This window comes from Vibrio thalassae, assembly GCF_900089835.1.
Lineage (GTDB): Bacteria > Pseudomonadota > Gammaproteobacteria > Enterobacterales > Vibrionaceae > Vibrio > Vibrio thalassae.
Genome location: NZ_OANU01000031.1, coordinates 1 through 57,068, shown reverse-complemented (window position 1 = coordinate 57,068; position 57,068 = coordinate 1). Strand labels below are relative to the sequence as shown.

The following is a 57,068-nucleotide window of genomic DNA, read 5'->3' as shown; positions in this document are numbered from 1 at the left end:
AACAGACCCATGTTGTGCTCCTAAAGGTTTGATTTTGTTCTGCTCAATTATATTAGCAGTTTGTCTTTTCTGCGATAAATTTTTCGACGTGTGCCTCAATTTCTGCAGCAGTCGCCATTTCTAGCGCTTCATCAGCCATTGCTTTTACTTCTGCGAAGTTAGCGTTGCGGATTACTTTCTTAACCTTAGGAATTGAAATACCGCTCATACTAAACTCATCTAGGCCCATGCCCAGTAGAAGTAGAGTCGCACGCTCGTCGCCAGCAAGCTCACCACACATACCAGTCCACTTACCTTCTTTATGCGAAGCGTCGATCACTTGCTTAATTACTGTAAGTACAGCAGGTGAAAGTGGGTTGTATAGGTGAGAAATAAGCTCATTACCACGGTCTACTGCTAGAGTATACTGAGTTAAGTCGTTAGTACCAATACTAAAGAACGAAACTTCTTTCGCTAGGTGGTGAGCAATCGCTGCCGCAGCAGGAGTTTCAACCATTACACCGATTTCGATGTTTTCGTCAAATGCTAGACCTTCAGCACGAAGTTCTGCTTTGTACTCTTCGATAGCAGCTTTCAGTTCACGAATCTCTTCTACAGAGATGATCATTGGGAACATGATGCGCAGCTTACCGTGTGCTGATGCACGTAGGATACCACGTAGCTGGTCACGAAGGATTTCACGACGATCCAAGCTGATACGAACTGCACGCCAACCAAGGAATGGGTTCATCTCTTCTGGAAGGTCTAGGTAAGGTAGATCTTTATCACCACCGATATCCATAGTACGGATAATTACCGCGTGACCGTGCATTGCTTCCGCAACTTCTTTGTAAGCTTGATACTGTTCTTCTTCAGTAGGAAGAGCAGTACGGTCCATGAATAGGAATTCTGTACGATACAGACCAACACCTTCACCGCCGTTACGGTTGATGCCATCGCAGTCTTTCACTGTACCGATGTTACCGCAAACTTCTACACGGTGGCCGTCTAGAGTTTCTGCTGGTAGGTCTTTAAGTTTTGCTAGTTCCTCTTTTTCTGCAAGGAACGCTTCACGTACCGCTTTCGCTTCGTCAATCTGAGCTTGAGTTGGGTTTACGATGATCTTGTTGTTCATCGCGTCAAGAACCAACATGTCGCCGTTGTTCACTTTCTTAGTGATGTCGTTAGTACCAACAATCGCAGGAAGTTCTAGTGAACGTGCCATGATAGAAGTGTGCGAAGTACGACCGCCGATGTCACATGCGAAACCTAGCACGTAATCAAGGTTGATCTGTGCCGTTTCAGATGGAGTCAGGTCGTAAGCAACTAGGATAACTTCTTCATCGATATCACCTAGTGAAACGATGTTGATGCCTAGTGCGTTCTTAACGAAACGAGTACCGATATCACGGATATCAGTTGCACGTTCTTTAAGGTATTCGTCATCTAGAGATTCTAGTGCAGTCGCTTGCTCTTCGATTACTGTGTGAATCGCGTTGTCTGCAGATAGTTTGTCTTTTTTGATGAGTGCTAGGATTTCCTCTTCTAGCTCTTCATCTTCAAGAAGCATGATATGGCCTTCGAAGATAGCCTCTTTCTCTTCACCAAAAGTTTCAAGCGCTTTCTGCTTAACAACTTCCAGTTGTTGAGCTGATTTGTTGCGAGCGTCAAAGAAACGCGCAACTTCTGCTTCAACTTGGTCATCTGAAATGGTCGACGTGTTTAGAACAATCTCGTCTTCTTGAAGTAGTAGTGCTTTACCAATAGCAATACCAGGAGATGCTAGGATGCCTGAAATCATAGCTTTACCTTTATGTGGTCTAGTGTATTAAAGATTGGATAGTTATTAGCTACTAATTATGTGTAGCTGATAGCTTGAGCTATTTCCAATAAAGCCATTCTGTTTTCACAAAATGGCTTTAAGAGGAACTGGTCTATTAGTGAAGCTCAGGGATTAGAGCTACTAGGTGGTCAACTGCTTGTTGAGCTTGTGGGCCTTCAGCAGAGATTGTGATAGTAGTGCCTTTAACTAGACCTAGAGTTTGTAGTTTGAATAGGCTTTTCGCGCTAGCGCTTTTGCCGTTAGTAGCCACAGTGATGTCAGCGTCAAATGCTTTTGCTTCTTTAACAAACTGAGCAGCCGGACGAGTGTGAAGGCCGTTTTCTGCTGTGATTTCTACTTGCTTCTCGTACATTTTTTATACCCCAATTGATTTATTTTATGTTTAGTTTCTAAACCAAACCAAGCTTATCGTTAAATGTTACGCCTCGCTATAGTGCGAAAGTCATAACTGTTAAGAATTGTGTCGGTCTAGAATTGTAGGACAAGTTTGCAGTCTTCGCTGTATACCTGTCTTACGAAATTCTGTAATTAGCCTATTTATTTTTCGGCTTAAAATAAAACTGACCTGATATTACCAAAGGCTGACAGAGTTTCAACAAAAAAGCCCCTTAAAGGGGCTTTTTTCGTGCAAAAATTGATTTGGCAACATATTACTGTTGAATCTCTTTGTCAGTAAATATACCGGCAAACAATGCAGAACTTAGGTAACGTTCACCTGAACTCGGAAGTACGGTGACAATGGTTTTTCCTTTGAATTCAGGAAGTTCAGCAAGCTTGTTAGCCGCTACAACGGCTGCGCCTGATGAGATGCCAGCTAGGATCCCTTCTTCTTCCATTAGACGGCGCGCCATTTCGATGGCTTCTTCAGAAGTAACCAGTTCAACACGGTCAACGAGCTCAAGATCCAAGTTCTCTGGGATAAATCCTGCACCGATGCCTTGGATTTTGTGAGGAGCTGGTTGGATCTCTTGACCTGCTAGCACTTGAGAAATGACCGGCGATTCTGCTGGCTCAACGGCAACTGAAACAATTGCTTTACCTTTTTCACCCTTAATATAGCGGCTAGTACCTGTGATAGTACCACCTGTACCTACACCAGCGACGAATACGTCGATTTCACCATCCGTTGCTTCCCAGATCTCCGGCCCCGTTGTCTTTTCATGAATAGCTGGGTTTGCTGGGTTGTTGAATTGTTGAAGTAATAGATACTTTTCTGGGTTTGAAGCGACAATTTCTTCTGCCTTAGCGATAGCCCCTTTCATACCTTTCGCTGCTTCTGTGAGTTCAAGGTTAGCACCTAGTGCCTTAAGAAGCTTACGACGCTCAAGACTCATAGACTCAGGCATAGTAAGTGTGAGTTTGTAGCCGCGTGCAGCTGCAACGAAAGCAAGAGCAATACCTGTGTTACCACTGGTTGGCTCAACTAGCTCTACGCCTGCTTTTAGACGACCGTCTTTTTCCGCTTCCCAGATCATGTTTGCACCGATACGGCACTTAACACTGAAGCTTGGGTTGCGTGCTTCAACTTTAGCAAGCACGTTACCATTACTTACTTTGTTTAGGCGAACTAGAGGGGTGTTACCAATTGTCAGTGAATTATCTTCGTAAATCTTGCTCATTATAATGTTCCTTCATTCAACCGTGGTGGTTATTGATTACCAGTTAAGAATATGATTTTGTTTGGCAAGGGAAAAGAACCAAATAGTTATATATTATGGAAGAAAGTTTATGAGACCGTTTTTTCAACTTGTATTTTAGATAGAAAACGAGTGATGGCCATTGGCAAGTAAGCCCCAATGGCCGGTGTGATAATGTAGTTATTGACGACGTCTTAGTAGGCCAAAGCCTAGACAAGCTAAAACCCACACATATAAAGGCCAAGTACCGACTTCACGATACCAGGTGGTTCCATCGGTCGGAGTGACATCCGCTCTCAATACGGCGGTTTCAAATTGTGGAATCTGAGCGATAATCTGACCTTTGTGATCGGTCACGGCAGTGACACCATTATTGGTTGAACGAATCAGCGGTAAACCCAACTCTAAAGCACGCATTCGAGCAATTTCCATATGTTGCAATGGACCAATCGAGCGGCCAAACCACGCGTCGTTGGATAAGGTTAACAGAAAGTCGGTATCGTCTGTTACATTCTGTCTCACTTGCTCACCAAAAATGATTTCGTAGCATAAAGCGGGAGCTAAATGCATACCGTTGGCGATAATGTTTGGTTGCACGTACGCGCCTCGGCTGAACGAAGACATTGGCAGATTAAAGAATGGCGCAAGCGGTCTCAACAACTCTCCAAACGGCACAAATTCACCGAAAGGGAGCAAATGGTGCTTGTGGTAACGTTCGTCAAGATCCATTTCGTAGTCACCATAAGGAGTCTGACCAACCACCAAGATACTGTTGTAGTATTCACCCGCTTCGGTTTTGTTGATGATCCCGGTAATTATAGCGGAATGATTCATTTTAGCCGCAGAGTCTAAATTGCGCAGGAATGAGGGAAGTTCAAATTCCATGGCTGGAACGGCGGCTTCTGGCCATATAATAATGTCCGCGTCCCAGTTCTCGCGACTGAGGTCAGTGTATTTCATAATGGTTGGCCAACGATGATTAGGCATCCACTTCATCGCTTGGTCAATATTACCTTGGATCAAGGCGACCGATTTTGTGCGGTTCGCTGCAGGGGTGACCCAATCATAATTGCGTAAGCCAAAGCCTGTGGCGAATATCACTAAGGGAATAATGGCGAGTTGCCACTGCTTCATTATGGTTAAGTAGGCTAAACTCGCGGCCATAACCATAAGCAGTAACGTAATCAACTCAACACCACCTATCGGAGCGAAGCTAGCTAATGGCGAGTCAATTTGACTGTAGCCTAGCCATAGCCATGGGAAGCCAGTCATGACCCAGCCGCGAGCCCAGTCGAACACCAGCCAAAGTGCTGGAGCTGCAAGAAAATAACGGGTCTTATTATCAGATGGGAAGAATCGATTTAAAGACCAAGCGAACAGCGCCGAGTAAATCGAAAGGTATCCCACCAACAGTGCCATTAAGAAGACACTGGCAATTTTTGGCATACCACCAAAAGTATCGATACTTACGTGAACCCAACTGATACCAGTAGCAAACTGGCCGATTCCCCACGCATAGCCAGTCCAAAGCGCACTCTTTGTACTTCGGCCCTTAATGAGGAGAAGAAGGAGAAACGGGCTCAGGATAGCCAAGGGCCAAATCTGATAGGGAGCAAACGAGAGAGTGGTGCTGGCACCAACAAAAGCGGCCCCAATGGGCCGCAGTATGCGAAGATTTTTCTTCATTTATATATCATCTCACTTTTGGGTGAGCAGAAAATGTGGAGGTTACTCCTCGACATTTGAAGCTGCGTCTAGGTCAGGTATTGTCACTTGGACCTGAACCACACGACGATTATCCGCCGCTGTCACCTTAAAGTTGTAATTTTCTATTTCAACCACTTCACCGCGTGATGGTAAGTGACCGAATGCAGTCATGACTAGGCCACCAACAGTGTCAACTTCTTCATCACTAAAGTTAGATCCAAATGTTTCATTGAACTCTTCAATAGTGGTCAGTGCTTTCACTGCAAAAGTGTGCTTACTCAGTTTTCTGATATCGAGCTCATCATCGTCATCGAATTCGTCCTCGATTTCGCCAACGATTTCTTCGAGAATATCTTCAATGGTCACAAGACCAGATACTCCACCAAATTCATCGACAACAATGGCCATATGATAACGCTCTTCGCGGAACTCTTTCAGTAGGCGATCTACTCGCTTACTTTCAGGGACAACGACCGCAGGGCGAATCACTTCTTCAATATCAAACGGGGCGCTCTCTGAGCCCAAATAACGGAGGAGGTCCTTAGCTAAGAGGATGCCTTCTACATGGTCTTTATCTTCACTGATAACAGGGTAGCGAGAGTGCTGCGCATCCGTCATTAGTTCGATCAATTTATCGAGGTTATCGGAACGCTCGATAGTGACCATTTGTGAGCGCGGCAACATGATGTCACGCACTCTCATTTCAGAAATTTCCATGACACCTTCGAGCATATCGCGGGTATCGTGGTCAATTAGGTCGTTTTCTTCAGAATCGCGGATGACATCCACAAGTTCTTGGCGATCTTTTGGTTCGCCTTGAAAAATTTGACCTAGGCGCTCAAAGAAGGACTTTCTACTCGGACCTTCCGATTTTTTACTGTTTCCCTCTGACTGAGAGGGAGAAGACTCTTCGTTCATGACTTCTCAATTTAGAATGCTATCAGATGTGTGATAGCTCACATGCGTAAACACCACCTCTAGCGTGAATGCTAGCGAAGTATGCTTACTCCTTTTCTACTAAATATGGGTCATCAAAGCCCATATCAAGCATGATTTCGGTTTCCAAAGCCTCCATTTCTTCTGCTTCGGCATCCTCAATATGATCATAACCTAGCAGATGAAGACTTCCATGTACAACCATATGTGCCCAGTGTGCAATCAAAGGCTTGGATTGCTCAATGGCTTCTTTTTCGACAACCTGACGACAAATGATCATGTCGCCAAGCAGATCCATTTCCATCCCAGTAGGTGCCTCGAAAGGAAAGGACAGGACATTAGTTGGTTTATCTTTACCACGGTAGTCGCGATTGAGCTGTTGGCTCTCTTCTTCATCAACGATACGAATCGTTAACTCAGCGTTTTGTTGAAACGGAATAATGGTTTTGTCTAGCCAATGTTGAAACTGGTCTGCACTAGGTAAACCTTGTTCTGATTCGACTGCAATTTGAAGATCGAGTTCAATCGCCATTATTTTCCGTCCACCGTTGCATTTTCAGAGGCTGCATCTAGTAGCTTTTGTGCCGCTTCACGCTCTTCACGTCGCTGTTTACGCTCTTTGGCATCTTTCGCTTCCCATTTCTCATAAGCGTTTACGATGCGAGCGACGACAGGGTGACGAACCACATCATCTGACTGGAAGAAGTTAAAACTGATTTCATCAACCTCACTCAGTACTTCAATTGCATGTCGAAGGCCAGATTTCGCGCCACGAGGTAAATCGATTTGTGTGACGTCACCTGTGATAACTGCGCGCGAATTAAAGCCGATACGCGTTAGGAACATCTTCATTTGTTCAACGGTAGTATTCTGGCTCTCATCGAGAATAATAAAGGCATCGTTAAGGGTGCGGCCACGCATGTAGGCGAGGGGCGCAACTTCGATAACGTTACGTTCGATAAGTTTTTCTACGCGCTCAAACCCAAGCATCTCAAATAGGGCATCGTATAGAGGACGAAGATACGGGTCGACTTTCTGGCTTAAATCTCCAGGTAGGAAGCCTAGTTTTTCACCTGCTTCTACTGCTGGACGAGTCAGTAAGATACGACGAATCTCTTGACGCTCTAGTGCATCGACCGCCGCAGCCACCGCGAGGTAAGTTTTACCTGTACCCGCAGGGCCAATACCGAAGCTAATATCATGAGTGACCATGTTCACCAAATATTGAGCTTGGTTGGGAGTTCGTGGTTTGATAATCCCTTTTTTGGTCTTTACAAACACTTCTTTACCATGAGCGATTTCGGATTCAGTATTTTGCTCAAGGACACCAGATTCTTTAACGGCTAAGTGGATCTGTTCTGGCTCAATATCAGGGTACTGGCCACGCACAGGGGCAGTATCGACATAAAGTGTTTTGATGATGTCTAGTGCAGCAGCACTAGTGTGCGGTTTGCCCACGATAGTAAAGAAGTTGCTTCTGTGGTTGATCTCGACACCTAAACGGCGCTCTAAATGTTTGATATTGTCATCGAAAGGACCGCACAAGCTGGACAGACGGCGATTGTCAGAAGGTTCTAGATGAATTTCTAGAGTTACGATTTGATTACTCAATGTTGCCTCACATTTTGCCCATTAGGGCGATGTATGAAGCCCGACTGTGACCGGGCTTCGCATATTTGTACCCAATTAACTCCAAAATAGCACATTGGAGTGGTTTGGGTATAGGCATTAAGGCGTAAACGTCGCCACACCTAGCTCATCTTCGCGTTTGGTTTTCGCCATCATTTGAGTTGGTGAAATAACGCTACGAAGATCCATGTCTTTTTCTGTTCTTACTAGTTCACCACGTAGGGAGTTTGCGAACACGTCAGTGATTTTCACATCCACAAACTGACCGATTAGCTCTGCACCACCTTCGAAGTTAACCACTCGGTTGTTTTCGGTACGCGCACGAAGCTCCATCAGGTTCTTCTTAGACGGACCTTCAACTAAAACACGTTGCTCAGTGTCTAGCATCTGGCGTGAATAACGCATTGCTTGCGAGTTTACAGTTTGTTGTAGCTCGTATAAGCGGTCTTTCTTAGTTTGCTCAGGAAGATCACATGGATAATCTGCGGCTGGTGTACCTGGACGAGGAGAGAAGATAAAGCTAAAGCTCATATCAAAATCTACATCCTTGATCAGTTTCATCGTGTCTTGGAAATCTTTATCCGTTTCACCAGGGAAACCAACAATGAAGTCTGAACTGATTTGAATATCAGGACGCGCTTTGCGAAGTTTACGAATGATAGACTTGTATTCAATCGCTGTGTGTGGACGCTTCATCATCGTCAATACACGGTCTGAACCACTCTGTACTGGCAAGTGCAGGAAGCTAACAAGCTCTGGTGTGTCTTCGTAAACAGCGATGATATCGTCTGTGAACTCTAGCGGGTGACTTGTCGTAAAGCGGATACGATCAATACCATCAATAGAAGCAACCAGGCGCAGTAGCTCTGCAAAAGAACAGATATCGCCATCGTGCATTGGACCACGGTAAGCATTTACGTTTTGGCCAAGTAGGTTTACTTCACGTACGCCTTGTTCAGCAAGCTGAGCAATTTCAAACAATACGTCATCCATTGGACGGCTTACTTCTTCACCACGAGTGTATGGAACAACACAGTAAGTACAGTACTTACTACAGCCTTCCATGATAGAAACAAACGCGGTTGCGCCTTCTGCACGTGGCTCTGGTAGACGGTCAAACTTCTCGATTTCTGGGAAAGAGATATCCATTACTGGCGCTTCATCGCTTTGTGACTGCTTGATCATTTCAGGCAGACGGTGAAGAGTTTGTGGGCCAAAGATAACGTCAACAAATGGCGCACGCTCGCGAATATGGTCACCTTCTTGAGTCGCAACACAACCGCCCACGCCGATAACAACACCATCTTTTTTATCTTTTAGCGTTTTCCAACGACCAAGTTGGTGGAACACTTTCTCTTGCGCTTTTTCACGGATAGAGCAAGTGTTTAAAAGTAGTACGTCTGCTTCCTCTGGATCTTCTGTTAGCTCATAGCCATTTGCCGCATTAAGCAGATCGGCCATTTTTGATGAATCGTATTCGTTCATCTGGCAGCCCCAGGTTTTAATTAGCAGTTTCTTACTCATCACTATCGCTCGTCAGTTATTTAAATCTTTTTATTGCACAGGCGCTGTATTGGGAAACCAACAAAGCGGCTGTTTAAATTATGACCACCATCTTGGCGGTAAGCGGCGTATTGTACTGCTTTAAAAACCGCCTGACTAGAGGTAGTGTAAAATCTCTTTGAGAGCTTATATTTCAATTGCTGTAAGCGGTTATTAGGCCTCACAAAAGCAGGGTTTTTCGAAGGAATTCACTCGCGCTTTGACAGCGGGCTACGTACAATGAATACACATTGAATTTAGGGTAGTAAGAAGACGATGGAACAGTTTGAAATTGCAGTAGTTGGTGGTGGCATGGTAGGAGCAGCGATGGCGCTGGGTCTTGCTAAACAAGGGCGATCCGTCGCGATGATAGAGAAAGTTACCCCTCAAGCGTTTGAAAGTTCACAGCCAATGGACTTGCGTGTTTCTGCAATTTCTCATCGCTCTGTTGATCTATTAACACACCTCGACGCTTGGAGTGCCATAGAAGCGATGCGTGTTTGCCCTTATGCACGACTTGAAACGTGGGAAGCGGAAAACTGTCGAATTCGTTTCAATGCCGAATCTCTGCATCTAGAGCAATTGGGCTACATTGTCGAAAACCGCGTGATCCAACTCGGATTATGGCAGCAGTTTCCTCGCTTCGACAACTTGAAAGTGATTGAGGGTGACGGTGTTGAAAGCTTAACGCTTGATGATGAAGGCTCAACCATCATTTTAGAGTCAGGTCGTGAAATTACTGCAACTCTGGTCGTTGGTGCGGATGGTGCGAATTCCAGAGTACGACAAGCCAGTGGCATTGGTGTGACCGCATGGGATTATCGTCAAGAATGCATGCTGATTAACGTTGAGACAGAACTCCCTCAACAAGACATTACGTGGCAGTGGTTTACCCCATCAGGGCCTCGCTCATTTTTACCACTATGTGGAAACCAAGGCTCATTAGTTTGGTACGACTCCCCTAAACGGATTAAGCAGTTAAAGAATATGAGTCACGCCCAGCTAGAGCAGGAGATTGTTGAGTACTTTCCAGCTGAATTGGGTAAGGTTAGCGTATTACAGCACGGTTCATTCCCACTTACACGTCGACATGCACAGCGATATTATAAACACGGTTGTGTATTAATAGGGGATTCAGCACACACGATAAATCCGTTGGCTGGTCAGGGCGTTAATCTTGGCTTTAAAGATGTAGAAGCCTTGTTGAAAGCGTTTGAAGATAAAGGCGTTTCTATTGAGGCATTGCGTCGTTTTGAGCTAGAGCGTCGTCCAGATAACCTATTAATGCAAACGGGCATGGATGTGTTCTATAAAGGATTTAGTAGTACTTTACCTCCGCTTGCCTTCGCTCGAAATGCTCTACTAAAAGTGGCAGAGTATTCCGGGCCGATTAAAGAGCAAGTCTTAAAATACGCGATTGGCCTTAAATAACTTAATAAATGACTAGACAGACTGGGGCGGTGATAGAATCTGAGACTGATTCTAGCGTCGGTGCCCCAGTTGCCTCATCGACGGTGAACAGAGCTAAATTGTCTGAATGCTGGTTTGCTGTCATAAGATACTTTCCGTCTGGAGAAAAACACAAATCTCGTGGGAACTCTCCCCCTGAACTGACAAAGCCTTGATAAGCAGGTGCAGCCGGGTCACTTAATTCAAACCAAGAGACGATAGACTCTCCGCGACTTGTTAAATAGACAAAGCGATTGTTCGGTGAAAGCTTAACGGCCGCCGCCGCTTCATGGTTAATATGTTCAGGAAACGCTGAAGTGGAGTAAATTAGTTGCCAACTCCCCTGAACGTTACGCTTGATAACGTGCAGTGATTCATCTAGCTCACACAACACATAACCAAACTTACCATCTTGGGAGAAGGCTACGTGTCGAGGACCACTTCCCAACGGCATGACCAAACACTGAGATAGCACCGCATTACTTTCGTGATATTCATAAAAGCTCAACGTGTCGATGCCTAAGTCTACCGTGACGAACTGTTGGCTATTGGGGATAAACTGTAACTGGTGCCCATGAGGGGCTTGCTGACGAGCAGGGTGAACGCTAGAGCCTTGGTTAGACAGCAAAGCTATACGTTCACCAATAATACCATGTGCCTTCAGTGCAAAGAGCTCGAAGTTACCTGTTCCATAATGAGCGACGCCTAATAATTCTCTATTCGGAGATATTGCAAGGTGGCACGGGTAATCACCATCAAGCAATTTTACTTGATGATCTTCACTATTTGTCGGCACAAAGATAAGAGCCGCTCCTTCCTGTTGAGAACATTCGGAAACGAGATAATGTCCTTGGGCTGTGCACAGAAGGTAGGAAGGATTAAAGGTATTGGTTATCGATGAAGATATCGTCAGGTTTTGAGAAGTACTAAATCGCGCCGTCCTAAATCCTAAAATATCGCCTTTGGAATACTGTCCAATAGCAACGGAGTAGTCTTGGAAAGTCATAAATATCCTTGAAGATCAGTGTATTGACCTAAGGTTGCCTGCCTAACCAAGAATGAACAGTAGCAAAATACTTTTCTGTGAGCCAATAGAAGAAATTAACGATATTGAAGAAACTTTCAAAGATCAAACTAACGTAATTGTCAGAGAGGAATAGATAGAAAAAAAGCCCGTCAAACGACGGGCTTTCTTAATAATGGTGCGGAAGGAGAGACTTGAACTCTCACACCTTGCGGCGCCAGAACCTAAATCTGGTGCGTCTACCAATTCCGCCACTTCCGCATCAATTTTGTAGTCTTAGCCGACGATTGGTGAATCAACTAGACGTTGTAATGGCTAGGTTACTTTGAACCGAACCAGGGACAATAGATGGAGCATCAAAATCGTTGCACTCAAATATTGAACCGTTAAATTGTGGCTGGGCTACCTGGATTCGAACCAGGGAATGGCGGCATCAAAAGCCGCTGCCTTACCGCTTGGCGATAGCCCAACAGGATTGTTTAATGTGTCAATCACACTAAAAGATGGTGCGGAAGGAGAGACTTGAACTCTCACACCTTGCGGCGCCAGAACCTAAATCTGGTGCGTCTACCAATTCCGCCACTTCCGCATCAATTCTGTAGTCTTAGCTGATGATTGGTGAATCAACTAGACGTTGTAATGGCTAGGTTACTTTGAACCGAACCAGGGACAATAGATGGAGCATCAAAATCGTTGCACTCAAATATTGAACCGTCAAATAGTGGCTGGGCTACCTGGATTCGAACCAGGGAATGGCGGCATCAAAAGCCGCTGCCTTACCGCTTGGCGATAGCCCAACAGGATTGTTTAAAGTGTCAATCACACTAAAAGATGGTGCGGAAGGAGAGACTTGAACTCTCACACCTTGCGGCGCCAGAACCTAAATCTGGTGCGTCTACCAATTCCGCCACTTCCGCAACGCTCTTATTTCTAAGAGAAAGTATAGTTAAGAGAGTAATTGGTAAAACTCGATCTTAACGTTGTAATCAATGGTGGCTACGACGGGATTCGAACCTGTGACCCCATCATTATGAGTGATGTGCTCTAACCAGCTGAGCTACGTAGCCATTTGAAGTTTTCACTTCGCTCTATATTTCAAGAGAAATAATGGTGCGGAAGGAGAGACTTGAACTCTCACACCTTGCGGCGCCAGAACCTAAATCTGGTGCGTCTACCAATTCCGCCACTTCCGCATCAATTCTGTAGTCTTAGCTGACGATTGGTGAGTCAACTAGACGTTGTAATGGTTGGGTTACTTTGAACCGAACCAGGGACAATGGTTGGGGCATCAAAAACGTTGCACTCAAATATTGAACCGTTAAATAATGGCTGGGCTACCTGGATTCGAACCAGGGAATGGCGGCATCAAAAGCCGCTGCCTTACCGCTTGGCGATAGCCCAACAGGATTGTTTAAAGTGTCAATCACACTAAAAAATGGTGCGGAAGGAGAGACTTGAACTCTCACACCTTGCGGCGCCAGAACCTAAATCTGGTGCGTCTACCAATTCCGCCACTTCCGCAACAAAACTTATAGTTAAGAGAGTAATTGGTAAAACTCTATCTTAACGTTGTACTTGAAGGCGAGCCTGCAAGTTCAAATAAATGGTGGCTACGACGGGATTCGAACCTGTGACCCCATCATTATGAGTGATGTGCTCTAACCAGCTGAGCTACGTAGCCACTCTTGAGAGCGAGAGAATATAATACAAACTGCGCTCTAGTGCCAACTGTTTTTCTAAAAAAAACGTTATCACTTAAATTGTGGCTGGGCTACCTGGATTTGAACCAGGGAATGGCGGCATCAAAAGCCGCTGCCTTACCGCTTGGCGATAGCCCAACAGGATTGTTTAAAGTGTCAATCACACTAAAAGATGGTGCGGAAGGAGAGACTTGAACTCTCACACCTTGCGGCGCCAGAACCTAAATCTGGTGCGTCTACCAATTCCGCCACTTCCGCATTATTTCCTAAAGACTCTAAAAAGAGCATTTAGGAAATGGTGGCTACGACGGGATTTGAACCTGTGACCCCATCATTATGAGTGATGTGCTCTAACCAGCTGAGCTACGTAGCCATTTCCATTTTGTTGATTCTCTTTGAAAGTTGCCTTATCGCTGAGAACGGGGCGCATTATGCGTAGTTGAATTTGATGCGTCAACTTTTTTTGCGAAGAAATTTGCGAAAAAGTGCCGTTCGAACTTTTTTTAATCAAACCGCTCTGTTTCTGATCTAAATCTGCTGTTCAATTGTCACTGTTCATTGGCAAAGTTGGCGTGCTTTTTAACAGTAACTGAGCAATGGTAGTCCTTATAAAACAACAAAAGCCAGCGGTTGCTGGCTTTTTAATCACTTTAGGTGTTTGATCACTTAGACGTTGAAGCGGAAGTGAATTACATCACCATCTTTAACAATGTATTCTTTGCCTTCTAGACGCCATTTACCCGCATCTTTTGCACCAGATTCACCGTTGTATTGAATGAAGTCATCATAACCAACAACTTCTGCACGGATAAAGCCTTTTTCGAAATCAGTGTGGATTTTACCCGCTGCTTGAGGTGCTGTTGCGCCAACAGGGATTGTCCATGCACGAACCTCTTTTACGCCTGCAGTGAAGTATGTTTGCAGAGTAAGTAGCTCATAACCAGAACGAATTACACGGTTTAGGCCAGGTTCTTCAATGCCCATGTCCGCCAGGAATTCTTCACGATCTTCGTCATCAAGCTCAGAAAGTTCTGATTCGATGGCCGCACAAACGGCAACAACCACGTTATTCTCTTTCTCTGCATACTCACGTACCGCATCTAAATAAGGGTTATCTTCGAAACCATCTTCGTTGACATTCGCGATATACATAGTTGGTTTTAGCGTTAGGAAGTTTAGGTAGCCAACCGCTGCCAATTCTTCTTTTGCTAGGTCAACAGTGCGCGCCATACCACCTTCAGTCAGTACTGGCAGCAGTTTTTCAAGTACCGCTAGCTCAAATTTAGCGTCTTTGTCGCCACCTTTGGCTTTTTTAGCGTTACGCTGAATAGCACGTTCGCAAGAGTCTAGATCGGCTAGAGCCAGTTCAAGGTTAATTACCTCGATGTCTTCGATAGGCGATACTTTACCTGCTACGTGAACAATGTTTTCGTTCTCAAAACAACGAACTACGTGACCGATCGCGTCAGTTTCACGGATGTTAGCTAGGAATTTGTTACCAAGGCCTTCACCTCTTGACGCACCAGCAACTAGACCAGCAATGTCCACGAATTCCATCGTTGTCGGTAAAATTTTCTGCGGATTAACAATTTTCGCTAGTGCATCTAGACGTAGATCTGGCACAGGTACTACGCCTGTGTTCGGCTCGATAGTACAAAACGGGAAGTTAGCCGCTTCGATGCCTGCTTTAGTCAGTGCGTTAAACAGAGTTGATTTACCAACGTTAGGTAGACCAACGATGCCACATTTAAAACCCATGATTGTAACCTTATTCAGCTTTGAAGGTGTGTAAGCGATTTTGTGCTTTTGTCAGGCCATCTTTTAATAAGATGTCTAAACTACGGACCGATTCATCAACAACAGCATCAAGACATTCTTGTTCTTTTGCTGGTGCTTTTCCGAGTACATAACCTGCCACTTTATCTTTATGTCCTGGATGGCCAATACCAATCCGAAGACGATAGAATTCTTTATTGTTGCCCAGCTTGCTAATAGTATCTTTGAGACCATTATGACCACCATGACCACCGCCTTTTTTAAACTTGGCAACACCTGGAGGTAAGTCTAGCTCATCATGAGCGACCATGATTTCTTCAGGCTTTATCTGATAGAACTTAGCTAAAGCAGCAATGGCTTTTCCAGATAAGTTCATGAATGTGGTTGGTATTAACAGTCTCAAATCACTGCCGTTTACTAAGATTCTTCCGGTTAGACCGAAGAACTTAGGTTCATTTTTCAGAGTGATATTATGGATACGAGCGAGCTCCTCAACCACCCATGCACCTGCATTGTGACGAGTTCTCACATATTCAGGGCCAGGATTAGCAAGGCCTACAAGCAATTTTATCTGCTGAGTCAACGTTAAGATCTCTCTTGAATCTCAAAAGCGCGGTATGATAGCACACTAAATCTGTACAAAAAACGCGAAGACAAAAAAACCACTTCGCAAGGAAGTGGTTTTTCAAATTAGAAGCGAATGTTACTTGCTAGCAAACATTGCTGAGATTGACTCTTCGTTGCTAATGCGACGAATCGCTTCTGCAAGCATGCTAGATAGAGTAAGTTGCGTTACTTTACCTGTTGCCGCCATTTCTTTAGAAAGCGTAATTGAGTCAGTCACGATAACTTGGTCTAGAACCGAGTTTTTGATGTTCTTCGCTGCGTTACCAGAGAATACTGCGTGAGTCGCGTAAGCGAATACACGCTTAGCACCACGCTCTTTAAGCGCTTCTGCTGCTTTACATAGCGTACCGCCAGTGTCGATCATGTCATCAACGATAACACAGTCACGACCTTCAACGTCGCCGATTAGGTTCATTACTTCAGAAACGTTAGCGCGTGGACGACGCTTATCTACGATAGCGATGTCAATATCACCAAGCGCTTTTGCTGTCGCACGAGCACGTACAACACCACCAAGGTCTGGAGAAACAACGACAGGATCTTCTAGACCACGGTCAGCCATATCTTCAAGAAGTACTGGAGTACCGAAGATGTTATCTACAGGTACATCGAAGAAGCCTTGAATCTGCTCTGCGTGTAGGTCGATAGTAAGAACGCGGTCAACACCAACGTTAGACAGAAAGTCTGCAACAACTTTTGCAGTAATTGGCACACGTGCAGAACGTACACGACGGTCTTGACGAGCATAACCAAAGTAAGGAATAACAGCAGTAATACGGCCTGCTGAAGCGCGGCGCATTGCATCAATCATTACCACTAACTCCATTAGATTGTCGTTAGTTGGTGCACATGTTGACTGAATGATGAATACATCGCTACCACGAACGTTTTCATTGATTTGAACAGCGACTTCGCCATCAGAGAAACGGTCAACAGTAGCATCTCCTAGAGAGATGTATAGACGATCAGCAATACGTTGGGCTAGTTCAGGTGTAGCGTTACCAGCAAATAGCTTCATATCAGGCACGGTGGAAACCTCAGGGTTGCGTCCAATTTAAACAGATTGTAATAGGGCTAATTCGTACTTAGCCAAAGTCTCAAGTAAAGGAGAGCGGTTGCATCCCTTTGCTACAAAAGCCGAGACATTGTCAGGAAGCATTTCAAGGACTTTGTGCGCTTCTTTCTCGTTGGTAAACTCAGAAAAAACGCAAGAACCAGTCCCCGTCAATCTTGACGGCGCGTATTGTAGCAGCCATGAAAGTTGCTTATCAACCTCTGGATACAGCATTCGAACAATTTTTTCGCAATCGTTTACGTAGGGGGCCTCCAAAAGAGTTGATAATGCTCGCTTTGGCGTGTTTCTGGTTAACTCTGGATGGGTGAATATATCGACAGTAGCAATGCTCACTTTTGGTTTGATAACGAGGTAGTATTGTTCTTTAGGGTGGGCTTGAGACAATTTCTCACCTACACCTTGTGCAAAAGCGGCAAAGCCGCGCACAAAAACAGGGACGTCGGCGCCCAATGTCAAACCAATCTCAGCCAGCTCGTCAAACGTCAGTTCGGTTTGCCAGAGAAAATTCAATGCCACTAATGCCGTCGCTGCATTAGAAGAACCACCACCTATACCGCCGCCCATAGGAAGAATTTTGTTGACCTTAATATGTGCCCCATAAGGACAGTTGGCTTGGTTTTGCAGTGCCGTCGCGGCTTTCCAGATCAAATTATCTTGCGTGGCAACACCTTCGATATCTGGGGATAAGGTGATTTGGCCGCTAGCATTGGCCGTAATCGTTAATTCATCACACAGATCGATGAATTGAAATAAAGTTTGTAGTTCGTGATAGCCATTTTCTTGGCGACCAGTGATGTAGAGAAATAGGTTAAGCTTGGCCGGACTAGGCCATGATGTTGTTTCGGCGATCATTGTTTGCTGTGTCACTGTTTTATTGTCCATTTCGATACGACAAGGTTGAGCTTGGTGTCACTTTGCACTAATTGCATACGAGTCGGCATTGGTAATGAACGTTCCGAGTCTTCAAGTGTAAAGCTACGGTATTCATTGTAATCAAGGTTCCAGGCTTTATTGGCAAGACGTTTTTGCAAGCTTCCAACGGTATTGAACTGGTTTAGCTGATACTTATCGGCGTTAGTCGGTAGACCGACGAGCCAATTACTTAATTGCTCAATAGGAATATTGAGTCCAGTCAGTTGTTCAATGAGCGTGTTAACGTCTTTACCCGCCAACGTTTGCCCATCATAGGTTTCAATAAAAGAACCGTTGGGTGTGGAAGTAAGATTAAACACGGTTTGTCCGAGAAAAGTGGTCAGACGGACTTGAGTGAAGTTCTCGGAATGCGTCCAATGAAAATTGAGAGTTTGGCGCTGATCGGGGGAAATATAGCCCAGTTTTCCGTTGGCAGTATATTGAGTAAGAGATTCAAGCTGCGCTTTATGCGCCTGCCATTCAACACTCTTCGGCTCTGGAGGTAGGCTACTGCAACCGAATAAAAATAATGCCGCAAGATAACAAAAAAGACGTCGCTGAAGTTTGTACATAGGAAACTACTTACATGATGGATTATTGTGCAAATTCAATACAATATTGAGAGACTATAGCATCAATCCCACAAACTCAGGAAAACATATTGGCAAGAGACTTTCAATAAATGGTGCCATCAAGTAAAATTCTGGCCTATTTGTCAAATCTGTATCAGAGAATTCGCGTTACATGTCATTGCTTGCTATTGGTATTAACCACAATACAGCGTCAGTGGATCTGAGAGAAAAGGTGGCGTTTCCACCTGAGAAACTCAACAGGGCACTGAATGAGCTAAGAGAAAATACCAAAGTGAATGGCTCTGTGATTCTATCAACGTGCAACCGTACTGAAATCTATTGTGATACGGGCGATTCCAACAAATCTCAACTGATTGATTGGTTGATTCGTTTCCATAACGTTCCTGCGGAAGAGCTCAAGCCATCGCTGTATGTCTATGAAGAACAGGCAGCCATCAAGCACCTAATGCGTGTGTCTTGCGGTTTGGACTCACTGGTACTTGGTGAGCCACAGATACTTGGTCAGGTCAAACAAGCGTACAGTGATGCTCGTGAGCATCAATCCGTAGAAGGCGGCATTGAAAAGCTATTTCAAAAGACCTTTTCGGTTGCTAAGCGAGTTCGTACTGAGACCGAAATTGGTGGTAGTGCCGTGTCAGTGGCTTATGCGGCTTGTACTTTAGCAAGACAGATTTTTGAATCGATTGCCGATTCTACCGTACTTTTAGTCGGTGCTGGTGAAACCATTGAATTGGTCGCTAAACACCTCGAAGGCCATGGTTGCAAGCACATGATTGTTGCTAACCGAACCAGAGAACGTGCAGAAATCTTAGCTTCACAATTTGGCGCTCAAGTTATCGCGCTCAATGAAATTCCCGATGTTTTACCGCAAGCAGATATTGTCATTAGCTCTACGGCAAGTCCGTTGCCGATTATCGGTAAAGGAATGGTAGAGACAGCGATCAAACAACGCCGTTATCAACCTATGCTGCTTATCGACATAGCTGTTCCTCGTGATATTGAATCACAAGTTGGAGAATTGAGTGATGCGTATCTGTACACGGTAGATGATTTGCAATCTATCGTTGATAGCAATATCGAACAGCGTAAAGTTGAAGCGATTCAAGCCGAAGCGATCGTAAGTGAAGAGAGCGCGCAATTCATGACATGGATGCGCTCACTGCAAGCGGTTGATAGCATCAGACAATATCGAAAACACGCAAACGACACCCGACAAGATATACTGTCAAAAAGTTTACAAGCGTTAGCCGCCGGGGGAGACCCCGAAAAAGTGTTGCTAGAGCTGAGTAATAAATTAACAAACAAGCTTATTCATGCGCCGACAAAAGCGCTACAAGATGCCGCTGAGCAGGGAGATCCTGCTAAGCTGATGGTTATCCGACAAAGTTTGGGTTTAGACCAAACTAAATAAGCCTTACCCTGAGAAAAGACTGCAATTATGAAAGCCTCCATTTTAGCTAAATTGGAAACTCTTGTTGAACGTTACGAAGAAGTTCAGCACCTACTTGGCGATCCAGGAATCATTGGAGACCAGGATAAATTCCGTGCTCTTTCTAAAGAGTACTCACAACTTGAAGAAGTGACTAAGTGTTTCCAAGCCTATCAGCAAGCTCAAGATGATCTTGAAGCGGCTGAAGATATGGCAAACGAAGATGACGCTGAAATGCGTGAAATGGCTCAAGAAGAGATCAAAGAAGCTAAAGCCGCAATCGAGCGTCTAGCAGACGAGTTGCAAGTTCTTCTTCTTCCTAAAGATCCAAATGACGAGCGTAACTGTTTCTTAGAAATCCGTGCTGGGGCAGGTGGTGATGAAGCAGGTATTTTCGCAGGTGACTTATTCCGTATGTACAGTAAGTACGCGGAGAAGAAAGGCTGGCGTATCGAAGTGATGAGCTCAAACGAATCAGAGCAAGGCGGCTATAAAGAAATGATCGCGAAAGTCTCTGGCGATGGTGCTTATGGCGTACTTAAGTTTGAATCTGGTGGCCACCGCGTTCAGCGCGTTCCAGCGACCGAGTCTCAAGGCCGTGTCCACACTTCAGCTTGTACCGTTGCGGTTATGGCTGAAATCCCAGAAGCAGAGATCCCAGAGATCAAAGCCGCGGATCTTAAAATTGATACCTTCCGTGCTTCAGGCGCGGGTGGTCAGCACGTTAATACTACCGACTCTGCTATTCGTATTACTCACTTACCAACAGGTACAGTGGTTGAGTGTCAAGACGAGCGTTCTCAGCACAAAAACAAAGCGAAAGCGATGTCGGTTCTAGCAGCGCGTATTATTGCTGCAGAAGAAGCTAAACGTGCAGCAGAAGTATCAGACACTCGCCGCAACCTATTAGGTTCAGGTGATCGTAGTGACCGTATTCGTACTTATAACTACCCACAAGGCCGGGTTTCTGACCATCGCATCAACTTGACGTTATATCGTCTGTCTGAAGTGATGGAAGGGGATCTACAGTCTCTTGTTGATCCTGTTCTGCAGGAACACCAAGCTGACCAACTTGCAGCTCTTGCGGAGCACAACTAATCCATGACGTTGGATAAGTCTATTGAAGCGGTGCTCAAACGAGCATCGCTTGTTCTTTCTGAGTCTGGCAGTGAATCTCCTTCACTTGATGCCGCGGTCTTACTGTGTCATGTTCTCGAAAAGCCACGCAGTTATCTTCTGACCTGGCCAGAAAAAGCATTGACGCCTGAAGAAGAGCAGCAGTTCGAGACGCTGTTAACTCGTCGCATTGCCGGTGAACCTGTGGCGTATATTCTTGGTGAGCGTGAGTTCTGGTCGCTACCTTTAAACGTCGCACCTAGTACGCTAATCCCAAGACCCGATACAGAACGCCTAGTCGAGCTTGCGCTGGATAAAGCCCTTGCACATGCAGGTGATATTCTGGATCTGGGTACAGGCACCGGAGCCATTGCATTGGCACTGGCTTCAGAACTGAACTCCCGCTCTGTTATGGGCGTGGATTATCAAGTGGAGGCCGTAGAACTCGCTCGAAGCAACGCGACCAAACTCAATATTAGCAATTGTCAGTTTGCACAAGGAAGTTGGTTTGAACCTATCGATCTTGTGCACAAATTTAGCGTAATTGTTTCCAATCCCCCTTACATCGACGAAAATGATCCCCATCTATCTCAAGGTGATGTTCGATTTGAGCCATCTTCAGCACTGGTAGCAGACAATAATGGGCTAGCCGATATTGAAACGATTACGGCTCAAGCGCCGAACTATTTGCAAGTTGGCGGATGGTTGTTGTTTGAGCATGGCTTTGAGCAAGGACAAGCAGTAAGAGATATCTTGGCAAGTAATGGCTTTTGCCATGTTGCCACGGAACAAGATTACGCAGGCAATGACCGTGTGACACTGGGACAATGGAACCCATAACATAAATACAATAAAGAGAAAGAGAGAAGCAGCATGTATGAAGGACTAAAGCATTTTCACTTGATGACCATTGCCATTTCGGTAGTGTTACTATCAGTACGATTTGGTTTATTGGTGGCTAACTCACCAAAGGTAAATCATCCATTTTTAAAACGCTTCCCTCACATTAACGATTCACTATTACTATTATCAGGCATCGGTCTGATCGCAATCACAGGTTTTGTACCATTTACGGCTGCAGCGCCGTGGATGACCGAAAAAGTCACCTGTATTTTGGCCTATTTTGCGTTGGCATTCTTTACAATTAAATTGGCAAAGAACAACTTATTGAGAACATGTGCGTTTTTGGGCGCATTAGGATGGTTAATGATGGCAGCGAAAATTGCCATGCTGAAAACACCATTCCTTATGGGGTAAGTCATGATTGAACTGTTTGATGAAGATTTTGATGCTATTGAGTTGGTTGAAGGAGCACTGATCTTAAACAAAGCGGTGGATCCCAATACTCAAGAACACTGGGCGGAACTAGAGTTAGCTCGTTTATTAGAAGAAGCGGAGCAGCAACTGTTTCACTTACGCGATGATAAGCAGCGTCTGGATTCGTTATTAAGGCTGTTCTATACCGAGTGGCAATTTAGTGGCGATCACGACGCCTATTTTTCCTCGGATAACGCCTTTATCGATAAAGTCCTGGAAAGACGCAAGGGCATCCCTGTTAGCCTTGGAGCTATCCTACTCTTTTTAGGACGAAAGCTGGGTCTTCCTCTAGAAGCCGTAACATTCCCTACGCAATTTCTGATAAAAGTCTGCTGGCCGAACGAAGGGCCGAGCTATATTAATCCTTACGATGGTAAATATGTCAGTAAAAAGCGTTTGCACGCGTGGCTGATCGGTAATGAAGGGCCATTGGTTAAGCTGCAGGCGAAACATTTGGCAACGGTTGATAATCCGACAGTAATCGGTCGCTGGCTTGCCTTACTTAAAAGTGCTTTATTGCGAGAAGAAAAGTACACGCTCGCGCTGCAATGTACCGATCTTGCGTTAACTTTTGTCCCTGATGATCCTTATGAAATTCGCGATAGGGGCTATATTTATCAACAACTGGATTGTCATCAAATTGCGGCCACTGACTTTCAATATTTTATCGATCAGTGCCCAGACGATCCGGCAATAGAATTACTGAAAACGCAGGTTTCGGCAATCAGTCGCTCACCTGTCACTCTTCACTAAATATTGAGATAACAAACATGGAAATGAAAACGGTACACGTAGGTGATATCCCGGTAGCAAATGATAAGCCGTTCACGCTTTTTGCTGGAATGAATGTGCTGGAATCACGTGACTTAGCAATGCAAATCTGTGAGCACTATGTGAAAGTGACAGAAAAGCTAGGCATTCCATACGTGTTTAAAGCATCGTTCGATAAGGCGAACCGCAGTTCAGTGCATTCTTATCGTGGTCCAGGCCTTGAAGAAGGCATGAAGATTTTCCAAGAGCTAAAAGACACCTTTGGCGTGAAAATCATCACGGACGTGCATACAGAAGAGCAGGCACAGCCTGTTGCCGACGTGGTAGACGTTATTCAACTGCCAGCCTTCCTTGCTCGCCAAACGGATCTTGTTGAGGCGATGGCAAAAACCAACGCAGTTATCAACGTTAAGAAGCCGCAGTTTATGAGCCCGGGACAAGTTGGCAACATCGTTGATAAGTTCGCTGAGTGTGGCAACGACAAAATCATTCTTTGTGAGCGTGGTTCGTGCCACGGTTACGATAACCTTGTGGTTGATATGCTCGGGTTTGGCGTTATGAAAAAAGCGTCTAACGGTAGCCCTATTATTTTTGATGTGACGCACTCGCTACAAATGCGTGACCCATCAGGCGCAGCCTCAGGTGGTCGTCGTGAGCAAACGGTGGAGCTAGCAAAAGCGGGTCTTGCCACTGGTATCGCAGGTCTATTTATTGAAGCACACCCTAATCCAGATAAAGCACTGTGTGATGGTCCGTCCGCGCTACCATTAGATAAGTTAGAGCCGTTCTTGGCGCAAATGAAAGCCTTGGATGATCTCATCAAAGGCTTTGAACATATCGATATTAAGTAAGCGTGTTTTGCTAACAGTAGAAGCCAGTCATTGCGACTGGCTTCTTTTTTATGTTCACTTAATTTGTTGAGCAATCGTTTCTTCTCAGAATTACAACCTTGTAACAGCACAATCCCTCGCTATCCCATTCGCCTTTAATTAACCTTATGTTGAATCGCACATTTATTCTGATGAGTGCATAAGCTCGCGCTTGGTAACTTGTGACATAGATTACATAAAATTGAAATGAGAATGTTATGTTCTCAGGGTTAATTGAAACCATCGCATACTTTGCTGATGTTTTTCTTTATGTCTATTCGCTACAAATCAGCAAATGTGCGGCGTTTATATAACGCTATAGGCAGTGGATCCCCAAAAGTTCAAAGGTATGACAATGAAAAAAAGCCTTATGTTTAAGTCCGTACTCAGTGCGGCTATTATCGCGTCACTCGCAGGGTGCGCAACTCAACCAGAGCAAGAATGGAATGCTGATGAGACTTATAAGCTCACGATTCTTCATACTAATGATCACCATGGTCGTTTCTGGGAAAACAAATATGGCGAGTATGGTATGGCGGCGCGTAAGACGTTGATTGACCAGATTCGTGCTGACGTTGAAGCGGAAGGGGGCAGCGTACTGCTTCTATCTGGCGGTGATATCAACACTGGTGTTCCAGAGTCTGACTTGCAAGATGCCGAACCTGATTTTAAAGGTATGAGCATGATTGGTTACGATGCCATGGCACTCGGTAACCACGAATTCGACAACCCACTGGAAGTGCTATTTAAGCAAAAAGAGTGGGCTAACTTCCCAATGCTATCTGCGAACATTTATGACAAGAAAACAGGTGAGCGCCTGTTTGATGCCTACCACATTTTCAACAAGCAGGGCATTAAGATCGCTGTTATTGGTCTAACAACAGAAGACACTGCGAAGATCGGTAACCCAGAATACATCGGTGGTATCGAGTTCCGCGATCCGAAAGTAGAAGCGAAGAAACTGATTGCTGAGTTAAAAGAAACCGAGAAGCCTGATCTTATTTTCGCGGTTACCCACATGGGACACTACGAAAATGGTAAGCGTGGTGTAAATGCTCCAGGTGACGTTGCTCTTGCTCGCTATCTTGATGAAGGCGACCTAGACATGATTGTGGGTGGTCACTCACAAGAGCCAGTTTGTATGGAAGGTCCTAACGTTGTTAAGAAGAACTTCAAGCCGAGTGATGAATGTAAACCTGACATCCAAAATGGTACGTGGATCGTGCAAGCGTATGAATGGGGTAAATACGTTGGCCGTGCAGATTACGAATTCAAAAATGGTGAACTAGAGATGGTCAGCTATGACCTTATCCCAGTTAACCTTAAGAAGAAAGTTAAGATCGATGGCAAGAAGCAACGCGTTCTTGTTGAAGATGAAATCGCAAAAGACGCAGAAATGGTGGCGTTCTTAACGCCATTCCAAGAGAAAGGCCAAGAGCAACTAGGTGCGAAAATTGCCGAAACCAACGGCAAGCTAGAGGGTGACCGTAACGTTGTTCGCTTCCAGCAAACTAACTTAGGTCGTCTTATTGGTACCGCTCACATGGAGCGTGCTAAAGCTGACTTCGCAGTCATGAACTCTGGCGGTGTTCGTGACTCTATTGCTGAAGGCGATGTGACATACAAAGATGTCCTGATTGTACAGCCATTTGGCAACATGGTTACTTACACGGATATGACTGGCGCAGAAGTTATTGATTACTTAAACGTGGTCGCGACTAAGCCTGTTGATTCCGGTGCTTATGCTCAATTTGCTGGTATTTCCATGACAGTGGGCAAAGATGCGGTATCGAATGTGGTGATCAATGGTAAGCCTCTAGACCCTAAAGCTACATACCGTTTCACTGTACCAAGCTTTAACGCTGCTGGTGGTGATGGTTATCCGAAGCTTACAGGTCACCCTAGTCACGTAAATACAGGTTTTGTGGATGCGGAAGTACTTAAAGAGTACTTAGAAGTAAACAGCCCGATTGATGTGAATAAGTACCAGCCTGAAGGCGAAATCACCTATAAGAACTAGACTTTTATTTTGGTTTAGTAGATAAAATAGAGCGGCGCCATTGGGCGCCGCTTTTCTATTTTTAAGACTCTAATCTCAAGAGTCGACGTTAACGGTAGAAACTACCAAGGATAAGTTATGACACCGGCTATTAACCTTGCCAAAAACAAAAAAATCACTCATACCGTTCATCAATATGACCATGACCCAAGGCATGAAAGTTATGGTTTAGAGGCGGTAGAAGCGTTAGGACAAGACCCTGAATCCGTGTTTAAAACTCTACTGTTCGCCATCAATGGAGAACCAAAAAACCTTGCTGTGGCGGTGATACCTGTTGAAGAAAAGCTGAACCTAAAACTCGCAGCAAAGGCTGCTGGTGGGAAAAAAGCGGAGATGGCAGATAAAGATATCGCGCAAAAAATCACGGGCTATGTATTGGGTGGAATCAGCCCTCTTGGTCAAAAGAAGTTGTTACCGACCTTTATTCATCTCTCTGCGCAAGCGAGAGCACAAATGTGTGTCAGTGCGGGAAAAAGAGGTTTGGAGATTGAACTAGCTCCGAGAGATTTAGCGGAGCTAACACGAGCTAAGTTTGTCAATTTATGTGAGGTCCAGTCAAGCCACATATAGAACGATTACCTTTTTAAGGGATAAGGCACCGCCAATGCGTGCTCTTGGCTTTTGTCTTTAAGACAGGCGGAGTTTCTTAAGGCGACGTTGTAACCCAATGAAATATAGAAGAGAAAAGCCATCCGTGGTAGCGGATGGCTAAGTTGAGACACTTATCGTCTTTCATTGCTAGACAAAAAGAATCCTAGCTCGATTTTGGAGTAAAGGTTTGAGTACTGCGGTTTTCATCAGCGACTGGTTGAATTTTCTGTCCTTTGTCTGTTAGGTCTCGGACGTAGTCGATAAAGGTTTCAGTGTAAAGTTTAAGGGTGTTTTCATAGCGAGACGGATCGGCAGATACTTCGCCAAACGTAGTGTAGCCATCTTTACCTCTTGCTATGTAATCATTAGTGACGACAACAAGTTCTCGATCATCATCAAGTTTGGACCAACTATTATCGGATTTTGTTTTTACTTCTACGTTGTGGACGCGTTTGCCAGCAGGCCTGTTAAAATCAACATCATAGCGAATGCCCGCCGCGTAAGGGTAGGCACCATCGGAGCCTTTGTCGCTATTGTCTACATATTCAGCATATGCTTTGTCCACAGCTTGATTAAGTACTTCTTTTACTTCGGCACCTGACATAGTCAGATTTACCATTGTGTTGTTAAATGGAAGGACTCTCGTAGCAGCAGCGACAGTAAACTTGCCTTGAGGGATGTTCGCACGAGCACCACCACCATTTTGTATCGCCACATCTGCGCGTTTCGTTTGTGCTAAGAATGCTTGAGCAACGAGATCGCCTACCTGAGAACCATGAAGATTGGTCTCAGTGGTACAGCCGTCAGCACCCTTGTGCTTCAATTGCCCAGGAACGCGGTCATAGCAGAGCAGTTGCGATGATTGCGCAATTTCTTGAACTTTCATTTCATCTAACTTTTGTGAGTATGAATTGAGTGCTTTTTGCGTTTCGGCATCTGGGGCGAACTGAGTTAGGTTTGGTTGAGCTGTGATGTCAGCGACGACTGCTTCAAGCTCACTACCTACTAGAACCTGTTTTTTACCATTCTCGTCTTTGCGTTTGAACTCTTGACCCATCAGTAGATGCGGCGTTCCCCCACATGAAGAAACGTTACCATCGCCATCGAAAGAGACTGTCAGCTCACCGAGAATTTGCGTATATTCCCAGGCTTGAGCAACACAAACCATCTGGCCATCTTTGTTCTTCATCAACGTTGGATAGTCGCCTTCACTTTTTAGGCCGATCGAGTCGAAGTCACCAAGTAACGAGTGAGAGTCGCCACCAATAATGACGTCAACATCGGTTAGTGCCTCAGCGAGTTTAAGATCATTCGCATATTGGTAGTGGGTAAGCAGAATGATGTTATCTACACCTTTTTTGACAAGTTCATCGATGTATTTTTGCGCCGTCTCGACTTCATCTAAAAACTGGGTAGTTTTGTCTGGATTTGATGAGTTCATCGTTTTGTCGGCGATATCAATTCCAATGACTCCGACTTTCTGATCGGCGTATTCTTTGATGATATATGGCTTGAAATAGTCATTTGCTGAGTTTTGAGCGAGAGGGGAGACACCTTGCTCGGGAATGATGTTTGCAGCAAGAACTTCGGGAGGACACTGTCCTTGATTCAGCCAGTCTAAGAACTGCGCAAGACCTGCATCACCATCATCAAACTCGTGATTGCCCAATGCCAATGCATCGAAACATGCATGGTTCATCATTGCCGCATCTGCTTCACCTTTGAAAAGCGCGTAATAGAGTGTACCTGAAACGGCGTCTCCCGAGTGCAACTTGATCACGTTTTTATTAGCAGCAGTCCGTTCTTTCAGAGCGGTGACTAATGCTGGGTAGCCACCGACTTCAGCGTAGGTAGATTGGCCCGCCAGCTTGAGTTTTTGTGAGGATGGCTCCAAGTGAGAGTGATGGTCATTAATGTGCAGGACTGTTAATTCGAAAGGCTTTGTTGTCACATTTTGTGACGTACAACCAGTCGCTATTGCAGCTGCTAAGAATACGAGCGAAACGGAGTTAATTTTCATGTTCTTCCTTGATTTGAGTTAATTATTGAAAGTCATTATAGACAACTATAGGGTTTAAATGAAACGTATGCTCTTATCAAAGATATTAATAAGTTTCCTGATGATTATTAATGGGATCAAGTTACGCGTTTGAATGTCACGTAGCCGGGCATTCATCATGCGCTTAAGCGTTTAAGAATCAGCTTTAAATAACTCTAAAACACCCAATGGCCTGCGAGATTAGTCGAAAGGAGTTTGCAGAGAAGTTCTCACAGTATGAGGAGAGCAAGGAACAGGAATAGTTTACTTGGATGAGAGTGAGTTTGCTCAAGATATGCCTCGTCAATACGGTTACGCAGCAATGGGTTCTCGTTGTTACTTTACACATGATTGGCATTCGAAAGGCCGCGTTAATTTCATTGGCGAGATTTGTCAATTTATGTGAGGCCTGGTTTGGCCTCACATAGAACGATTACTTTTTAAGAGATAGGGTACCGCCAACGCGTGCTCTTGGCTTACTTGGTTTCGATGAATCTGGCTTAGCAGCGACAGGTTTACGATTTTGAGGCTTACCTTGATGATTTCGGGCCTTATCTGAACGTCCTTGCTCTTGCTTGTGACGTTTATTCTTATTTGGGCCGCGACGAAACTCATCCGCACCGTGTCCTGAGAAGGTTTTCAACTTTTCGCGTTTTGCCTCTGCGCGAGCATCATGCAGCTTAGCATCGGTTGCTTTGGCGATATGGCGACCTTTGGCATCTTTTCTTGATGCTTCTTCGGTACTCACTGAACCTTCACAAAGGCGATGAATCTCAGCCACTTCCTGATCAGTTAGGTAGCGCCACTTACCGTTAGGAATCCCGTCAATAGAGATATTCATAATGCGAACGCGGCGAAGTTTTAGTACTTCAAAACCCAGTGCTTCACACATGCGGCGAATTTGACGGTTTAACCCTTGAGTTAAAGTAATACGAAAAGAGAACTTGGTCTCTTGCTCTATGTGACAAGGCAAAGTCACCGTATCCAGAATCGCAACACCTGAGCCCATCTTTTTCAAGAAATCACGAGTGATAGGCTTGTCGACACGAACCACGTATTCTTTCTCGTGGTTGTTGCCCGCGCGGAGGATTTTGTTCACGATGTCACCATCGTTAGTCAAAAAGATAAGACCATCCGAGGGTTTATCCAAGCGACCAATTGGGAAGATACGCTTATGCAGCCCAACGAAATCAACAATATTGCCCGGAACATCGCGCTCAGTTGTGCAGGTAATGCCCGTTGGTTTGTTCAACGCAATATAGATCGGCTTTTCTTTGCTGCGAACTGGTTTACCGTCGATTTCAACATTGTCTCCCGACAACACTTTGGTTCCCATCTCAGGAATTTTGCCGTTAATAGTGACGCGTTGTTGTTCTATCAGCTTGTCAGCTTCTCGACGAGAACAAAAGCCAGTTTCACTAATGTATTTGTTGAGGCGTTTTCCTTCAGCAGCGTTAGGCATGCGCAGTATTCACTCTATATTGATCAGACATAAAATTAAGGTCGCGTATTTTATACTCAACTGAGCGGTAAGTCACTTAACTCGTACGTTTTTGATGACGCTCTCGATTCTCGAGCTTCTTTTCTTGGCTCTTTCTGAGCATAACGTAGACCGCGCCGCTTCCACCATGGAATCGCTGTGCACTGTGGGCGCACTGGACATCTTTTATTTGAGTCAGCCAATGTGCGAGATAACTCTTTATTAATGCTGGTGGGTTGGAGCGTTCACCACGCCCATGCACGATGAGCACCGTGCGGATGTCCATACGCATACACTGTTGCAGAAACTTCACCACTTCGTCACGTGCTTCTTTAAGCGTTCTTCGATGTAAGTCGAGTTTTGCTTGTAGCGGATATTTACCCAACCTCAGTTTGCGATAAACACCCTCCTGCATGCCGTCACGTTTAAACTCAATTAAGTCGTCTGGTTTGATCATCGGAGCGTAATCAATAGACAGGTATTCAGGATCTTGCTCAGAGAGCCAAAGCGCCGCTTCTCGCTTCGCCAAATGGGCGTCAGATACTTGGTGAGTCTTTTTGAGTTCAACGGTGTCACTGTGAATAGGCTTTACATCGCCCATCATCTGTTGGAATAGATCTAGATCATCGTCTTGAGACATAACTTCATCTCGGATAAGCCAATTTAACAGGAGTATATACGAATATGAGCCAGAGGTGAGAGCAATAAAAAACCGGAGTGAACAGGCGATCCACTCCGGTGCATAGCGGTTTTCTATTCAAAATAGAAGCTAAGCGATTCTAGTGAGGAGATTTGTCATTCATTACTTTGTAGATGAAGAAACCACCGTAAAACAGCATTAAGCCCAGCGCTGCAAAGATAACTAGCATTGAAGATAAGCCCACTGCATTACCAAATAGGAGATCAAGCCAAAAGTCCATGTTTCCTCCAAAGTATTGATGACAGGGATTAAGTTAACGGTTGGTGTTAAATTGAACACTGATCTGGATCAATTGTACTTTGAGTGTTAAAAAGCTGTGCGTCAGCGTGTGTATTTGGTCACATTTTGTGTGCTTGTGGTGATATGATGAGCAAACGAACGCAAAAGCAAAGAAAGTTGTCACAAAAGCCTTGCTTCGAAAGAATTAATCATTAATATACGCATCCGTTGTTGAGCAAAACTCAAAACAACAATCTCGGTGAATAGCGCAGCTTGGTAGCGCATCTGGTTTGGGACCAGAGGGTCGGGGGTTCGAATCCCTCTTCACCGACCACTTTCAAAAAGCCTCGCTTTAATCGCGGGGCTTTTTACTTTCAAAAGAACCTCGCTTTTTAGCGAGGTTCTTTGCATTTCTGAGTAGCAAAAACTTCTTTAAGCTAAGCTAGCTTTGCCGCCGAGTTTTGCTACGACACCCTCTAGGCCGAGCACGGCAAAGATAATCGCGAAGAATGCGACAATGCCACCAAATGCACCTGTAAAGGCAACATGTTGACCGAATAGCATGGCGATAACTCCCATAGCGAGAAACTTCGAGCCCACTAAAATGATGTAAGACGAAATACCACGTTTCAGTTTTGGTAGGGTTTTATGCTTAAGAAAGTACGACGCCATAACTTTTTCAAGCGAGATAGCGCCTTTAAGCATGCCGGTTAACACCATCGATGCGTATACTGCTACTTCAAGGCTCGCGACAAATACCCAGTCCCAAGATGCGTTGAGTACAAGCATCACGACGGTCGTGATAATAGAGCTGATGGCGATATCTTTTAGTACTTTCATTTATAGTCCTCGGTGTGATTTCTGCTGACCTGATTAAGGTACCAATCACTGCGACTCACTATTTACCATTTTACGCCAATGGATATTGCACTTACGTAAAGTGCGGATGTTTGACCTTATTTATCATGTGGGTATAATTAAGCTAGTTTTGCTCCTACTTTAAATCCCTTTATCGGGACTCCAGAGAGCATAAAAAATTTCTCATTTTAGATTTGTTCTACCACTGTGACACGGATCATTGGCTCAACATTGACTGGTGGTTTGTCGTACTTATTACAAGGTTTGTGTCAACGAGGTTTTTTCAGTCGCTAGAGAGCGTCAATAAACTGCGTATTGCCTTTCTAACACGTCGTTAACGTCGTGTGCTTTCGAGTGCGAGTTCAGTGGAGTTTTTTCATCGATCTGAAAGAGATAGCTCTATATGAATGTAATTATCAACGGTCAAACGTATCTTCTGCGCGAAAATAAGAGCATCCTAGATGTCGCAAAAGATATTCAAGTTGATGTCCCTTCTCTTTGTTCCATCAGTAAACACAACGACAAGCAGTCATGTGATCTTTGTGTCGTTGAAGTGGTGGGGAAAGGTATTGTTAAGGCGTGTGAGACGCAAATCCAAGATGGCATGACCATCGTTACCCAGTCCGCTCAAATTAATAATCTTAGAAGGCAAGCACTCAACAAAATATTCGCCGATCACAATGCTGACTGTGAAGCACCCTGCAAAGTTGCCTGTCCAGCAAATGTCGATATTCAAACCTACCTGCACCACATCGCACAAGGCGATCATCAGCAAGCCGTAAAAATCATCAAAGATACACTACCTATGCCGATTTCCATTGGTCGCGTGTGTCCTGCTTTTTGTGAACATGAATGTCGTCGTACCTTGGTTGACGAACCGCTCGCAATTCGCCAGCTTAAACGCCACGCTGCAGATATTGATTTATCGCTAGCCGAGCAATTTGAGCCACTGAAACTCCCTTACAACGGCCATCGAGTCGCCATTGTTGGTGCAGGGCCGGGTGGGCTGGCATGTGGTTATTACCTTAGCTACCAAGGTTTTGCTGTCGACATTTTTGAATCCATGCCAGAGGCTGGTGGCTGGCTTCGCTATGGCATTCCAGAGTACCGTTTGCCGAAAGATATTCTGGATAAAGAAATTGATCTGATGTGCCGTGGTGGGATGAGAATCCACACCAACACACGTCTTGGTAAAGATATTGCTCTTGATGAGCTGACAGACAACTATGAAGCGGTCTGCCTTGCTGTTGGAGCGACCAAAGCGGTCAATATGCCGTATCCGGGCTCTGACTTAGAGGGTTGTGTACTTGGTGTTGATTTCCTAAAAGACCATATGACGGACAAAACCTTCACCATTGGCAAGAAGGTGGCCGTGATCGGTGGCGGTAATACCGCGATTGATTGCGCGCGAACTGCGATTCGCGAAGGGGCTGAGACGACCATCATCTATCGTCGCACTCGAAATGAGATGCCAGCCGAAATGCATGAAATTGAAGCGGCAGAGCTAGAAGGGATTAAGTTTAAGTTTTTGACCAATCCTAAATGCAATCTTGCCGATTCACAGGGGCGTGTTGAGCATATTGAGTTAGAGATAATGGAGTTGGGTGAGCCTGATAGTTCTGGCCGCCGCCGCCCAGTCTCTACCGGTAAAACTGAGACTGTTGCTTTTGATACGGTTATCTCAGCGTTATCGCAAAAACCGGACGTCGAGTTTCTGAAATCCGCCAAACACCCTTTGCCTTTGACTGATTGGGGCACGGCGTCTTCTGACGGTGATTCGATGCACCATGGTTACAATGTCTACAGTATCGGTGATTTCAGACGTGGACCAGCGACGGCCATTGAAGCTATCGCTGATGGCAAGAAGGCAGCCGATGCTATTGAGCGTTATATTCTTCAAGGTCACTTTAAACCTGAACCTAGAGCGTTTAATAGTCACAAAGCAGAGCGTTTGAGCGAAGTTCGCCAAACAGAATATCTGCAAGAAAAAGCCAAAGCGCGAGCTAAAGCAGAGCAGTTGTCAGTAGAAGCCTGCCAAACAACTTATCAAGAAGTTGAACTGGGTATGTCGGATGAGAAGGCTATTGCTGAGGCTGCGCGCTGTTTAGAATGCGGCTGCCAGGCAAACACTCAATGTGACCTTCGCGATTACGCCACCGAGTACAAAGTGGATTATCGAGAGATAAACATTAACCAGCGCAAAATGTTCCCAGTGGACAAAACCAGCGAGTTTATTGTTTTCGATGCAAACCGTTGTATTAGTTGTGGCTCCTGTGTTCATGCGTGTCAGACCGAATCGGTTCACGGTATTTTAAACTTTTCAGAAACGTCACATCGTCCTTCTTTCCCTAACGGTGCCACGATGGGTGACAGCAACTGCGTTCAATGTGGCGCGTGTGTTCAGGTGTGCCCAACGGGAGCGCTGTCTGATAAGCGAGATAAATCTCACGGTCGAATCGAGATGCTGACACCGGTGAAAACTATCTGTACTTATTGTGGGGTAGGTTGTCGTGTTGAGCTGTATGTGGATGCGGCGAACAACAAAATTCGTTACGTCAAAGGGGATAAAACGTCTCCAGTAAACCAAGGCATGTTGTGTGTGAAAGGTCGCTTTGGCTTTGATTTCATTCAAAGTGAAGAGCGACTTTCTACGCCACTGATTAGAAAAGCAGGGGAATTGGTGCCTGCCTCTTGGGATGAAACCGTGCAGTACGTAGCTGATAAGCTGAGTAAAATTAAGTCGATGTATGGTAGTGACAGCTTGGCCGGGTTCTCATCGGCAAAAACCACCAACGAAGATAACTACGCATTCCAAAAACTGTTCCGTCGTGAAATTGGCACCAACAATATCGACCACTGCGCGCGGTTGTGTCACTCCTCGACAGTAACAGGTTTGGAAGCCGCATTTGGTAGTGGTGCAATGACCAACGATATTCCAAGTATCAAACACTCGGACGTTATCTTTATTATTGGTTCAGACACCAGTGCTGCTCACCCAATCATTGCTTCCCATATCAAACAAGCAGTCGCGGATGGGGCAACCTTGATTGTGGCTGATCCAAAACGTATCGATATGGTCGATCATGCCAAATTATATGTTCGTCATCGTCCTGGCACAGACGTTATGTTGCTTAACTCAATCATGCATGTCATTGATAAAAATGGCTGGCAAGATGATGCCTATATCGAAGAGCGCACCGAAGGTTACAGCAACTTGGTCGAAGAGATTCGCAAAGAGTCTTACTCACCGGTTAATGCTGCGTTGGTGACTGGTGTGGCTGCGTTCGATATCGAGCGATTGGCAGAGCTTATTGGTACGGCCAAAGTCACGTCGGTGTTCTACTCGATGGGAATCACGCAGCACACGACAGGTCACGACAACGTGCGCTCGATAGCTAATCTACAAATGCTTTGCGGCAACGTCGGGGTTGAAGGTGGCGGTATTAACCCTCTACGTGGTCAATCAAACGTTCAAGGCTCATGTGATATGGGGGCTCTACCGAGCGATTACCCGGGCTATCAGAAGGTCACTAATCCAGAGGTTCAGGCCAAATTTGCTAAGGCTTGGAATAGTGAGACTTTACCGACAGAGAAAGGTAAAACGCTGACGGAAATCATTGATGGTGCCTGTGATGGTGACATTAAGGCGTTGTATGTCATGGGCGAGAACCCTGTGCTTAGTGACCCAGACCAAGCGCACGCTGTTCATGGATTGAAGTCGCTCGATTTCTTAGTGGTTCAGGACATATTCCTAACGGAAACCGCGCAACTCGCGGATGTGGTTCTGCCGTCTTACTCATTTGCAGAGAAGGCTGGACACTTTACCAATACAGAACGACGAGTTCAGCGTTTAGTGCCTGCGGTTCAAGCTCCAGGTGAAGCGAAAGAAGACTGGCGCATTATTCAAGACATCGCCAATGCTATGGGCAGTGATTGGGCTTACCAAACGGTTCAGGATATTACTGAGGAAATCGCCGATGTAACACCGCAATATCATGGTATTCGTTGGCAGTCGATAGGTGGTAATGGTCTGCAATGGCCGTGTAATGAGGTTAAGCCATTTGGTACGCGCATCATGCACAAAGACCAGTTCGTTCGCGGTAAAGGGGCGATGAAAGCTATTCCATTTGAGTATGCTGCAGAGCTCCCTGATGACGAATACCCGCTAATATTGACGACGGGGCGTCTTCTAGAACAGTTCCACACAGGTACCATGACTCGTAAAACCAAAGGGTTAGACAATCTTGCGGGACCACGCATTATGGTGAGTGTGGAAGAAGCTGAGCGATTAGGCATTGCTAATGGTGAGACCGTGAAACTGGTGTCACGCCGTGGTGAAATTAGTGCGCCTGCTTTTGTGACTAAGCGAATGCAACAAGGTGTGGTATTTGTGCCCTTCCACTTTGCCGAGTCTGCAGCGAATAAGCTAACCAATACAGCGACCGATCCTTACGCCAAAATACCTGAGTTTAAAGTGTCGGCGGTCAGACTAGAGACGGTTACTCAGCCGGTTCATTAGGGTCAGACCAAACCTTAGGGATATCGAAATGAGGCAAGCCATTTGGCTTGCTTCTTTGTCCTTGGCGCCATGCTTTAAGTTGGTTAACGTAGGTAAGAATGTGAGCGATGGCTACAAACAATTGATTAGGCACCATTTGATCGATTTGGGTTGTATTGTAAATAGCTCGCGTAAGCGCTGCACTTTCCACCACTTCAACACTGTGTTTAGCTGCCAACTCACGAATGTACACCGCCACTTCATCTTTGCCTTTCGCAACAACAAATGGCGCTTCGGCCTGAGTTAAATCATAAATCAAGGCGACGGCATATTGCGTGGGGTTAGTGAGTACCACATTGGCTTTTGGTACACGCTCATTGGCTCCTCGTTTGGCATTTTGAGTTTGGATTTGTCGAATCCTAGCTTTCACTTCCGGGCGTCCCTCTTGCTCCTTGTGTTCATCTTTTACCTCTTGCTTAGTCATCTTCATTTGCTTAGTAAATTCATGTCGCTGGTAGGGGAAGTCAAGCAGACCAAAGATAACTACGACAAGCAGCAAGTAGCCGAGATACTCTATGGTGATCGTAGCGACAGTAAACACTACAGTATCAAAGTGAGCGCTTACCAAATTCGTGATAACCGCGATATAGCTGGAGATGACCCAATACAACAAACTGAAAAACAGCGTTACCTTCACCACATTTTTAAACAGCTCCACCACTGACTGTGTTGAGAAAATACGCTTTATTCCTTTTATAGGACTGATTTTTTCAAGCTTGGGCGTTAGTAGTGAAGGGCTGAAAATCCACCCTCCCAACAAAGTAGAGCCAAATATGGCGGCGATAATTTGGTAAATCAATAGCGGAAAAAACAACATCACCATGGAAAAAAGGGCGGTGCCTAACAGTTCGACTGAAGTCATCCAATGGTTGATGGTTTGAGTATCGAATTGAAAGCTAGCTAAGAATAGCTCAATAAATGTTTGCTTGATCATATCGATATTTAGGACGTAATAGGCCACCACGCTGATAAGGGTAATGGAAGAGACAAACTCTTTGGCACGCGGAACTTGTCCTTCTCTGCGAGCCTTGGAGAGTTTATGTTGGCTGGGCTGTTCACTTTTATCGCCCGAATCTTGATGCTCAGACATTAGGCAGCCTCAACATGTAATGCAGGTGTTGGTTAAGCTCCAGAACTAAATCAAAGTAGTGATCGCCAATACCCGTTAAGGAGGCCATTAACGCAAATAAGCCCAGTAACATGGTCATTGGAAAACCAAGTGCGAACACATTTAGCGAAGGGGCCGCTTTATTCATCAGACCAAAAGTGATGTTACTAAGCAGCATTACCACTATCGCAGGCACTGCCACGAGTAAACCTGTCGCAAACATCCACGACACCATTTTGAGTACATAATCGATACTGCTGAAGGGGAAAGTGGAGTCAAGCGGCCAATAGGTAAAGCTCTCTTTGAATACTAAAAGCACCACCAAATGAGCATCAAGGGATAGGAACAGTAGCATTGAGGTGATAAACATAATCCGTCCAATAATGGCGATACTGATGCCATTCGCTGGATCATTCATTACCGCCATCGCTAGTCCCATCTGCATCGAAATAGCTTGTCCTGCAATGGAAAAAATAGTGAAGAAGATCATAACGGCGAAGCCAACGAGGAAACCAAAAATCAACTGATACAGGGAAAACAAGAGGGTATCGATGCTAAATGGATTAAAGGGTGGTACTTCGTGCACCAGCGGAGCCAGCAGTAACGAAAAGATAAAAGCAAACAGTAGCTTAACTCTTAGCGGAATGGCGTTGTCACCAAAGAAAGGCGCAATGAGAAATAGGCCCGTTAAACGGACAAATGGCCACCATAAAACACCAAGCCATTGAGTGATTTCAGTAAATGTCAGCTGCATCACGATTACCCAACTTTGGTCGGAATCGCATCAAAGATAAACAGAAATAGGTCACTGATTTCCTGTAGTAGCCAATGCCCCGCCAAAATGATAGATAGCAAGGTCACTAGAAGCCTTGGAAGAAAACTCAACGTCTGCTCGTTGACTTGAGTAACCGCTTGGAAGATGGCTACCACTAAGCCGACGATAAGGCTGGGTACAATTAGTACAGAGACCATCAGGATAATGACCCATATGGCTTGACTGACAAGCGTGACGGCTTCTTCTGGGCTCATCCGTTAATCCAAAAACTATTGGCAAGGCTACCCATCAGCAAGCCCCACCCGTCAACGATGACAAATACTAAGAGCTTAAAGGGTAAGGAAACAATGAGTGGTGAAAGCATCATCATACCCATGGACATCAGTACAGATGCGACAACGAGATCGATCACTAAAAACGGCAGAAACAGCATGAAACCAATTTGAAATGCCACTTTTAACTCACTCAGCAAATAAGCAGGTAGTAATATTAAGAAAGGGATGTCTTCATCAGAGGCGAGCGTTTTCTCTCCGGCTATTTTCGTCACTTGCTCGAGCGCTTTGCGCTGGGTTTGGTCCAGCATATAACGGCGCAGTGGTTTTTCTGCCGAGGCTAAGGCCTCCATTAGGGTAATGTCGTCGGTGGAATAAGGCACATAAGCCGTGTCGTATATCTTGGTCCAGACAGGCCGCATAATCAGTAAAGTAAAGATCAGGGCAATACCAATCAAAACCTGATTAGGAGGCGTTTGTTGTAATCCTAAGGCTTGGCGTAATATCGCTAATACGATAATGATCCTTGTGAAACTGGTGCACATGATGACAAACGCTGGCACAAAACTCAGCATCGTCATCAATATCAGAATTTGCAGCTTAACGCTGTATTCAGTCCCTTCTGATGTGTTGGTTTCACTCAATATAGTCAGCCCCTCAGCTTGCGTAGGAGAGAACCAAAAAGTAAGCACCATCAGTAAAATTCGTATTGGCATTGTCGTCCTTGAGCTCGCCCAAACAGCTACTTGCTAGGTTTTTTTATAATACTGAGCAACCTAACGCCATATTGACCATTCTTTGAGACGATTTCGCCAGTACCAAATGCAGTACCATTGATTTTGATATCGACCGGGTCACCTTCGTGTTTCTCTAGCATGACTATGCTGCCGGCTTTCAAGTTAAGCAGCTCGTCTAAGATTAACGTTTTACGAGAGACTTCTACCGTGATGTCGACAGGAATGCTTTTCAATAAAGAGACATTGCTGACGTCATTTTGCTCAGCGTCGAACTCCATGTCATCGGCAAGATCATCCAAATCCAAGTCATCGAGATCTGGTAATTCATCGTGTAAGTTGAGGTCGTTCATTGAACCGTCAATGGGCGGAGTTTGTTTGTCACTAGCCATCGATTTCTACTCCTAACTCAGAGTTAATAGATTGAAGTTTGCCAAAAAAAGTAGGATGCCCATTCACTTTGACCGTTAAATTCTTACACAAGGTCATGGGCATAAAATCACCAGGTTGCAGGCTGGTTAACTCGTGTAGGGTGCATTGCCCATGAAGCATGACACAGCCCAATTCAACCGGTTGATATCGCAGATTGTTTAAAATTTCTTCTCTATCGAAAGTTTCGTTACTTTCCATCAGGTCCCTTAGCTTCTTGACATATCGGTCGTCCAACATAAACGTGATGTCAATTTGTTGATCATCAAAAGTGAAAGTGATGGTGGTGCCAATATCAGAAGGTTGATGATCCGTATGCTCTACCGCGTAATGACTCGCATCAGCAGTCAGAATATTAGTGATCGCCATAGTGAGCTTTTGAAATAGCCTCAAGTGAGTTTGAGTAAGTGTAGTGTCACTAACACTTCTCTTCGATTTTCGGATAGGTGATGGCGTGTTTAGGTGTTTGTATAGCAGAATATCGGCAGCTTGTGGCTCAATAAAGAAAAAAACATGACCGAAGTCTTCGATGTTTAGCACGGTTTTGATGCTGTTTTTAGGTGGTTTATGTGCTTCTGAAAAACTGGCTTTAACATGTCGGCAAGAGAAGTTAAATTTAAAAATATCAACAACTTCATTAGAGAAGTGCCCAGCGTGTTTGAGCAGGAATTTACGCATCTTAATACTCGGATTTCCAAACTCTGTTAACGAACATTCTTTCATGTCAATCCCCGAAAATTGTTATTTGTGAGTGTTCTCAAATTTGACACGCCAATTATTTCTAACTATAGGTTATAGCATTCTCATTTCAACTTAGGTTGAGTGAGAAATACATAAAATTATAAAGACCTGTTTTACTATGAAATAAGGTCGACGTTAGACGAGGCTAGGGCATGATTCACTTAGACGATGCGTTAGGGGTTCACCCTAAGGTAGTTCAATTTCGTTTGGATAGAGCTGCAGTTTTGAGCTCGAATATTGCCAATGTGGACACCCCTAATTACAAAGCGATGGATCTGAAATTTGATGCGATATTGAGTGGTATCGGTAACAGTAAAGATTGGCACATTGATACTGCGGCGCAATTCAGAATTCCAGTGCAAAGAACGCGAGATGGTAATACCGTTGAACTTGAAAATGAACAGGCAAGATTCGCTAAAAATGTGATGGATTATCATCAGAGCTTGGCATTTCTGCAGTCGAAAATTAACGGTATCAAAACGGCCATCAAGGGACAATAAGTGAATTGATTAGGTAGGGACACCATGTCATTCTTAGGTATCTATGAGACGGCGGGCTCGGCAATGAGTGCCCAAACCGTTAGGCTTAATACTATCTCCAGTAACTTGGCAAACGCTGATTCTGTTTCTGGGGACCCTTCAAAAGTTTATAAACCACTCAAACCGATATTTTCTGCGGTTTACAACCATTTCAATGCACAAGAAACCCAACATCAAGGCGTGGTACCAATTCGCATTGCAGACGTTGTCGAAGTGTCTTCGATGATGGAAGGGCGTTATGAGCCCAACAATCCGCTGTCAAATGACGAAGGTTATGTGTACTACTCAGGAATCAATGTCGTCAACGAGATGGCAGATATGATCTCGGCGACTCGCAGTTTTGAAGCCAGTGTTGAAGTGCTGGGTAATGTCAAATCCATGCAGCAATCACTTATGGGTCTGTGGCGCAGTTAATAGAGCCCTGCTATTGCGAATCAGTGATTTCTAAGGAATGTACCTATTATGACGACTATATCCGGAGCGGCGCAGGTCAATAACATTGAGTCTGCGTCAACATTGGCCCCTAAAGAAAACCCAAACAGCGCTGGGGCGTTAAAGAATGAATTTATCACCTTGATGGTGGCGCAGATTGAAAACCAAGACCCGTTAAACCCGACGGATGGGACTGAATACGTTGCGCAGTTGGCGCAGTTTTCTCAAGTAGAGAGCACAGAGAACCTAGTTCAGTTGATGCAAAACAACACGACGATGCTTGATAACTTGCAAGTCCTGAGTACCGCAGCCTTGGTGGACAAAACCGTCACCGTCAAAAGTGACCAACTATCCGCATCGGGTGAGGGCACTCACACTGGTTATATTCAATTGCAAGCTGCGTCCAATACAGTGGCTGTCGAGTTGGTAAATCATCTTGGGCAAGTGAAAACGGTAACGTTAGGCCCCAATAGTGCAGGGCGGGTTGATTTTGCTTTTGATGCCAAAGCGATGGGTCTGAATGGCGCGTACCAAATGAAAGTGACATTGGACAGTGGACAAAATTACCAGCCAGCGATTTATCAGCATGGCAAGGTTGAGCAGGTGACAACGCCGCTTGTAGGCGGAACAAGCCATCTGCAAGTGCAAGGAGTGGGTTTAGTGGCGTTTTACGACGTGGCGGCCTTCTCTAATTAAGTTGTATTTTCGCGAGTATTTTTAGTCTTTGACCTTTTTTAAGTTTTTGTAAGTAAGATGATGGCTGTCGTTCTCCGCGAACCAGAGAGCTAGCGGAGATAGCCTCTTTTGAATGAAGAGGATGACATTATGAGCTTTAGTATTGCACTGAGTGGGCTAAATGCCTCTAACTCAGAGCTCAACACTATTTCCAACAATATTGCTAATGTTTCAACAACAGGCTTTAAGGAGTCGAGAACCGAATTTGCGTCGGTTTACAGTGGGAGTGAAGCTGGTGGCGTTGAAGTAGTCGGTGTGTCGCAAAACTTTGAGAAAAGTGGCACGGTAACAGGCACTGGGCGCTCACTGGACATGGCGTTGAGTGGCAATGGGTTCTTTGTTTTAGAGGACAGCAAAGGGCAAACTCTCTACACTCGCTCGGGTATTTTCAATATGAATGCCGACGGCGTGATCACCGCCAATAGCGGCGCAGCGCTGCAAGGTTACTCGGTCGATGGGAATAATAATCTACTCTTAGGTTCGGTCGGCACAGTGCAAATCAGCACAGCTTCGCTGCAAGCAAGAGAAACCGACAGTATCGAGTTTGTGGCCAATTTAGATGCGCGAGAGCAAGTCCCCGCGGCGGCCTTTGATTACAGCGATTCTTCTACCTACAACCATTCTTACACCACGCCAGTTTATGATTCGCTGGGCAACCCACACACGGTAAGTCAGTACTTTGTCAAAGGGGCCTCCAATGATTGGAATGTTCACGTTTTAGTGGATGGTCAAGCCATCAACGCAGCCGATGCACTAGTCCCCGCGAGTTCTCCAACTACCACCGATAGCGCTAATTTCACCTTTAACGCAGATGGAACTATTGCATCAGGGGGGAACTACAGCGTGAGTTTTGACCCCGCTAATGGCGCAAACGGCGTGACAGTGAATATAGATTTATCGTCAGTCACTCAGTTTGGTAGTGACTTTGTGGTGTCCAAAAATAGTCCTAACGGCTATACCTCCGGTGATTATGCCAGTGTTCGAATGGAAAATGATGGACGTATTTTTGCCACCTACACCAATGGGCAATCTCAACTGCAAGGCCAAGTGGTACTCGCCGACTTTGCTGCCCCTCAAAACCTGATCAAAACCAGTGATACCGCATGGCTGCAAAGCTTTAGTTCTGGCACTCCGGTTTTGGGTACAGCAGGCAGTGGTGTGTTCGGTGATTTAACGTCGGGAGCACTGGAAGGCTCAAATGTGGATCTGACTTCTGAGTTGGTGGCTTTAATGACCGCACAGCGTAACTATCAAGCCAACACCAAATCGATTTCAACCTCAGATCAGCTAACCCAAGCGCTATTCAACGTGGTGTAGGACTATGAATCCAATACTGTTTAGTGCAGCGAAAGGTGCTGAGCGAACCATGCTCGCTCAGCACGTTCGCGCCAATAACCTCTCTCATGCTGACACCATAGGGTTCAAGGCACTGATGGAACACTCTTCACCAATGCGTTTGGAAGGCTCGGGGTTTTTAACCTCGGTAACTTCGAGAACTAATTCGGCGATCAACAATTTTGCACAAGGTGAAGATATTCGCACCGAACGTCCTTTGGATGTCTCTATTAACGGCGATGGGTTTATTACCTTAGAAGGCTTGGAGGGCGAACCGAACGAACTGTACACCCGTGCCGGAAATTTTCGATTGGATGGTAATGGTCAGCTTTACCTTGGTGAGCGACGTGTTATGTCAATCGATGGGCCTATGGTTTTGCCCGATTTTGAGTTTATTACCGTCAGTGCAAACGGCCTGATTTCAGTGACTCCAATTGGTGGAGAAGCTTCGGTCGAGGTAGGTGCGCTCAAGTTAGTTAAGCCTGAATACGATGCGATGACCATGCATGCCAGCGGTCATTTTGTTCCTAAAGGAGGTGGTGTGTTAGCTGAAGACTTTACGGTTCAAGTGCGTTCTGGGTATTTAGAGGCGAGTAACGTATCAAGCCTCGAAGAGTTGGTTAGCATCATGTCACTTACTCGACAATATGAAATGCAAATTGAAGTCATGGCGTCGGCCGATGAAATTGCTCAGATAGGGAACAAACTGCTTAAAGCTTAAGGAAGACAATTATGCACAGTGCTTTATGGATATCCAAAACAGGGATGGCTGCTCAAGATGCGAAAATGACCGCCATTTCTAACAATCTTGCCAATATCAATACCGTCGGTTTCAAGCGAGACCGTGTGGTATTTGAAGACCTGTTTTACAGCGTCGATAAGCAGGCGGGTACAGAAACCACCGAACTCAATGAACACCCCACGGGAATTCAGCTTGGTAATGGTGTTCGCGTTGTGGGGACAGAAAAAGTCTTTACTCAAGGTAGCATTCAAAACACCAACCAGCAATTTGACTTAGCCATACTCGGTGACGGTTTTTTCCAAATAGAGAACTCGGATGGCGAGCTCCTGTATACCCGAAACGGACAGTTTCAAACCAATTCAGATGGGCAATTGGTCAATACACAAGGCTACCCGCTCATCCCTGAAATTGTCATTCCGCCAGAAGCAACATTGGTGAGTATTACCGCTGATGGCGTAGCAACCGCAACGATTCCGGGACAAGTAAACCCAGAGGCGTTAGGTCAAATTACCATAGTGAAATTCATGAACCCAGCGGGACTCGCTGCGCAAGGCGGTAACTTGTTTGCTGAAACGGAAGGCTCAGGGGAAGCAGTAGAGCTTGTGGCAGGAACCGAGGGCTCAGGGCAATTAAAACAAGGCGCACTTGAAGGCTCCAATGTACAGGTGGTGGAGGAAATGGTCGACATGATTGCTACTCAGCGAGCTTATGAAATGAGCGCAAAAATGGTCAGTGCAGCCGATCAAATGTTGCAATACATTGCTCAGCAGTCATAGCGCCAAAGGGAGTCAGGCATGAAGGAAGCTGAGATGGAAAAGCAAAAAGCGAATAAAGCGGGGCTTGCAAAGTCTCATGCGATTGGTGTGCTTTATTACATTTCTGTTGTCGCACTTCTGGTCGTGAATATGATTGGTTGCGCGGGTCGGCAGGATGAATTTATCCCACCGTCTCCTAATGATGAAGCGTATGCTCCGCCAGAATTAGATTATCAGGTTACACGAGTTAGCAAGGGTAGTTTGTATACTGGAACGACGGCCATGACCTTGTTTCAAGACCGTCGAGCTTATCGGGTGGGAGATATCCTTACTGTTATGCTTGATGAGAAAACAGAGTCTGATAAGAGCGCTTCGACTCAGTATGGTAAAGATTCCAGTGCGACGATTGCTGCGCCGATTCTTGGTACGACGACCTATACTGAAGGCAGCGCCGCTCTTGATGCAACACGAGATTTTGATGGCGCAGCGGCATCTACACAGGGTAATAGTTTATCAGGCTCTATTACGGTGACGGTTTACGATGTACTGCCTAACGGGGTGCTTAGAGTTCGAGGGGAGAAGTGGCTGAAACTCAATCAAGGCGATGAATACATCCGTTTGACGGGGAATGTGCGAGTGGATGATATTCAAGCCGACAATACACTTTCCTCTCAACGTATTGCAGACGCGCGCATCACATATGCAGGCAGAGGCACTTTTGCCGATACCAATACCGCTGGCTGGCTAACTCAATTCTTTAATTCACCTTGGATGCCGTTTTAATGATGACGTTGAAATGGCGTTACCTCATCCATTTGCTGTTGCCTTTGGGGCTACTTAGCTGGACACCATCAACTTTGGCCGCAAGAGCGATTGCTGAAGTAGCGGAGGTCTACGGAGACAGACAAAACCAACTGATTGGATATGGCTTAGTGGTTGGGCTGGATGGCTCCGGCGATAAATCTCAAGTGAAGTTCACCCAGCAGTCGGTGGTGAATATGATCAAACAGTTTGGTGTGCAACTTGACGATAGTACCAACCCTAAATTGAAAAACGTTGCCGCGGTGAGTGTGACTGCCGCGGTCGAGCCACATCAAGGCGCGGGTCAAACCCTGACCGTAACGGTGTCTTCGTTGGGGGATGCCAAAAGCCTGCGCGGTGGGACTTTGTTACTTACACCACTTCGAGGTATTGATGGTGAAGTTTATGCGGTGGCTCAAGGTAGCTTGGTAGTTGGCGGTTTTAACGCTACGGGTGAAAACGGTACCAGCGTGACTCGAAATACCCCGACCGTTGGCCGCATACCCAATGGTGCGACCTTAGAACGAGAAATCTCAACCGGTATTGACCGAGATCCGACGATTCGTTTGCAGCTCAAGCAGCCTAACTACGAAACGGCACTGAACATTTCCAAAGCTATCAATCTGACATTTGGTGGGCAAGTGGCGAAGGCGCTCAATAAAGGCCAAGTTGAAGTGTCCGCCCCTATTGATAGCGAGGACAGAGTGATGTTTGTTGCCATGATTCAAGAGTTGCAAATCGAAGAGGGTCGTCGTTTGCCTAAGGTGGTGTTCAATTCGCGAACAGGCACAGTAGTGATTAGCCAGAATGTGACGGTTTCCGAGGCAGCGGTAAGCCAAGGTGGGATTACCGTGACAATTTTAGAATCCGAGTCGGTGTCACAGCCGGGAGGTGCGTTCAATACTGTGGGTGAAACAGCCATTGTCCAAAATACCCAAATCAGCGTCGATGAAGATGACGGTACGACGATGGTGTGGCCTCGTGGTACCAATCTGCAAGAAATTGTCGATGCGATTAATAATATTGGCGCTACTCCAGAAGCGTTGATGCAAATCTTACAGGCGCTGGATGAAGTTGGCGCTATTAACGGTGATTTGGTGGTGATCTAATGCTTGATTCAAACGCACTGGCTTTAATAACCCAATTACCTAGCCAAGGTCCTTTGACTGTAAAACAGCAGTGTGAAATTAAGCCTGGGATAGAGAACATTGCATCCACTGAAGCTGACGTATCCGTTGTGGCGTCGTCATTACATTCAACGAGCCCTGCACAAGCGCAAACAATGAGCTTTGAAACCTTAATGGTTGAAAGTTCGCAACGAGCAGGGCTGGCAACGTTCTCCGGGCAATTGTCGGTTCCAGCTCATACGCAGACGAGCCAACATGTCGCGAACTTCTATTTAGACAATCATGCCTTAGCTCAAATGAAACACGACAATTCTGGAGCAGGATTGTTGGCAGCTTCGCAGCAGTTTGAGGCGTTATTTCTGCAACAAATGCTCACTCGTATGCGCTCTGCTAGCGAGGCGATGAGTGATGAAAACAATCCGCTGTCCATGAAGTCGGATGGCATGTTTCAAGGAATGCTCGATGCCCAGTTGGCGCAGCGTATTAGCCGTCAATCCTCATTTGGGCTCGCCGAGATGATATTCAAGCAATTGTCATCGCAAGTTCCCAACCGTCCTCTAGATAAGGAGAGTAAATAATGGGAATGGTCAATATTGGACTCAGTGGTGTACTCGCCAATCGTGTGGCGTTAAATACGACGGCGCAAAATACCGCCAACGTGAATACATCGGGTTATAGTCGTCAGATAGTCAGTTTAGAAGCAACATCGTCTGGAAATTTCGTCAACGGGATCAATTTGGGGGCGGGTGTTGAAGTGGGCGATATTATTCGGATTGCAGAGCAGTCTTCCATTAATCGTTTACGGGAAGCTACCGAATCGGCGCAATATTCACAAAGTTATTTTGACGGTTTATCCAATATTGAAAATCTGTTGGGTGCTGACGGTTTGAGTTTAACGCAGGGCCTTAATGGCTTTTTTGCCGCGATTGATGAAGCCAGTGTGACGCCAGAGAGCATCGCATTTAGACAACAAGTGCTCACTAACGCAGATGCGTTAGCACAGCAACTCAACTCAGTTTCAGCCCAACTTAGTCAGCAAGAGGCGGCGCAAAGTGAACGATACGGAGCCATCGTGTCTCATGTCAACAGCCAGCTTGAAAGTATCGCAGCTCTAAATCAAAAACTTCAAGAAGACGCACTGCTCGGTAAAGGCGTCGCAGGACTACAAGATGAAATGGACAAACAGCTTAACGAGCTCTCAAAATCGTTAGATGTGCAAGTGATATATACCGCGGGCGGTGTTGAGTTATCCACGCCTAACGGACAGCCTCTGGTTATTGGCGGTTTTTCGGCTTCACTCACTCGCGACTTTTCGAGTGGTGACCCTTATAGCACCGATCTTTCCATTACTTTCCAGTCAATGACGACTGCGATTGATGACTCGTTAGGTGGAGAACTTGGTGCGCTAGAAGCCTTAAAACTGAGCCAATACGAGCCGATTAAAGCGACATTGGCCGATCTCGCAAAAGGACTCGCTGACGGGGTCAATAATGCCTTAAATTCGGGCTTTGATCTTAACGGAGCCGCTGGGCAAAGCTTGTTTACTTACACGGCGGGGAGTGAGGCGCACTCGCTTGCCATTGACCCTGCGATTAGCGCACAAGCGCTTGCATTCTCCTCTAGTGCAACGCTTTCCGGCAACGGTGATGTTCTCAAAGATCTTTCCATGCTATCTCAAACGCCTTTAACCAATGGGTCGGTTGTTGGTAAAACGCCTTATAGCGCTTATTCGGGGTTGTTGGGAGACATTGGTATTTTTACCCGACAAGCTGAAAGTGAAGCGACAGCAGCACAAATTAGCGTAGAGGATGCGCAAGTTGCCAGAGATAGTGTCAGCGCGGTGAACTCGGACGAAGAAGCCGCGAACATGTTGCTTTTTCTCAATGCCTATGAGGCAAATATGAAAGTGATCAGTACGGCTAATCAAATGTTTCAGACTTTGTTAAAAGCGTTTTAGGAGAGCAGTGATGCGAGTAACGGACTCACAATTTAATGCGGTTATGCAGCGTTCGCTAATGGATAACAATATTCGTCTCAATAAAGTGTTTGAGCAGATGTCGACTGGGTTGAAGCTCAACCATCTTTCCGATGACCCGATTGCGGCGGTGCGCCTTGAAGGACTAAAAAAGACGGTCTCTGATAATCAGCAATACCAGCGCAATATTGAGAATGTGCAGTCTCAGTTGACTCGCTATGAAACCAATGTGAATACGTTAGAAGAGCTGTCCCAACAGGTCAATGAGCTACTACTTCAAGGTAAGAATGGTACTTTGGATGCACAAAGTCGTGCAGGGATAGTATTAGAGCTGAAATCGCTGAAAACAGAGATGCTTACCACGTTAAATCAAGCGAATGAAGGAAGCTATTTGTTTTCAGGCACGAACATAACAAACCAAGCCATATCGACAACACCGCCTTATACCTTAAACAGCAATTTAGATTATCGTGAAACCAAAGTTGGCAATGACCAATATGTGCCAAGCAACTTAACCGTAACGGATGTTATCGGCACCAACGCCATTTTTACTGATTTGGACAATGCAATCGCCGAGTTGGAAGTTCCGACGGCGGGTTTTTCGCCAGCATTAGATAGTGCGCTCGATACTAATCAGGCTCTGCATCAGAACTTGTTAGTGTCTTTGACAGATATTGGTAGCCAATATAACGCCTTGGATAGACTCAAAGAAACCAGCATTGATATGGTGTTTTTTGCCGAAACGGTGCGCTCAGAACTAGAGGAGTTGGATTATGCACAAGCTTCGGTGGAACTTAACCAAGGTATGATTGCTCTAGAAGCCACACAAAAAACTTTCGCGCGCGTCGCCGGTATTTCTCTGTTTGATTTGATATGAGAAGCGATATGGTTAAACCTCGTCATACAAGACTTGCGAATTGGTTCGGGTCTCGACAAATGTCTATGTCTGGGGCCTTGTACTTAATTCGTTTAATGATGGTTAGCTTGATAGTAGCTAACGTGATGATGCCTACTCAGGCTCTTGCTCAGCGTTATATTGTTCCGTTTGATAGTGTGCAATGGCAATTCAATCAATCTGTTGACCAATGTGTCTTACAATCTTTCGACCCTCATACCGGTTTTTCGGTACAGTTTGTTCTACTGGCTGCCAACCCTTTACAAATCAAGGTGGAGAAACGTGGTGTACGCTCACTTCCTTCTTCCACTTCGTTTAACACCACAGAGCCAGTCTGGGGTATTTCTAAATCCTATACCACAACCACCATTGAAAAGATCCAACAACAAGGTTCCGCTTTAGTTACGGAAGATGGTGCGACGCTGCTACTAGAAGACATGGCTAGTGGTGCCTGGTTCAACATTAATGCTATGGATTTTGACATCTATTTCCCGACCACGAATTTCAGACCCGCACTAGATGAATTTAACCATTGCCGCTTTGGTTTGCCTCCCGTGAACTTTCAACATGCACGTCGCGTTGAATTGCATTTTCAAAGCGGCGCTGTGACCTTAACGGAACGGCAAAAACGTACCATTGATGACATCAGTTCGTTGGTAAAGCGTGACTCAAAAATCGTTAAGGTTTTGATAGATGGATATACCGATAATTCAGGAGATTCGGTTGCCAACCTACAAATTTCAAAGCAGCGCGGGTCCGATGTTGCGCAGTGGTTCGTTGAAAATGGGGTGTCTAAAAAGATGATAGAGATACGTGGTCATGGAGACCGATACCCTAAATATGACAACACCACAAAAGAAGGTCGCGATAAAAATCGTCGTGTAGAAATTCGATTAGTACGCAAGTGAGGCTGTGATGGAGAATGAAGCATGGAAAAAATCAGCGCAATGCAATTACAACAAGAACTCATTGGAAAAATGCACGATCAGCAACAAATCGCGACCAATCCATTCTCTAATCAATCGGTGGTACCGGTCGCGGTAAAAGGCGTTGTTCAAGACAATACCAAAGTGCATCCAGCTCCAGAAACGGCATTGCAGTTCAGTCATGCACTCAAAGGTATCTTGGATACAGTAGATCGATATCAAGCTCACGCGTCTGACAAAATTACGGCAGTGGAGTTAGGTAAAAGTGATGACCTTTTAGGCGCAACGGTAGCGTCACAAAAAGCACAGTTGTCCTTTAACGCACTAATGCAAGTGCGAAATAAAATGGTGTCGAACTTCCAAGACATTATAAAGATGCCTATTTAGGCTAGGGAACGGCGATGGCAGCAGAATTAGCAACAAAACCAGCGCTAGCCAACAATATGGGGGCGGCGAAACAGAAGCTAAATCAAGCGTCTGGCTGGCTCAATACATTTTGGCAAAGCTCGCAACGCAACGTCATTATTATCACCATATTCGCTACGATTACGGCGGCGATCATTGTTATTATGTTGTGGACATCAGCAGAGCGGTTTCGGCCCCTGTATAGCAAGTCAGCCAACTTCGACTCTAGCCAAGTTTTGCAGCTCCTCGACGAAGAATCGATACGTTACCAGCTTAGCCAAGATGATGGTCAGATATTGGTTCCGGAAGGTGATGTGGCGAAAATTCGCATGATTCTAGCGTCAAAAGGGTTAAAAGAACAACTGCCAAGTGGCTTTGATTCACTTGATAGTTCAAAAAGCCTCGGTGAAAGCCAATTTATGGAAAACGCCCGTTACCGTCATGCATTAGAAGGGGAGTTGGCACGCAGCATAACCACTATGAGTGCGGTCAGCTTGGCCCGAGTGCATCTCGCTATTCCGAAAGAAAGCTTGTTTATGCGTGACGACGGAGAGCAGCCAAGAGCGTCTGTTATCGTTCACATCATCAATGGAATGGATCTCAAACCGACTCAAGTTGAATCGGTAATCAATTTGGTATCTGGGGCTGTCATTGGTCTTAAGTCTGAACATGTGAGAGTCGTTGACCAGCACGGCCGCTTATTGTCTAACGATGCTACCGTTGGCGATATCACAGTCACCACAGGTAAGCAATCTGACTATAAACGTAATCTAGAAAGAACCTTGGTTGCGCAAGCCACAGATATGCTAACTCCAATTCTAGGAGCCAGTAATTTCCGAGTTCAAATCGCTAGTGATATTGATTTTTCACGCATAGAAGAGACGGAAGAGATTTATGCTGATCCCGTCGTGCGAAAGGAAACTTTGCTTAACGATGTAAATGAGTCCTCGATGGCGTTAGGTATTCCGGGTGCCTTGAGTAACACGCCCCCAGTGACCGATGGCGAGCCTCAGCCGGAGCCAAACGCTAAAGTGAATCGCAGCGAAACGTCACGAGATTATGCGGTGAGTGGCAAAGTACGTCATATTCAACATCAACAGGGCGTGTTACAAAATCTGTCTGTTTCTATCGTCGTCAATGACTTGGCTAACGCTAATCAAACTTGGACTTCACAAGAGCTGACTAATGTCGAAAATGTGGTTCGTTCTGCGATAGGGTTCAATGAAGCGCGCGGTGACACCATACACATCACTCATTTTCCGTTTGTGGTTGCCAGTATTCCAGAACAAGCGCCTGTCGCTTGGTTTGAAAACACTAATATTATGCAGCCACTCAAGTATCTACTGGGTGTGATGTTGAGTGGTTTAATGATCATGGTAGTCTTGCGCCCGCTGGCTCAATATTTAACCAAGGCCGCTGAGCAGGAAGAACAAGAAGCAGAAAGTATGGAATACGATGATGTCATCACCAAAGAAGAGCGTGCGGCAGAAGCAGCTTTACAGTCGAAACTGGAATCACTAGGTATTGATGCTACTGGTATCAAAGCGTTGGATGACAATTTACCATCGGCCGATAGTCCGTTAGAGGTGCAGATTAAGCACCTAAAACTTATCGCGAAAGAAGACCCAAATCGAGTCGCCGAGATTTTGCGAACGTGGATTCAAGCCTAGATCAAAGGATTATCAAAAGGGGCGTATATGGAGAACAAACAAACCTATCAATCTGTAGATGGTGTCGCTATGTTGGTATTGAGTATGGGAGAGGATATTGGCTCTGAGGTTCTCAAAGGATTCACCCATGAAGAGATAAAACTGATTACTCATGCAATGAGTAAAATGAAAGATATTAAAGCCAAAGATGCGCTGGTTTCGTTGTCCGGTTTTTTTGATGATTTCAGAAAGCACTCAGGTATCCTTGGTGGTACACGACAATATATCACCAATGTCTTGGAAAAAACGCTCAACGGTAACTTAGCGCGAGATTTGGTCTCTGAAATCTATGGTGATGAGATTCGCTCGCACGCAGAAAAGCTGGCTTGGATTCCGCCGGATTTATTGGTCAACGATCTCAAGAAAGAACACATAAATTTGCAGGCGTTACTGATTGCTCATTTGCCACTTGAGTACAGTGCTAGAGTCATGGACGAATACGATGAACAAGAGTGCCATGAGTTGATTTTGCAAATATCCAAAACACAGGTTTTGACATCTGGGTTAATGGAGACCTTGAAGGACCTTATTGACCGCTGCAAAATTAATTATCACAGCGGTGGTTCAGCAAGCCTGCAAGGGTCAAAAGTGGTGGCAAATATTATTAATCGCTATTCCGGCGATAAGAGCAACTTGTTCCAATTCCTTCACGACCACGATGAAGAAGCCGCTGAGTTGGTAGAAGAGGCGATGTTTGATTTTTTCACTCTGTTTAATCAAGACCTTGAAACTATCAACCTCATTAATGAAAGAGTCAGTCTTGAGTTATGGGCATACGCCCTTAAAGGGACAAACAAAGATTGTCGTCAGTATATCATCAACTCGATGCCACAACGGGTATCTACCGAGCTAAAAGAAAATTTGGTACGTATTGGCGCTGTCCCAGTCAGTCAGGTAGAACAGGCTCGAAAGGAAGTGATAGAGATCGTTAAACAGATGCAAGCGGAAGAGATTATTACGCTCAACTTTGCTAATGAGCCACGTTTGACCTAGTGGGAGAGGTAGGATGAAGTTAACCGGAATTACCCAGCGTAAAAATCAGGTCAACCCTGCCGGTGCGGGCAAGATAAAACGCTCTGAAAAGTTGTCGACGCGCCAACCTACATCGGTACTTCTGCAACAGCAAATGATACAGATGAACCTGCAAGAACGCCCCAAGCTTATCGCAGAAGTGTCCGACTCGCACAAGATGTATAGCCGCTTAATGATGGCTGGAGAAGTTCTCAGAACGGTCGCAAGTGAGCTTATCAAACTTAGACAAATTGCAGAGCTAGCGCATTACAGCCCAGAGCAAGCCAACCAAATCGATACCATCAAAAAGAAGTTGCTGTTTTGGAATCAAAAGCGTTTGTTTGGTCACTATGTGGTGGATTCTAGCTTTGCGCCTATTCAAACGGAAAACCCTCTTATTGAATTTACAATTCCAGGACTCGATTTTCAACGAGAGCGGTTACGAGACGAGGTAGTGTCTCTCTACATCAATAATCGGCTGGTGGCACTAGCCTTCGAGCGAACAGAAGATCGCGAAGTCTTGTTAGAGCAATTTAAGATGATGTTTGCGTATGCCAATTTGCAGTTACGATTAAATCAACATCAAGAATTTGTGATTGGAATGCGAGATGAATATTGGCGCACATGGGACGGTCAAGTGTTCGTATCCGGACAGGGTGGGCGCTATGCTGAAGGTGCGCCAATAGCCGTTCAAGCTCAATCTTGTTATCCAGTGTTAGACACTATTAGCCGTTTACTGGTGAATGAGTCGGGTGCGATACCGCAGATTGAAGCACTGCTTGAGCGCGTCAATAAGTTGTATTTAGCGCTGTCGAAAGTACTAAAAACCAAAAAGGTACGAGCAAATCAACTCATTGCTTTTTGTACCCATCCTGAATTGGAACAGTTTGGTAGCTTTAAGCAGCGTTTAGCGGATAACCCTGAACTGTCTTTGAAGTCCATTTATCGAGGCTTTAGCGGTCCTAGCCGAGATAACGTGATCAAACTGCTGAGAAAAAGGTGAAACAGACGTGAAATATTGCCGTTATAGTTAATTAGAAGTGAGCAAAGTGAGTAACGGGATATGAGTCAAATCAAGGTCGATAATGTGAAGCATATTGTTCCGCATACCCAAGTGGATGTGGTTCAAAACAAAAAGGTTGAGCCAGACCAAAAGGTCAAAGTGAAGCAAATCAATCTGTCACAACATGAAGTGGACTTGTTGGAAAATGCCAAGAGTTTTTTTAACGGAGTTGAAGATATTGATAGCGCCAAGGTTGAACAAATCAAAGCGCAAATAGCCTCGGGGGAATTAGTGTTTGATATGGATGAGCTAGCGAAAGTTATAGCGAGACTAGACCATGGGCAATAAAAGCGCGTTGATAGGCTACATTGCCTATGGTCAGCATATTTTGGAGTTTTCTCACCAGCTATCTTCTGGTCTAGACGATATACGCGCGGCGATACTCAATCGGGAATATCAAAAATTAGAGTCGCTAAACCAAACCATCACTTCACTGACTCATCGATTGGCTGAAGCCGATTTAAAGCGTTACGCAATGGCAAAGCGGTTGGGTTGTCAGGACAGGCAATATACCAAAGTGATACAGGCAAAACTACAAGGTGGGGTGCTGCAACGAGTTCAAGCTTTGGATAAGCAGATTGAACAATCAATTGGACAATGTAAGGCCAAGCTGGAGCGCCAAGGTAATATCATGCTGATGCAGCACCAAGCGATGGAGGAAGCGCTTGGAAAACATAAGTTAAGGATTAATGTCTAAGACCGGGTTATTACTCATATTGCTTATCGCGTACGGCTGCATCACTAATATGCAAGCCGCTGTTGCTTCGAGTTCTGAGTTCGAGCAACACCTTTCCACTCGTATTCATTCGCTCATAGAGCAGACCGTTCGCTACCGCTACCCGCAACAGTATCAACTTGATGTCAGCATTCGTTTTTCAAAAGCTATTCATCAGCTTCAGCCATGTTCAAAACCGGTCGCAATTCATCATCGTAGTGAGATTAAACTGGGAAAGCAGAAGTGGACATTGCGATGTGAGGCTCAGAGGTGGAGTTTATCTGCAACCTCATCAACCAGCCTTACTATTTGGGCTGTGACAGCCGATAAAGCTTTGCGAAAAGGTCAGCGCTTATCTTCCTCAGATATCGCTATAGAGCCAATTAAACTTAACACTGACAAAAAAGTGTTTTTTAAACCCAGTGAAGTGGTGGGAAGTAAACTGAAGCGCTCGGTGAAAAAGGGTGAGCTTCTGACCACATCACGTTTGTATCTTGATTACGATGTGGAGAAAGGTCAGGCCGTTGATGTGGTTTACCAGTCAAAGACGATACGGCTAGAGACGTTGGGAACGGCACTTGAAAGTGGTTTAGTCGGCGACACGGTATCGGTTCAAAATCAACAGTCAGGGAAACTGTTGCGAGGTGTAGTGATCAAGAAAAATCAAGTGAGAGTGTATTAACGAAAAAACCTAGAGCGAAGGTGAAGCTCTAGATTTTTTATGTTTTTCTGAGGAAAACTATACCAAAAATCACCGTCATCCACTTGGAAAAGGGGATCTTATTCAGCGCATTGAAAAGTTAAATTACGTGACTTAATCTAATATTTTCAGTTGCCTACACGTGGTATGAGATCCTCACTTTCGTGAGGATGAAGGCTATATGGAGTATGTTAGACATGAAGGGTGTAGAGCGTTTCTGTCCAGAGACGGCTGGCATGCTCACCGCCAGCTCGTTTGTGCCCCTTTCTGAGTTTCAAACTATACCAAAAATCACCGTCATCCCCTTGAAAAAGGGGATCTCATTCAGCGCGTTGAGAAGTTAAATTACGTGACTTAATCTAGTATTTTCAGTTGCCTACACGTGCTATGAGATCCTCACTTTTGTGAGGATGACGGCTATATGGAGTATGTTAGACATGAAGGGATGTAGAGCGTTACTGCCCAAAGACGCGCTGGCATGCTCACCGCCAGCACGTTTGTGCCCCTTTCCGTGTTCACAGCATCCCCCAAAATTACAGTCATCCCCTTGAAAAAGGGGATCTCATTCAGCGCGTCCCGCAGCCAAATTACGTGACTTAGTCGCCAATTTTCAGTCACCTACACGCGGTAGGAGATCCTCACTTTCGTGAGGATGACGGCTATAGGGGGCATGTTAGAAGTGAGGGGATGTAGAGCATTAATTAGATGGT

The 57,068-nt window shown here is 45.3% G+C and carries 56 protein-coding genes and 14 tRNA genes (1 of these 70 running past the window's edge); 31 read left to right on the top strand and 39 right to left on the bottom strand.

Features of this window, described 5'->3' with window-relative positions; translation table 11 throughout:
- From crr to miaB, 9 genes are all read right to left on the bottom strand, one after another.
- A protein-coding gene (gene crr, locus VTH8203_RS11815; RefSeq protein ID WP_096993855.1) for a PTS glucose transporter subunit IIA crosses the window boundary here: on the bottom strand, positions 1–11 show its beginning. The gene continues 499 nt to the left of window position 1, outside the view; only the first 11 of its 510 coding nucleotides appear in the window; the start codon lies at positions 9–11; the stop codon falls past the left edge of the window.
- 41 nt (positions 12–52) lie between these two features.
- Positions 53–1,780: a phosphoenolpyruvate-protein phosphotransferase PtsI gene (ptsI, locus tag VTH8203_RS11810; RefSeq protein WP_063606128.1), complete on the bottom strand. Its 1,728-nt coding sequence runs from the start codon at positions 1,778–1,780 to the stop codon at positions 53–55.
- A 136-nt stretch (positions 1,781–1,916) separates the two neighbouring features.
- Positions 1,917–2,174 (bottom strand): HPr family phosphocarrier protein, encoded by a 258-nt coding sequence (locus VTH8203_RS11805; protein WP_006075478.1) that lies wholly within the window; start codon positions 2,172–2,174, stop codon positions 1,917–1,919.
- 298 nt (positions 2,175–2,472) lie between these two features.
- Complete coding sequence (gene cysK / locus VTH8203_RS11800) at positions 2,473–3,441, bottom strand: cysteine synthase A (RefSeq protein ID WP_006075477.1); 969 nt, start codon at positions 3,439–3,441, stop codon at positions 2,473–2,475.
- Positions 3,442–3,639: 198 nt separating this feature from the next.
- Positions 3,640–5,145, bottom strand: a complete 1,506-nt coding sequence (lnt, locus tag VTH8203_RS11795) for an apolipoprotein N-acyltransferase (RefSeq protein ID WP_096993854.1) — start codon at positions 5,143–5,145, stop codon at positions 3,640–3,642.
- A gap of 42 nt (positions 5,146–5,187) precedes the next feature.
- Complete coding sequence (gene corC, locus VTH8203_RS11790) at positions 5,188–6,084, bottom strand: CNNM family magnesium/cobalt transport protein CorC (protein ID WP_096993853.1); 897 nt, start codon at positions 6,082–6,084, stop codon at positions 5,188–5,190.
- A gap of 85 nt (positions 6,085–6,169) precedes the next feature.
- Complete coding sequence (ybeY, locus tag VTH8203_RS11785; protein WP_096993852.1) at positions 6,170–6,634, bottom strand: rRNA maturation RNase YbeY; 465 nt, start codon at positions 6,632–6,634, stop codon at positions 6,170–6,172.
- A complete protein-coding gene (locus VTH8203_RS11780) occupies positions 6,634–7,713 on the bottom strand; it encodes a PhoH family protein (RefSeq protein ID WP_096993851.1) in 1,080 nt (359 codons plus the stop codon). The genes ybeY and VTH8203_RS11780 overlap by 1 nt, the downstream gene beginning before the upstream one ends.
- A 117-nt stretch (positions 7,714–7,830) precedes the next feature.
- Positions 7,831–9,255 carry a tRNA (N6-isopentenyl adenosine(37)-C2)-methylthiotransferase MiaB gene (gene miaB, locus VTH8203_RS11775; RefSeq protein WP_096993850.1) on the bottom strand — a complete coding sequence of 475 codons (1,425 nt, stop codon included), beginning with the start codon at positions 9,253–9,255 and terminating at the stop codon, positions 7,831–7,833.
- Between the two features lie 294 nt (positions 9,256–9,549).
- Here miaB and VTH8203_RS11770 point away from each other — a divergent pair, with 294 nt between their 5' ends.
- On the top strand, positions 9,550–10,704 hold the full coding sequence (locus VTH8203_RS11770) for a 2-octaprenyl-3-methyl-6-methoxy-1,4-benzoquinol hydroxylase (RefSeq protein ID WP_096993849.1): 1,155 nt from the start codon (positions 9,550–9,552) through the stop codon (positions 10,702–10,704).
- A 1-nt stretch (position 10,705) separates the two neighbouring features.
- Here VTH8203_RS11770 and VTH8203_RS11765 read toward each other — a convergent pair whose 3' ends face one another.
- The 19 genes from VTH8203_RS11765 to lolB all read right to left on the bottom strand — a co-directional run bounded on the left by VTH8203_RS11765 (position 10,706) and on the right by lolB (position 18,408).
- On the bottom strand, positions 10,706–11,728 hold the full coding sequence (locus VTH8203_RS11765; RefSeq protein ID WP_096993848.1) for a lactonase family protein: 1,023 nt from the start codon (positions 11,726–11,728) through the stop codon (positions 10,706–10,708).
- A 194-nt stretch (positions 11,729–11,922) separates the two neighbouring features.
- Positions 11,923–12,007: transfer RNA gene (locus VTH8203_RS11760), tRNA-Leu, on the bottom strand.
- Between the two features lie 133 nt (positions 12,008–12,140).
- Positions 12,141–12,215, bottom strand: a tRNA-Gln gene (locus VTH8203_RS11755).
- A gap of 35 nt (positions 12,216–12,250) precedes the next feature.
- Positions 12,251–12,335: transfer RNA gene (locus VTH8203_RS11750), tRNA-Leu, on the bottom strand.
- A 133-nt stretch (positions 12,336–12,468) separates the two neighbouring features.
- Positions 12,469–12,543 (bottom strand) — tRNA-Gln (locus VTH8203_RS11745).
- Between the two features lie 35 nt (positions 12,544–12,578).
- A tRNA-Leu gene (locus VTH8203_RS11740) sits at positions 12,579–12,663 on the bottom strand.
- Positions 12,664–12,736: 73 nt separating this feature from the next.
- Positions 12,737–12,813: transfer RNA gene (locus VTH8203_RS11735), tRNA-Met, on the bottom strand.
- 41 nt (positions 12,814–12,854) lie between these two features.
- A tRNA-Leu gene (locus tag VTH8203_RS11730) sits at positions 12,855–12,939 on the bottom strand.
- 133 nt (positions 12,940–13,072) lie between these two features.
- Positions 13,073–13,147 (bottom strand) — tRNA-Gln (locus VTH8203_RS11725).
- A gap of 35 nt (positions 13,148–13,182) precedes the next feature.
- Positions 13,183–13,267 (bottom strand) — tRNA-Leu (locus tag VTH8203_RS11720).
- An 83-nt stretch (positions 13,268–13,350) separates the two neighbouring features.
- Positions 13,351–13,427 (bottom strand) — tRNA-Met (locus VTH8203_RS11715).
- A gap of 82 nt (positions 13,428–13,509) precedes the next feature.
- Positions 13,510–13,584, bottom strand: a tRNA-Gln gene (locus VTH8203_RS11710).
- Between the two features lie 35 nt (positions 13,585–13,619).
- Positions 13,620–13,704: transfer RNA gene (locus tag VTH8203_RS11705), tRNA-Leu, on the bottom strand.
- 38 nt (positions 13,705–13,742) lie between these two features.
- Positions 13,743–13,819, bottom strand: a tRNA-Met gene (locus VTH8203_RS11700).
- A 293-nt stretch (positions 13,820–14,112) separates the two neighbouring features.
- Positions 14,113–15,204 carry a redox-regulated ATPase YchF gene (ychF, locus tag VTH8203_RS11695; RefSeq protein WP_096993847.1) on the bottom strand — a complete coding sequence of 364 codons (1,092 nt, stop codon included), beginning with the start codon at positions 15,202–15,204 and terminating at the stop codon, positions 14,113–14,115.
- A 10-nt stretch (positions 15,205–15,214) separates the two neighbouring features.
- A complete protein-coding gene (pth, locus tag VTH8203_RS11690; RefSeq protein WP_096993846.1) occupies positions 15,215–15,805 on the bottom strand; it encodes an aminoacyl-tRNA hydrolase in 591 nt (196 codons plus the stop codon).
- Between the two features lie 120 nt (positions 15,806–15,925).
- Positions 15,926–16,876, bottom strand: coding sequence for a ribose-phosphate pyrophosphokinase (locus VTH8203_RS11685; protein WP_096993845.1), 951 nt, complete (start codon positions 16,874–16,876; stop codon positions 15,926–15,928).
- A gap of 27 nt (positions 16,877–16,903) precedes the next feature.
- Complete coding sequence (gene ispE / locus VTH8203_RS11680; protein WP_096993886.1) at positions 16,904–17,776, bottom strand: 4-(cytidine 5'-diphospho)-2-C-methyl-D-erythritol kinase; 873 nt, start codon at positions 17,774–17,776, stop codon at positions 16,904–16,906.
- Between the two features lie 11 nt (positions 17,777–17,787).
- Entirely contained in the window at positions 17,788–18,408 is a 621-nt protein-coding gene (gene lolB / locus VTH8203_RS11675) for a lipoprotein insertase outer membrane protein LolB (protein ID WP_096993844.1), read from the bottom strand.
- A 172-nt stretch (positions 18,409–18,580) separates the two neighbouring features.
- Here lolB and hemA point away from each other — a divergent pair, with 172 nt between their 5' ends.
- The 8 genes from hemA (at position 18,581) to ybaK (ending at position 26,560) form a co-directional block, all read left to right on the top strand.
- A complete protein-coding gene (hemA, locus tag VTH8203_RS11670) occupies positions 18,581–19,840 on the top strand; it encodes a glutamyl-tRNA reductase (protein WP_096993843.1) in 1,260 nt (419 codons plus the stop codon).
- Between the two features lie 27 nt (positions 19,841–19,867).
- Positions 19,868–20,956, top strand: a complete 1,089-nt coding sequence (prfA, locus tag VTH8203_RS11665) for a peptide chain release factor 1 (RefSeq protein ID WP_096993842.1) — start codon at positions 19,868–19,870, stop codon at positions 20,954–20,956.
- Between the two features lie 3 nt (positions 20,957–20,959).
- Positions 20,960–21,814, top strand: coding sequence for a peptide chain release factor N(5)-glutamine methyltransferase (gene prmC / locus VTH8203_RS11660; protein WP_096993841.1), 855 nt, complete (start codon positions 20,960–20,962; stop codon positions 21,812–21,814).
- 33 nt (positions 21,815–21,847) lie between these two features.
- Positions 21,848–22,231, top strand: coding sequence for a SirB2 family protein (locus VTH8203_RS11655; protein WP_096993840.1), 384 nt, complete (start codon positions 21,848–21,850; stop codon positions 22,229–22,231).
- Between the two features lie 3 nt (positions 22,232–22,234).
- Complete coding sequence (locus VTH8203_RS11650) at positions 22,235–23,044, top strand: SirB1 family protein (RefSeq protein ID WP_096993839.1); 810 nt, start codon at positions 22,235–22,237, stop codon at positions 23,042–23,044.
- 17 nt (positions 23,045–23,061) lie between these two features.
- A complete protein-coding gene (gene kdsA, locus VTH8203_RS11645; protein ID WP_096993838.1) occupies positions 23,062–23,913 on the top strand; it encodes a 3-deoxy-8-phosphooctulonate synthase in 852 nt (283 codons plus the stop codon).
- Between the two features lie 373 nt (positions 23,914–24,286).
- Entirely contained in the window at positions 24,287–25,951 is a 1,665-nt protein-coding gene (gene ushA / locus VTH8203_RS11640; RefSeq protein ID WP_096993837.1) for a bifunctional UDP-sugar hydrolase/5'-nucleotidase UshA, read from the top strand.
- Positions 25,952–26,068: 117 nt separating this feature from the next.
- Positions 26,069–26,560, top strand: a complete 492-nt coding sequence (gene ybaK / locus VTH8203_RS11635; protein ID WP_096993836.1) for a Cys-tRNA(Pro) deacylase — start codon at positions 26,069–26,071, stop codon at positions 26,558–26,560.
- A 184-nt stretch (positions 26,561–26,744) separates the two neighbouring features.
- Here ybaK and nadN read toward each other — a convergent pair whose 3' ends face one another.
- Entirely contained in the window at positions 26,745–28,601 is a 1,857-nt protein-coding gene (gene nadN / locus VTH8203_RS11630; protein WP_096993835.1) for an NAD nucleotidase, read from the bottom strand.
- Between the two features lie 286 nt (positions 28,602–28,887).
- Here nadN and VTH8203_RS25500 point away from each other — a divergent pair, with 286 nt between their 5' ends.
- Entirely contained in the window at positions 28,888–29,025 is a 138-nt protein-coding gene (locus VTH8203_RS25500) for a hypothetical protein (protein WP_370739225.1), read from the top strand.
- 27 nt (positions 29,026–29,052) lie between these two features.
- Here the strand turns inward: VTH8203_RS25500 and rluF are convergent, their stop codons facing one another.
- From rluF to VTH8203_RS11615, 3 genes are all read right to left on the bottom strand, one after another.
- Positions 29,053–30,081: a 23S rRNA pseudouridine(2604) synthase RluF gene (gene rluF, locus VTH8203_RS11625; protein ID WP_096993834.1), complete on the bottom strand. Its 1,029-nt coding sequence runs from the start codon at positions 30,079–30,081 to the stop codon at positions 29,053–29,055.
- A 76-nt stretch (positions 30,082–30,157) separates the two neighbouring features.
- Positions 30,158–30,739 carry a DNA endonuclease SmrA gene (gene smrA, locus VTH8203_RS11620; RefSeq protein WP_096993833.1) on the bottom strand — a complete coding sequence of 194 codons (582 nt, stop codon included), beginning with the start codon at positions 30,737–30,739 and terminating at the stop codon, positions 30,158–30,160.
- Positions 30,740–30,878: 139 nt separating this feature from the next.
- On the bottom strand, positions 30,879–31,019 hold the full coding sequence (locus VTH8203_RS11615) for a DUF3149 domain-containing protein (protein ID WP_038229728.1): 141 nt from the start codon (positions 31,017–31,019) through the stop codon (positions 30,879–30,881).
- Between the two features lie 256 nt (positions 31,020–31,275).
- Here VTH8203_RS11615 and VTH8203_RS11610 point away from each other — a divergent pair.
- A tRNA-Pro gene (locus VTH8203_RS11610) sits at positions 31,276–31,352 on the top strand.
- Positions 31,353–31,450: 98 nt separating this feature from the next.
- Here the strand turns inward: VTH8203_RS11610 and VTH8203_RS11605 are convergent.
- Positions 31,451–31,858: a hypothetical protein gene (locus VTH8203_RS11605; protein WP_096993832.1), complete on the bottom strand. Its 408-nt coding sequence runs from the start codon at positions 31,856–31,858 to the stop codon at positions 31,451–31,453.
- Positions 31,859–32,279: 421 nt separating this feature from the next.
- Here VTH8203_RS11605 and fdhF point away from each other — a divergent pair, with 421 nt between their 5' ends.
- Positions 32,280–36,395: a formate dehydrogenase subunit alpha gene (gene fdhF / locus VTH8203_RS11600; RefSeq protein WP_096993831.1), complete on the top strand. Its 4,116-nt coding sequence runs from the start codon at positions 32,280–32,282 to the stop codon at positions 36,393–36,395.
- On the opposite strand, the gene flhB is transcribed toward fdhF, so the two are convergent.
- Genes flhB through VTH8203_RS11570 form a run of 6 tightly spaced genes read right to left on the bottom strand, consistent with a single transcriptional unit; the run spans position 36,376 to position 40,475 of the window.
- Positions 36,376–37,524, bottom strand: coding sequence for a flagellar biosynthesis protein FlhB (gene flhB / locus VTH8203_RS11595; RefSeq protein WP_096993830.1), 1,149 nt, complete (start codon positions 37,522–37,524; stop codon positions 36,376–36,378). The two genes, fdhF and flhB, sit on opposite strands and share 20 nt — an antisense overlap.
- Positions 37,517–38,296, bottom strand: coding sequence for a flagellar biosynthetic protein FliR (gene fliR, locus VTH8203_RS11590; protein ID WP_096993829.1), 780 nt, complete (start codon positions 38,294–38,296; stop codon positions 37,517–37,519). The genes flhB and fliR overlap by 8 nt, the downstream gene beginning before the upstream one ends.
- Before the next feature lie 5 nt (positions 38,297–38,301).
- The gene (fliQ, locus tag VTH8203_RS11585) at positions 38,302–38,571 is read right to left on the bottom strand and encodes a flagellar biosynthesis protein FliQ (RefSeq protein WP_006074299.1); all 270 of its coding nucleotides are present in this window, start codon (positions 38,569–38,571) and stop codon (positions 38,302–38,304) included.
- The gene (gene fliP / locus VTH8203_RS11580) at positions 38,568–39,305 is read right to left on the bottom strand and encodes a flagellar type III secretion system pore protein FliP (RefSeq protein ID WP_096993828.1); all 738 of its coding nucleotides are present in this window, start codon (positions 39,303–39,305) and stop codon (positions 38,568–38,570) included. Before fliP ends, fliQ begins: the two co-directional genes overlap by 4 nt.
- A gap of 26 nt (positions 39,306–39,331) precedes the next feature.
- Positions 39,332–39,715: a FliM/FliN family flagellar motor switch protein gene (locus tag VTH8203_RS11575; RefSeq protein WP_096993827.1), complete on the bottom strand. Its 384-nt coding sequence runs from the start codon at positions 39,713–39,715 to the stop codon at positions 39,332–39,334.
- A complete protein-coding gene (locus VTH8203_RS11570) occupies positions 39,708–40,475 on the bottom strand; it encodes a FliM/FliN family flagellar motor switch protein (protein ID WP_096993826.1) in 768 nt (255 codons plus the stop codon). Before VTH8203_RS11570 ends, VTH8203_RS11575 begins: the two co-directional genes overlap by 8 nt.
- Positions 40,476–40,645: 170 nt before the next feature.
- Between VTH8203_RS11570 and flgB the strand changes: the two genes are divergently transcribed.
- The 19 genes from flgB (at position 40,646) to flgA (ending at position 56,340) form a co-directional block, all read left to right on the top strand.
- Positions 40,646–40,993: a flagellar basal body rod protein FlgB gene (gene flgB / locus VTH8203_RS11565; protein ID WP_096993825.1), complete on the top strand. Its 348-nt coding sequence runs from the start codon at positions 40,646–40,648 to the stop codon at positions 40,991–40,993.
- Between the two features lie 24 nt (positions 40,994–41,017).
- On the top strand, positions 41,018–41,446 hold the full coding sequence (gene flgC, locus VTH8203_RS11560; protein ID WP_006074304.1) for a flagellar basal body rod protein FlgC: 429 nt from the start codon (positions 41,018–41,020) through the stop codon (positions 41,444–41,446).
- 48 nt (positions 41,447–41,494) lie between these two features.
- Positions 41,495–42,160, top strand: a complete 666-nt coding sequence (locus VTH8203_RS11555; protein ID WP_096993824.1) for a flagellar hook capping FlgD N-terminal domain-containing protein — start codon at positions 41,495–41,497, stop codon at positions 42,158–42,160.
- A gap of 129 nt (positions 42,161–42,289) precedes the next feature.
- Entirely contained in the window at positions 42,290–43,516 is a 1,227-nt protein-coding gene (gene flgE, locus VTH8203_RS11550) for a flagellar hook protein FlgE (protein WP_096993823.1), read from the top strand.
- Positions 43,517–43,520: 4 nt separating this feature from the next.
- Complete coding sequence (locus VTH8203_RS11545) at positions 43,521–44,255, top strand: flagellar basal body rod protein FlgF (RefSeq protein ID WP_096993822.1); 735 nt, start codon at positions 43,521–43,523, stop codon at positions 44,253–44,255.
- A gap of 11 nt (positions 44,256–44,266) precedes the next feature.
- Positions 44,267–45,052 (top strand): flagellar basal-body rod protein FlgG, encoded by a 786-nt coding sequence (gene flgG, locus VTH8203_RS11540; protein WP_096993821.1) that lies wholly within the window; start codon positions 44,267–44,269, stop codon positions 45,050–45,052.
- 129 nt (positions 45,053–45,181) lie between these two features.
- Positions 45,182–45,814 (top strand): flagellar basal body L-ring protein FlgH, encoded by a 633-nt coding sequence (gene flgH, locus VTH8203_RS11535; protein WP_370739226.1) that lies wholly within the window; start codon positions 45,182–45,184, stop codon positions 45,812–45,814.
- Positions 45,814–46,941, top strand: a complete 1,128-nt coding sequence (locus tag VTH8203_RS11530) for a flagellar basal body P-ring protein FlgI (protein WP_096993819.1) — start codon at positions 45,814–45,816, stop codon at positions 46,939–46,941. The genes flgH and VTH8203_RS11530 overlap by 1 nt, the downstream gene beginning before the upstream one ends.
- Positions 46,941–47,537 carry a rod-binding protein gene (locus tag VTH8203_RS11525; protein WP_096993818.1) on the top strand — a complete coding sequence of 199 codons (597 nt, stop codon included), beginning with the start codon at positions 46,941–46,943 and terminating at the stop codon, positions 47,535–47,537. The genes VTH8203_RS11530 and VTH8203_RS11525 overlap by 1 nt, the downstream gene beginning before the upstream one ends.
- On the top strand, positions 47,537–48,916 hold the full coding sequence (flgK, locus tag VTH8203_RS11520; protein ID WP_096993817.1) for a flagellar hook-associated protein FlgK: 1,380 nt from the start codon (positions 47,537–47,539) through the stop codon (positions 48,914–48,916). The genes VTH8203_RS11525 and flgK overlap by 1 nt, the downstream gene beginning before the upstream one ends.
- Before the next feature lie 10 nt (positions 48,917–48,926).
- Positions 48,927–49,811, top strand: coding sequence for a flagellar hook-associated protein FlgL (gene flgL / locus VTH8203_RS11515; protein ID WP_096993816.1), 885 nt, complete (start codon positions 48,927–48,929; stop codon positions 49,809–49,811).
- Positions 49,812–49,870: 59 nt separating this feature from the next.
- A complete protein-coding gene (locus VTH8203_RS11510) occupies positions 49,871–50,737 on the top strand; it encodes an OmpA family protein (protein ID WP_244181201.1) in 867 nt (288 codons plus the stop codon).
- 21 nt (positions 50,738–50,758) lie between these two features.
- Complete coding sequence (gene fliE, locus VTH8203_RS11505) at positions 50,759–51,142, top strand: flagellar hook-basal body complex protein FliE (protein WP_096993814.1); 384 nt, start codon at positions 50,759–50,761, stop codon at positions 51,140–51,142.
- Positions 51,143–51,156: 14 nt separating this feature from the next.
- Positions 51,157–52,830: a flagellar basal-body MS-ring/collar protein FliF gene (gene fliF, locus VTH8203_RS11500; RefSeq protein WP_096993813.1), complete on the top strand. Its 1,674-nt coding sequence runs from the start codon at positions 51,157–51,159 to the stop codon at positions 52,828–52,830.
- 27 nt (positions 52,831–52,857) lie between these two features.
- Positions 52,858–53,862, top strand: coding sequence for a FliG C-terminal domain-containing protein (locus VTH8203_RS11495; protein ID WP_096993812.1), 1,005 nt, complete (start codon positions 52,858–52,860; stop codon positions 53,860–53,862).
- Positions 53,863–53,875: 13 nt separating this feature from the next.
- The gene (locus VTH8203_RS11490) at positions 53,876–54,883 is read left to right on the top strand and encodes a hypothetical protein (protein ID WP_096993811.1); all 1,008 of its coding nucleotides are present in this window, start codon (positions 53,876–53,878) and stop codon (positions 54,881–54,883) included.
- 60 nt (positions 54,884–54,943) lie between these two features.
- The gene (locus VTH8203_RS11485; protein WP_096993810.1) at positions 54,944–55,231 is read left to right on the top strand and encodes a flagellar biosynthesis anti-sigma factor FlgM; all 288 of its coding nucleotides are present in this window, start codon (positions 54,944–54,946) and stop codon (positions 55,229–55,231) included.
- Positions 55,221–55,640, top strand: coding sequence for a hypothetical protein (locus VTH8203_RS11480; protein ID WP_096993809.1), 420 nt, complete (start codon positions 55,221–55,223; stop codon positions 55,638–55,640). Before VTH8203_RS11485 ends, VTH8203_RS11480 begins: the two co-directional genes overlap by 11 nt.
- On the top strand, positions 55,633–56,340 hold the full coding sequence (gene flgA / locus VTH8203_RS11475; RefSeq protein ID WP_096993808.1) for a flagellar basal body P-ring formation chaperone FlgA: 708 nt from the start codon (positions 55,633–55,635) through the stop codon (positions 56,338–56,340). The genes VTH8203_RS11480 and flgA overlap by 8 nt, the downstream gene beginning before the upstream one ends.
- Positions 56,341–57,068 lie beyond the last annotated feature (728 nt).

Bases quoted from the DNA above. Each gene is read 5' to 3' on its own strand.
- ptsI (WP_063606128.1), bottom strand. From the start codon at position 1,780: ATGATTTCAGGCATCCTAGCATCTCCTGGTATTGCTATTGGTAAAGCA.
- VTH8203_RS11805 (WP_006075478.1), bottom strand. From the start codon at position 2,174: ATGTACGAGAAGCAAGTAGAAATCACAGCAGAAAACGGCCTTCACACT.
- cysK (WP_006075477.1), bottom strand. From the start codon at position 3,441: ATGAGCAAGATTTACGAAGATAATTCACTGACAATTGGTAACACCCCT.
- lnt (WP_096993854.1), bottom strand. From the start codon at position 5,145: ATGAAGAAAAATCTTCGCATACTGCGGCCCATTGGGGCCGCTTTTGTT.
- corC (WP_096993853.1), bottom strand. From the start codon at position 6,084: ATGAACGAAGAGTCTTCTCCCTCTCAGTCAGAGGGAAACAGTAAAAAA.
- ybeY (WP_096993852.1), bottom strand. From the start codon at position 6,634: ATGGCGATTGAACTCGATCTTCAAATTGCAGTCGAATCAGAACAAGGT.
- miaB (WP_096993850.1), bottom strand. From the start codon at position 9,255: ATGAGTAAGAAACTGCTAATTAAAACCTGGGGCTGCCAGATGAACGAA.
- VTH8203_RS11770 (WP_096993849.1), top strand. From the start codon at position 9,550: ATGGAACAGTTTGAAATTGCAGTAGTTGGTGGTGGCATGGTAGGAGCA.
- VTH8203_RS11765 (WP_096993848.1), bottom strand. From the start codon at position 11,728: ATGACTTTCCAAGACTACTCCGTTGCTATTGGACAGTATTCCAAAGGC.
- ychF (WP_096993847.1), bottom strand. From the start codon at position 15,204: ATGGGTTTTAAATGTGGCATCGTTGGTCTACCTAACGTTGGTAAATCA.
- ispE (WP_096993886.1), bottom strand. From the start codon at position 17,776: ATGATCGCCGAAACAACATCATGGCCTAGTCCGGCCAAGCTTAACCTA.
- lolB (WP_096993844.1), bottom strand. From the start codon at position 18,408: ATGTACAAACTTCAGCGACGTCTTTTTTGTTATCTTGCGGCATTATTT.
- hemA (WP_096993843.1), top strand. From the start codon at position 18,581: ATGTCATTGCTTGCTATTGGTATTAACCACAATACAGCGTCAGTGGAT.
- prfA (WP_096993842.1), top strand. From the start codon at position 19,868: ATGAAAGCCTCCATTTTAGCTAAATTGGAAACTCTTGTTGAACGTTAC.
- prmC (WP_096993841.1), top strand. From the start codon at position 20,960: ATGACGTTGGATAAGTCTATTGAAGCGGTGCTCAAACGAGCATCGCTT.
- VTH8203_RS11655 (WP_096993840.1), top strand. From the start codon at position 21,848: ATGTATGAAGGACTAAAGCATTTTCACTTGATGACCATTGCCATTTCG.
- VTH8203_RS11650 (WP_096993839.1), top strand. From the start codon at position 22,235: ATGATTGAACTGTTTGATGAAGATTTTGATGCTATTGAGTTGGTTGAA.
- kdsA (WP_096993838.1), top strand. From the start codon at position 23,062: ATGGAAATGAAAACGGTACACGTAGGTGATATCCCGGTAGCAAATGAT.
- ushA (WP_096993837.1), top strand. From the start codon at position 24,287: ATGAAAAAAAGCCTTATGTTTAAGTCCGTACTCAGTGCGGCTATTATC.
- ybaK (WP_096993836.1), top strand. From the start codon at position 26,069: ATGACACCGGCTATTAACCTTGCCAAAAACAAAAAAATCACTCATACC.
- nadN (WP_096993835.1), bottom strand. From the start codon at position 28,601: ATGAAAATTAACTCCGTTTCGCTCGTATTCTTAGCAGCTGCAATAGCG.
- rluF (WP_096993834.1), bottom strand. From the start codon at position 30,081: ATGCCTAACGCTGCTGAAGGAAAACGCCTCAACAAATACATTAGTGAA.
- smrA (WP_096993833.1), bottom strand. From the start codon at position 30,739: ATGTCTCAAGACGATGATCTAGATCTATTCCAACAGATGATGGGCGAT.
- VTH8203_RS11615 (WP_038229728.1), bottom strand. From the start codon at position 31,019: ATGGACTTTTGGCTTGATCTCCTATTTGGTAATGCAGTGGGCTTATCT.
- VTH8203_RS11605 (WP_096993832.1), bottom strand. From the start codon at position 31,858: ATGAAAGTACTAAAAGATATCGCCATCAGCTCTATTATCACGACCGTC.
- fdhF (WP_096993831.1), top strand. From the start codon at position 32,280: ATGAATGTAATTATCAACGGTCAAACGTATCTTCTGCGCGAAAATAAG.
- flhB (WP_096993830.1), bottom strand. From the start codon at position 37,524: ATGTCTGAGCATCAAGATTCGGGCGATAAAAGTGAACAGCCCAGCCAA.
- fliR (WP_096993829.1), bottom strand. From the start codon at position 38,296: ATGCAGCTGACATTTACTGAAATCACTCAATGGCTTGGTGTTTTATGG.
- fliQ (WP_006074299.1), bottom strand. From the start codon at position 38,571: ATGAGCCCAGAAGAAGCCGTCACGCTTGTCAGTCAAGCCATATGGGTC.
- fliP (WP_096993828.1), bottom strand. From the start codon at position 39,305: ATGCCAATACGAATTTTACTGATGGTGCTTACTTTTTGGTTCTCTCCT.
- VTH8203_RS11575 (WP_096993827.1), bottom strand. From the start codon at position 39,715: ATGGCTAGTGACAAACAAACTCCGCCCATTGACGGTTCAATGAACGAC.
- VTH8203_RS11570 (WP_096993826.1), bottom strand. From the start codon at position 40,475: ATGAAAGAATGTTCGTTAACAGAGTTTGGAAATCCGAGTATTAAGATG.
- flgB (WP_096993825.1), top strand. From the start codon at position 40,646: ATGATTCACTTAGACGATGCGTTAGGGGTTCACCCTAAGGTAGTTCAA.
- flgC (WP_006074304.1), top strand. From the start codon at position 41,018: ATGTCATTCTTAGGTATCTATGAGACGGCGGGCTCGGCAATGAGTGCC.
- VTH8203_RS11555 (WP_096993824.1), top strand. From the start codon at position 41,495: ATGACGACTATATCCGGAGCGGCGCAGGTCAATAACATTGAGTCTGCG.
- flgE (WP_096993823.1), top strand. From the start codon at position 42,290: ATGAGCTTTAGTATTGCACTGAGTGGGCTAAATGCCTCTAACTCAGAG.
- VTH8203_RS11545 (WP_096993822.1), top strand. From the start codon at position 43,521: ATGAATCCAATACTGTTTAGTGCAGCGAAAGGTGCTGAGCGAACCATG.
- flgG (WP_096993821.1), top strand. From the start codon at position 44,267: ATGCACAGTGCTTTATGGATATCCAAAACAGGGATGGCTGCTCAAGAT.
- flgH (WP_370739226.1), top strand. From the start codon at position 45,182: ATGATTGGTTGCGCGGGTCGGCAGGATGAATTTATCCCACCGTCTCCT.
- VTH8203_RS11530 (WP_096993819.1), top strand. From the start codon at position 45,814: ATGATGACGTTGAAATGGCGTTACCTCATCCATTTGCTGTTGCCTTTG.
- VTH8203_RS11525 (WP_096993818.1), top strand. From the start codon at position 46,941: ATGCTTGATTCAAACGCACTGGCTTTAATAACCCAATTACCTAGCCAA.
- flgK (WP_096993817.1), top strand. From the start codon at position 47,537: ATGGGAATGGTCAATATTGGACTCAGTGGTGTACTCGCCAATCGTGTG.
- flgL (WP_096993816.1), top strand. From the start codon at position 48,927: ATGCGAGTAACGGACTCACAATTTAATGCGGTTATGCAGCGTTCGCTA.
- VTH8203_RS11510 (WP_244181201.1), top strand. From the start codon at position 49,871: ATGTCTATGTCTGGGGCCTTGTACTTAATTCGTTTAATGATGGTTAGC.
- fliE (WP_096993814.1), top strand. From the start codon at position 50,759: ATGGAAAAAATCAGCGCAATGCAATTACAACAAGAACTCATTGGAAAA.
- fliF (WP_096993813.1), top strand. From the start codon at position 51,157: ATGGCAGCAGAATTAGCAACAAAACCAGCGCTAGCCAACAATATGGGG.
- VTH8203_RS11495 (WP_096993812.1), top strand. From the start codon at position 52,858: ATGGAGAACAAACAAACCTATCAATCTGTAGATGGTGTCGCTATGTTG.
- VTH8203_RS11490 (WP_096993811.1), top strand. From the start codon at position 53,876: ATGAAGTTAACCGGAATTACCCAGCGTAAAAATCAGGTCAACCCTGCC.
- VTH8203_RS11485 (WP_096993810.1), top strand. From the start codon at position 54,944: ATGAGTCAAATCAAGGTCGATAATGTGAAGCATATTGTTCCGCATACC.
- VTH8203_RS11480 (WP_096993809.1), top strand. From the start codon at position 55,221: ATGGGCAATAAAAGCGCGTTGATAGGCTACATTGCCTATGGTCAGCAT.
- flgA (WP_096993808.1), top strand. From the start codon at position 55,633: ATGTCTAAGACCGGGTTATTACTCATATTGCTTATCGCGTACGGCTGC.